Raw genomic sequence first — 57671 nt, 5'->3', positions numbered from 1 at the left:
CTGAGTCTGGCCGCGGCGATGTTCGGCATGTTCTTCTACATCGTGCTGTTCGTGCAGAACGTGCTCGGGTACAGCCCGATCCAGGCGGGCGTAGCTTTCCTGCCCGTGACGGTCGTGATCGCGCTCGGCGCGGGTCTGTCGCAGCGGTTCCTGCCGGTACTGGGACCCAAGCCGTTCATGCTCGCGGGCTCGGCCCTGGCGACGATCGGGCTGGCCTGGCAGGCGCTCATCAGCTCCGACAGCTCGTATGTCGGCGGGGTCCTCGGTCCGATGCTGGTGTTCGGCTTCGGCATGGGACTGAACTTCGTGACGCTGACCCTCACCGCCGTCTCCGGTGTCGCGCAGCACGAGGCGGGCGCCGCGTCCGGGCTGCTCAATACGACCCAGCAGGTGGGCGGATCCCTGGGTCTGTCCATCCTGACGACGGTCTTCGGCACGGCGACCAAGGACGAGGCGGAGAAGCAGCTTCCGCAGTTCATGGCCGAGGGCTCCGCCGAGCAGAAGGCGGAGTTCGCCGCGACACACCAGCTGCCGGCGCCATGGGGGCACGAGGTGCTGGCCCAGGGCATCTCGGCGGCGTTCGTCCCTGCCGCGGCGATGGCCGCCCTCGCCCTGGTCACCGCCTGGCTGGTGATCCGGGTCCGCAAGAGTGACCTGGAGGCGCTCGCCGGCTCGGCCGGGCCGGGGCTCGGCTGACGAACGGACAGGGCGAGCCGGCTCCGGCGGCTCGTCGGCGAGCTCCACACAGGCCTGCCGACGACTGACGGGCCGGTCCGCCACCGGCCGCGGGCGTCCGGACCGTGCCCGGGGGACGGACGATGAGGGCAGCGGTCCGGCCGCCCGCGTGCGTCCCACGTGACGCAGGAACGCGCCCCACCAGTGGATCAGTACAGTGAGCAGGACCTCCATGACCACCCCCTTCTCACGCGCTCACCAGCGGGTACTCCAGCACGTGCGACCTCACGGCGCGCACAGCGGATGTCATGACAACGGGCGGCCGATCACGGAGAGTTCCTGAAGCGCACGGAGAGTTTCCGGGGCGCAGGAAGGTTCCCGTCGCGCAAGGGAGTGTCCAAAGCGCAGGAAGTTTCGCCGGTGCGGGGAGAATCCGCCAGCGCCGCCGGGCTCCCGCAGCACACGGATACTCCCGCCGCACACGGATACTCCCGCCGCACAGGGAAACTCCCGCCGCACGGGGAAACTCCCGCCGCACCGGCGAGTCCCGACCGTCAGACCGACACAGGCACCCAGTCCGGCAGCGGCTCCGTCCGCCGCACCCACTCGACAGGGGGCGCCCCCGCCTTCCCCGAGGCGATCACACCGCCCACGATGGCGCAGGTGGTGTCGACATCCCCGCCGACCTGGGCGGTCGTCCAGAACCCCCGCTCGTAGTCACCGAGGTTCCTCGCTGCCGACCAGAGGGCGAAGGGCACGGTGTCATGGGCGGTCGTCCGCCGCCCGCACCCCAGGACCGCCGCGACGGTGGCCGCGTCGCCGTAGTCGAGCATGTCCCTGGCCCGTCGCAGTCCCGCGCCGACCGCGCTCTTCGGCACCAGTTCGATGACTCCGTCGAGGAGTTCCTCGGCGCGGGGCGGCCCGCCGGGGGCGGCGGCGAACGCGGTGGCCGCAGCGACGGCCATGGCGCCGACGACGGCCTCGCGGTGCTGGTGGGTGGTGTAGGCGGAGATCTCCGCCTGGTGGGTCGCCTGCTCCGGGTCGTCGGCGTACCAGGCACCCAGCGGGGCGATCCGCATCGCCGCGCCGTTGCCCCAGGAGCCCTGCCCGTTGAAGAGGGCGGCGGCGAGCTCGCGCCAGTCGCCGCCCTCCCGGACGAGGCGCAGGAGGCGGTTGACCGCAGGACCGTAGCCCCGGTCGAAGTCGTGGTGTTCCGCGAAGGAGTGGGCCAGGGCGTCCTGGTCGATGCGGTGGTGAGTGGCCAGGACGGCGACGACGGATCCGGCCATCTCCGTGTCGTCGGTCCACTGCCAGGGCCCGGACGGCACCTCGTGGCGCTTCAGCAGCGGGTAGTTCACCGGCACGAAGTACTGGGAGCCCAGGGCGTCCCCGACGGACAGTCCGCGCAGGCAGGCCAGGGCGCGGTCCAGGCGCCCGACGGAGGAGGAGTCAGCGGTCATCGCCCTGCCACTCTATCCGGAGATCCCGTACGGCTCGGGATCTCGCCAGCGGTCGAACGGCCGGTCGAGGGTGTACTTGCCGTCGTCTCCCAGAACGAGCATCCGCACCTCGCCGTTCCCTGGGTTCGACAGCGACTCGAACTCCGCGACCGTCCAGTGGAACCACCGCATGCAGAACAGCCGCATGGCCAGCCCGTGAGTCACGATGAGGACGTTCGGCGGGTGGTCGGGGTCCTCGAAACTGCGGAACAGGCTCTCCAGGAAGCCGCCGACCCGGTCGTAGACGTCGGCGCCGGACTCCCCCTGGGCGAAGCGGTAGAAGAAGTGACCGTACGCGTCACGGTAGGTCTTCTGGAGGCGGACGTCGTCGCGGTCCTGCCAGTTGCCCCAGTCCTGCTCGCGCAGCCGGGGCTCCTCGCGCACGCGTATGAGGCCGGTGTCGAGGTGGAAGGCCCGCAGCGTCTCGTGCGTGCGGCGGTAGGGGGAGACGTACACGCTGACGCGTTCACCGCCGAACAGCGCGCGCAACCGCTCGCCGGTCGCCTCCGCCTGCCGTCGGCCCCGCTCGGTCAACGCGAGGGCGTGGTCGGGTTCACGCTCGTACACGGAGTCATCAACATTGCCCGTTGACTCGCCGTGCCGGACAAGGACGATGCGCCGTGGTCGTGCCATGCCGAAACCCTAGATCGAGTGAGGGCCCGTCGAGCACTCGTACCGCCCCCATACAGCGTAGGTCACACAGATTCCGCACCACAGATCACACCGGTCGCACGCTCACCAACCGGAATCCGCTCTTCCAAGCCCGCCCGCGTCACACCGTCCAGCTCGGCTCCATGTCCACGACGTCCCCGGTGAGCGCCGCCACGTCCGCCTCCGTCTGGGCTCTCAGGGCAAGCCGCTCCACGCGTTCGGTACGGTACTTGCCGTGCTCGGCGGCCGACCGCCACATCGACAACACCAGGTACTCACACCCGGGCGCCTCGCCGAAGAGCCCGCGCACCATGCCGGGCGAGCCGGCCATCGCCGGGTTCCACACCTTCTCCTGCATCAGCACGAAGTGCTCGGCCCGCTCCTCATGGACACGACAGAGCGCCACGCGCAGCAGGTCCGCGTCCGTGAAGCGCGGTTCGAAGCCGGTCTTCACGTCGAAGCGGTAGTCGAACAGCCTGACCTGGGCGTCCTTGAACGTGCCCGACTGCGCCGACGCGAGCCGGTCGTGGGACCGCGCCATGAAGGAGTCGTAGAAGGCACGGCTCTCCCAGAACGCGAAGATGTGCGCCACGTCCTGCCGCCCCCGGCTCCAGCCACCCCCCTGTCCCCGAAACCCCGGCTCCCCCAGAAGCCCCGCCCACTTCCGCTGCCCCCGCTCGAACCCGCGGCGGTCCACCACGGTGCAGCGAATCCACTTGACCAGCACCGCGCCATGGTAAGGCCAGGAGCGTGGCGTCGGTCACTCTCGACTGGACCGCTCTCCGGCACGCGCACGCGTACGCGTGGCAGGATGGACAAACAGTCGTGAGCGCCAGGCAGTTGGGGCGAACGGGCGGTCGGTACGGGGAAGGGGACAGCAGTGGACGGGCTCAACAAGGGGCTTCGCAAGGTCGAGATCGCGATGCGGTGGGATCCCAGTCCGGCGGGGCAGCCGTCCACCGATCTGGACCTCGTCGCGGCGACCTATCCGGCGGACGATCCGTACGGCGACCCCACCTATGTGGTGCACTTCGACAGCCGCTCCCCCGACGGCACCATCTATCTCAACCGGGACAGCAAGGACGGCCAGGGCTTCGGCTACGACGAGGTCATGACGCTCGAACTCGAACGGCTCGACAGCCGGTACGCGCGCGTGGTGGTCGGTGTCGTCATCCAGCAGCGCCCTGCGGAACGCACCTTCGTCAGCGTGGCCAATCCCGGCCTGCGTATCCGCGAGGGGTACACGGTCCTGACGGAGGACGACTTCGGCGGTGTCCTCGGGGCCACCGCCGCGACGGTGGCGGAGTTCGTCCGGGACGGCTCCGGCCCGTGGGAGTTCCGCCCCGGCCTCCGGGGCTTCGAGGGCGACCCGGTGGACTTCGCCCGGACGATGGGCGCGGCACACCGTCCATGAGCCCTGGGCTCTGAACGACAGGATGTGAAGGACAAGAGGGGCACCACCCGAAGGTGGTGCCCCTCTGTCATCGGTTCAGGTGACCGGCGTCAGCTGCAGCCGCTCGTCGAGCCGCAGCCCTCGCAGATGTAGCAGGAACCGGCGCGCTGCATCTTCGTACCGCAGGAGAAGCACAGCGGGGCGTCGGCCTGGATGCCCAGCTGCATCTCGACCAGTTCGGCACTGGTGTGGGCCTGCTGCGGGGCGGGCTTGGCCGCCTCGTCGTCCTGAGGCCTGGTGAGGGCCTTCAGCTCCTGCGCCCGGGGCGCCGACTGGGCCAGGCCCTCGACGTCGACCTCGTCCTCGGACGGCTCGTACGAACCGGTCTCCAGGTGGCGCTGGCGCTCCTCGGCGGAGTGGATGCCGAGCGCGGAGCGGGTCTCGAAGGGCAGGAAGTCCAGCGCCAGGCGGCGGAAGATGTAGTCGACGATCGACTGCGCCATCCGCACGTCCGGGTCGTCCGTCATGCCGGCGGGCTCGAAGCGCATGTTCGTGAACTTCGAGACGTACGTCTCCAGGGGGACGCCGTACTGGAGGCCCACGGAGACCGCGATGGAGAAGGCGTCCATCATGCCCGCGAGGGTCGAGCCCTGCTTGGACATCTTCAGGAAGACCTCACCGAGACCGTCGTCCGGGTAGGAGTTGGCCGTCATGTAGCCCTCGGCGCCGCCGACGGTGAAGGACGTGGTGATGCCGGGACGTCCCTTCGGGAGGCGCTTGCGGACCGGGCGGTACTCGACGACCTTCTCGACCTTGGTCTCGACGACCGCGGGCTCCTCGGCCTTCTCCTCCTCCTTCTTCTTGGCGGAGAGCGGCTGGCCGACCTTGCAGTTGTCGCGGTAGATCGCGAGCGCCTTGACGCCCAGCTTCCAGGCCTCGAAGTAGATCTCCTCGACCTCCTCGACGGTCGCCGACTCCGGCATGTTGACCGTCTTGGAGATGGCGCCGGAGATCCACGGCTGGATCGCGGCCATCATGCGGACGTGGCCCATCGGGGAGATGGCCCGCTCGCCCATGGCGCAGTCGAACACCTCGTAGTGCTCGGGCTTGAGGCCCGGGGCGTCGATCACGTTGCCGTGCTCGGCGATGTGGGCGACGATCGCCTCGTTCTGCTCTTCGAGGTAGCCCAGACGGCGCAGGGCCTGCGGGACGGTGCCGTTGACGATCTGCATCGAGCCGCCGCCGACCAGCTTCTTGAACTTGACCAGCGCGAGGTCGGGCTCGACACCGGTGGTGTCGCAGGACATCGCGAGGCCGATGGTGCCGGTCGGCGCGAGCACGGACGCCTGGGAGTTACGGAAACCGTTCTTCTCACCGAGACGCACCACGTCCTGCCAGGCCTCGCTGGCGGCGGCCCAGACGGGGGTGTCCAGGTCGTCCATGCGGACGGCCTTGTCGTTGGCGTCGAAGTGCTGCTTCATGACGCGCTTGTGGGCGTCGGCGTTGCGGGCGTAGCCGTCGTACGGGCCGACGACCGCCGCGAGTTCGGAGGAGCGGCGGTAGGCCGTACCCGTCATCAGGGAGGTGATGGCGCCGGCGAGGGCGCGGCCACCGTCGGAGTCGTAGGCGTGGCCGGTGGCCATCAGCAGGGCGCCCAGGTTGGCGTAGCCGATGCCCAGCTGGCGGAACGCGCGGGTGTTCTCACCGATCTTCTGCGTCGGGAAGTCGGCGAAGCAGATCGAGATGTCCATCGCGGTGATGACCAGCTCGACGACCTTCTGGAAGCGCTCGGCCTCGAAGGACTGGTTGCCCTTGCCGTCGTCCTTGAGGAACTTCATCAGGTTGAGCGAGGCGAGGTTGCAGGACGTGTTGTCCAGGTGCATGTACTCGCTGCACGGGTTCGACGCGGTGATCCGGCCGGACTCGGGGCAGGTGTGCCAGCCGTTGATCGTGTCGTCGTACTGGATGCCGGGGTCGGCGCAGGCCCAGGCGGCCTCGGCGATCTTGCGGAAGAGCGACTTGGCGTCGACCTCCTCGATGACCTCGCCGGTCATCCGGCCGCGCAGCCCGAACTGGCCGCCCTGCTCGACAGCCTTCATGAACTCGTCGTTCACACGGACCGAGTTGTTGGCGTTCTGGTACTGGACGGACGTGATGTCGTCGCCGCCCAGGTCCATGTCGTAGCCCGCGTCGCGCAGGACGCGGATCTTCTCCTCTTCCTTGACCTTGGTCTCGATGAAGTCCTCGATGTCCGGGTGGTCCACGTCGAGGACGACCATCTTGGCGGCACGGCGGGTGGCGCCACCGGACTTGATCGTTCCTGCGGAGGCGTCGGCACCGCGCATGAAGGAGACCGGGCCTGAGGCGTTGCCGCCGGAGGAGAGCAGCTCCTTGGAGGAGCGGATCCGGGAGAGGTTCAGGCCGGCGCCGGAGCCGCCCTTGAAGATCATGCCCTCTTCCTTGTACCAGTCGAGGATCGACTCCATGGAGTCGTCGACGGACAGGATGAAGCAGGCGGAGACCTGCTGGGGCTGGGCCGTGCCGACGTTGAACCAGACAGGGCTGTTGAAGCTGAAGACCTGGTGCAGGAGGGCGTACGCCAGCTCGTGCTCGAAGATCTCGGCGTCGGCGGGCGAGGCGAAGTACTTGTGGTCCTCGCCGGCCTTCCGGTACGTCTTCACGATGCGGTCGATCAGCTGCTTGAGGCTGGTCTCGCGCTGCGGTGTGCCGACGGCACCGCGGAAGTACTTGCTGGTGACGATGTTGACCGCGTTCACCGACCAGAAGTCGGGGAACTCCACGCCGCGCTGCTCGAAGTTGACCGAGCCGTCGCGCCAGTTGGTCATGACGACGTCACGGCTCTCCCACGCCACCTCGTCGTAGGGGTGGACCCCCGGGGTGGTGTGGATGCGCTCGATACGCAGGCCCTTGCTCGCCTTGGTGCCCTTGGCGCGGGAACTCCGTGCCGGACCGCTCGCCGTCTCTGTCATGCCGCCTCCCTGTACGGGCGAAAACGCCCTGAAGTGCCCCGTTGTTCCCGTGGCACGGTGTTCTGTCTGGTGTTGCGGGCATCCACTCACACAGCCCGCAACAGGTCTTCACATCGCCGCCGCCCGGCCGGGCCCGGAGCTGGCTTCCGGGTCCGGCCCGCCGGTCAGTCGGCGGCGCCTGCGGGCTCGGGGACCGGTGTCGTCCCTCCGGGCCCGCGGTCGTCTTCCTGGCTCCCCGCCCCCGCGTCCTCGCGGTCGCCGTCGTCCACCTCGGGGCGTCCCGTCTCTTCCCTGAGTTCCGCGATGGCCGCCTCGAAGTCCTCGAGCGAGTCGAACGCCCGGTAGACGGAGGCGAATCGCAGGTAGGCGACGAGATCGAGCTCCTGCAACGGGCCGAGTATGGCCAGCCCCACGTCGTGGGTGGTCAGCTCGGCGCTTCCGGTGGCCCGCACCGCCTCCTCGACCCGCTGGCCGAGCTGGGCGAGCGCGTCCTCGGTGACGGGCCGTCCCTGGCACGCCTTGCGCACACCATTGATGATCTTGGTGCGGCTGAAGGGTTCGGTGACTCCGGACCGCTTGACCACCATCAGCGAACACGTCTCCACGGTCGTGAAACGACGGGAGCAGTCCGGACACTGGCGGCGCCTGCGGATCGACGTGCCGTCGTCGGTCGTACGGCTGTCGACGACGCGGCTGTCGGGGTGCCTGCAGAAGGGGCAGTGCATGAACTCCCAACCCTCCTCACAGCAGACTCAATAGCCTCGCGAGACCTCTTGCGCCCCACGAAGCAGCCCCAAGCATAGGCGATGACCATGAGCGCGGAGACCCGGGGGACCACAACTTGTGGGCTGCCGATGCAATCCAACCACTAGATGTGGGGATTGGCTCATACATCCACGCCATATGCGCGCGTCGCGCGCGTCAGCGCAGGTGACACGCGACCGGTCGGACCGCGCCGACCTCGTACGACCCGGGCCGCACCGCCGTTCGCGCCCCCACGACCCGCCCGTCGCATCCGTTCGGGGCACAGCTGTATCGCTACGGCACATGCGGAGATACCGTGGGCGCCGCGAGGAGGGGGCGTGGGACTCCCGCACAGATGCGGGCTGCTCCCAAGGCAAGGGAATGCCGGATGGCAGACTGGGACAACAGTCCACGAGGCGATCACCCCGGCGGTGAAGAGTACAGCAATGGGCCCTTTTGCCCGTCAGGCGGCGCGGTAGCCAATACACCCGGACACATGATCGCGTCAGTCGAATCGCGATTTTTCACTCGAACGTGTGTTTGGCGCAACCTTTCGAAAGCAACTACCGTTGTCCAGCAGGGAGACCATCGAGAGGGGCCGACGTGACCACCACCGCAGACAGTGCCGCCATCACCGCCCAGGACCGCTCCCAGGGCCGACTGGAGCCGGTGCATGCGATGAGCGAAGCCACGAACCCGGAGGGGCAAAAGCGCTCCCTGCCGGGCCGACCTCCCGGCATCCGGGCGGACAGCTCCGGACTCACCGACCGCCAGCGCCGTGTGATCGAGGTGATCAGGGACTCCGTGCAGCGGCGTGGCTACCCGCCGTCGATGCGTGAGATCGGCCAGGCCGTCGGCCTCTCCAGCACCTCCTCCGTCGCACACCAGCTGATGGCACTGGAGCGCAAGGGCTTCCTGCGCCGCGACCCGCACCGGCCGCGCGCGTACGAGGTGCGCGGTTCTGACCAGGCCGCCTCGGTGCAGCCCACGGACACCGCGGGCAAGCCGGCCGCTTCGTACGTCCCGCTGGTCGGCCGTATCGCCGCCGGTGGCCCCATCCTCGCCGAGGAGTCCGTCGAGGACGTCTTCCCTCTCCCCCGCCAGCTCGTCGGCGACGGTGAGCTGTTCGTCCTGAAGGTCGTCGGTGACTCGATGATCGAGGCCGCGATCTGTGACGGCGACTGGGTCACGGTCCGCCGCCAGCCGGTCGCCGAGAACGGTGACATCGTGGCCGCCATGCTCGACGGCGAAGCCACCGTCAAGCGCTTCAAGCGCGAGGACGGCCATGTCTGGCTCCTGCCGCACAACGCGGCCTACGAGCCGATCCCGGGCGACGACGCGACCATCCTCGGCAAGGTGGTGGCCGTGCTGCGCCGCGTCTGACGCCGCGCACCGCGTCGGGTGGGCCCCACCAGCCCGCCCCCTGACCGGGCCCCGGGACCCCTGCGCCGGTTCCGGGGCCCTGCGCTGTCCAGCCCCGACATGCGCTTCCGCTGTGACGTGCAGGTTGTCCGTGGGCTTCGTCAGACATGCGCAAGAGCTACATCTGAGACGTGCACGGGCTCTGTCTGTGACGTGGGAGGCGGCCTGCACTCGAGCGGCAGGCCGCCTCCCAGGGCTTACTCGGCTTCCGTCTGCTTGGCCACCGCGTCGATCGCCGACAGTGACTTCCGCACCTGATTACGGTCCGTCGTGTACCAGAAGTCGGGCAGTGACGCCTGCAGATAGCTGCCGTACCGGGCGGTCGCCAGACGCTGGTCCAGGACGGCGACGACACCGCGGTCACCCGACGCGCGCACGAGACGGCCGGCGCCCTGGGCCATGAGGAGCGCGGCATGAGTGGCGGCGACCGCCATGAATCCGTTGCCCCCCGCCTCCTCCACGGCCTTCTGCCGGGCACTCATCAGAGGGTCGTCCGGGCGCGGGAACGGGATCTTGTCCATGACCACCAGCTGGCAGCTGGGTCCGGGGACGTCCACGCCCTGCCACAGCGACAGGGTGCCGAAGAGGCACGTCTTGGGGTCGGCCGCGAAGTTCTTGATGAGCTCGCCGAGCGTTTCCTCCCCTTGCAGGAGGATCGGGAACTCCGGAATCCGGGACCGCAGCTCCTCGGCTGCCAGCTGGGCGCCCCGCATCGAGGAGAAAAGGCCCAGGGTGCGCCCGCCCGCCGCCTGGATCAGTTCCGTCAGTTCGTCGAGCATGTCCGCGCGGTCGCCGTCCCGCGCGGGGCGCGCCAAGTGCTTGGCGACGTAGAGGATGCCCTGCTTGCGGTAGTCGAACGGCGAGCCGACGTCGATGCCCTTCCACTGCGGGAGGTCGTCGCCCTCGGAGCCCTCGGGGGCGAGGCCGAGGGAGGCGCCGACGCCGTTGAAGTCGCCGCCCAGCTTCAGCGTCGCTGACGTCAACACCACGGAACGGTCCGCGAAGAGCTTCTCCCGCAGCAGCCCCGACACGGACATCGGGGCGACACGCAGGGAGGCACCGAAGCGGTCGTGGCGCTCGTACCAGACCACGTCCCACTCGGAGCCGTTCGTGATCCGCTCCGCCACGTCGTGCACGTTCTCCACGGAGGCCAGGGCCTGTTTGCGGACGGCGTCCTCGTCCTGGACCGACTTGTCGCGCGTCGCGCCGATCGCGGAGATGACGGTGCGGCACGCGTCGCGCAGCGCCATGAGGGCGTACCCCAGGTCCTCGGGAATCTCCTCCAGGCGCCCCGGCAGCGCAAGCTCCATCAGCCGCTCGAAGCCCTCTGCGGCGGTCTGGAGCTGGTCTGCGGCCTTCTCGTTGACGAGTTTCGCGGCACGGCGCACCGCACGATTGACCTGGCCGGGAGTGAGTTCGCCGGTCGCGACTCCGGTGACCCGCGAGACCAGCTCGTGTGCCTCGTCGACGATCAGCACCTCGTGCTGCGGGAGCACCGGGGCGCCCTCGATGGCGTCGATCGCGAGCAGCGCGTGGTTGGTGACGACGACGTCGGAGAGCTTGGCCCGCTCACGGGCCATCTCGGCGAAGCACTCCGCCCCGTACGCGCACTTCGAGGCGCCCAGACACTCCCTCGACGACACCGACACCTGCGCCCAGGCCCGGTCCGAGATGCCGGGCGTGAGGTTGTCACGGTCACCGGTCTCGGTCTCGTCGGCCCAGTCGCGCACCCGCAGCAGGTCCTGGCCCAGCTTGCTGGTGGGCGCGGCCGCCTCGAACTGGTCGAAGAGGCCCTCCTCCTCGTCCTGCGGAACGCCCTCGTGCAGGCGGTGCAGACACAGGTAGTTCGACCGGCCCTTGAGCATCGCGAACTCCGGGCGGCGGCGCAGCAGGGGGTGCAGCGACTCGACCGTTCTCGGCAGGTCGCGTTCCACCAGCTGGCGCTGCAGGGCCAGGGTGGCGGTCGCGACGACCACACGCTCCCCGTGCGCCAGAGCGGGCACCAGATAGCCCAGCGACTTGCCGGTGCCGGTGCCGGCCTGGACCAGCAGGTGAGAGCCGTCATCGATCGCCTCCGCGACGGCTTCGGCCATGGTCACCTGACCGGGGCGCTCCGTACCGCCGACGGCAGTGACGGCAGCATGCAGGAGTTCGGGGAGTGAGGGCTTCGTCATAGCGCGACCACCCTACGACCCAGCACTGACAAACGGGTGATCAAGGAGGCAACGGGGGGCGGGATCAAGGTCTGCGGCTCCTCGACGAGGTCGGGACAGCGGGAACTACGGCGGCGCCGCCCGCGTTCAATGAGTGATGGCACGGTGACACAGGGCTACAGAGCTGCAGAGCTACATCACATTTCGGAGGGACCGGTCCCGGACCATGAGGGCGGCGCGCTTGGCGGGCAGGTCGACCTCGGAGGAGAACCGGAAGCCGGCGGTCAGGAAGGCGGCGATGGAGGGGGTGTTGCGAATGTCGGGTTCCGCGATGACGCGCGCGCAGGACGGGCGCCGCGCGAGAACGAGATCGGCCACGGCTCGCAGCAGGAGACCGCCGAGACCACGCCCTCGGTCGGCGACCGCGCCGACGAGGAGGTGGAGTCCGGTGTCGTGGGGCTTGGCCGGGTAGTGACGGGCCAGCGGATCCAGGTCCGCCCGGTAGATCTCCCAATAGCTCATCGGTGTTCCGTCGAGCGCGCCGATGCACGGAATGCTGCGTCCGTCGCCGCCGAGCTGGGCCCGCAGATGGTCCTCGGTCACGCTCGGTGGTCCGGACAGCTCCCAGAACGCCGCGGCTGCGGGGTCGTTCATCCAACGGCTGACGAGCGGAAGGTCGCGCTCGATCCGTACGGGGACGAGGTGGAAGATGCCCGCGGACGTGTCGACGGGGCCCCAGCCGGCGACGCGGTCGAGGAGATCGTCCTCGGTGGGGAGGAAGGGGAGAGCCGAGGGGGCGAAGGTGTCACCGGTCATGGTGTGGGAGAGGGAAGGCTCAGCCGTGTCGTGAGCCGGCCACCGCGCTCCGTAGCTGTCCGCCTCCTCTTTCGCGATGAGGGCGAGGAACTCGTCCGGAAGATGCAGGTCCATGGTGTCCTCCCCCTGCCCGTCCGCACCGGAGTCGGCCAGGGGACCGGACTCGGCATCGGAACCGGAAGCGGCATCTGAGCTGACGTCGTCAGGGACGGGGGCAGCGGAATCAGTACCGGTGGTCGGGTCGGCAGGAGGCACCAAACGCTCCTCTCGGGAAGGCGGGTGAGGCGGATCCTCAGGGATGAAGGAGGTCGGTTGTGACCGGAGGACGGTCAGGGTGATCAGGAGTGCAGGGGGTTGGCGATGGTGACGTAGACGGACTGGGTGTCGACCGGGCCGACGAGTTCGTCGAGGCCGTGCAGGCGGGTCAGCAGGTTGGCCTTGCAGCGCAGCACGGGTGAGTCGAGCAGGTGGGCGGGCAGTGGGGTGCGCAGCCGGGCCGGACCGGAGGCGGCGCTTGCGAGGAAGCGGCGGAAGGCGGCGAGCAGCAGCCGTTCATCGGCCAGTCGCTGGGAGCCGAACGCGCCGATGAGGCCGAGCACGTTGTTGATCGCCAGGTAGTAGGTGAAGCGCTCGTCGGTGACCTCGTCGCGGACGAACGTGTCGCTCTGCCTTCCGATGCCGGGCAGACGCGTGTCGAGGTCCGCGCGTCGGGACTCGCGGAAGTAATAGCCCTGGTTGTCGCGGTAGCGCCCGCCCGTGGGCCAGCCGTCGGCGTCCAGCAGGAGCAGGGTGTTCTGCTGGTGCGCCTCCAGGGCGATGCCGGCCTCACTGTCCAGCCACAGGACGGGACGCACGACGTGCTCGAGGTAGCGCAGGAACCACTCGGCGGCGACCGCTCCGAGAGGTCGGCCGGTCCGGCGGGCGAGACGAGTGACGACCTCGGCGAGCCGGGACCGCATGACCGGGTCGTGGGTCTCGTGGGTCTCGGGGTGGTCTGGAGCATTTCCGGGCCGGACCTGGGAGCGCGGGCGCGGCGAGATGAGTCCGGCGAGGCAGGACACATCGTCCGAGGCGCTGAACGGGTTGTGGCGGATCATCACGTCCAGTCCGGCCGACGGGGCGCCGTCGGCGGTGTCGACAGCGAGCCAGGCGGGGTCGCGAACGATGTCGAAGCCCGGGTGCGCGGCCCGCCACTGCTGCGCGAGCCCGCTGCGGAGCAGGCGGTGGACCTCGACGCCCCGGTGCAGTTCCTTACGGAGGTTTTCACGACGGGAGTTGGTGATGCGCAGGCCCAGCGACAGTTTGAGCATCGCGGGGGCGCCGGTCCGGTAGACGGTTCGTACGGAGGAGGTGGGGTGCCAGGGGGCGCCGTGGGTGCCGAGGTCACGGAGCAGTCCGCTGTCCAGCAGGGCCGCGGTCTCCGGCCGGTGCCGGATCTCGCGTGCCTGCCAGGGGTGCAGGGGCAGGAGGGCGTATCCGTCCGGCAGTGGGAGTCCGGTTCCGGCCAGGCGGGCGGTGAGCAGGGCCGCGGCGACGGGGCGGCCGCGTTCGGTCCAGGCGGAGTCGGTGGCGAGGACGGAGGGGGCGACAGCCATCCAGTGCAGGGGGAAGGACCCGCGCGACTCGGGCGAATAGAGGGGTGCTTCGGACTCGGAGAGGCCCTCGCGGCTCTTCGGGGTCGGGTGCAGGGGGTGTCCGAGGACGAGGGCCTGTTCAGCGGCCAGGAAGCGGTCGGGATCGTCGACCGGGTGTTCCCGACGGTCGTGGATGAAGGCGGCGACGCGGCGGAGAGAGTCGGCCACCCCCGCGACCAGCCCGATGCCGGTGTCGCATGCGCCGCTGATACCGGAGGCACCTGCGGAGGCCTCCCTGGTGAACAGGGCGGCGACCGTGACGGCGTCCGCCGGTGGTGCGTGATCAGGGGTGTCGGCGAGGCGTGGAGGACCGAAGCGGTGCCAGCCCGTAGGGGACCAGTAGCGGACCGGTACGAGCAGTGCCGTGCCGGTGGAGGGAAGGGGGATGCGGAGGATGCCGTCGCAGGGGGCGGGTCGGCCGGTCTCACGCACCCAGCAGCGCAGCAGGGTCTCGACGGCCGCTGCCTGCGCGGCGGTGTGCGGGTCGGGGTGGGCCAAGAGGTCTGCGGCCGGAGCGCCGACCCGCGTCCGGCCGTCCAGCACCTCGGTGTGCTGCGCCCCGGGCCTCTGCCGCGGAACCACCGGGTTCGCCGATGTCCCCACGGCCAGGGAGTCGGTGCGGCCTCGTCCAGGAGTCGTTCCTTGGTCCTGGGGCTGGGGCGTGGCGTTCAAGTGGGTTTCCTTGTCGGGTGGTTCCGGGTCGTGGGGCGCGGCCTGCGAGCAGAGGAGTTTTCATCGGCTCGCTTGCAGGAGAGCGAGGGGTCGTGGTGTGGCGGCGCATGCCGTGCGTGGACTCCCTCGGCTCGCAGGCTCACGGCGCGCACGGAGCGTTCGTCGGAACGCCGTGGCGTCGGGCCACGGCCTCGACGGCGTCGGCCAGGCGGTCCAGCACGGCGGCTGCCTGTTCGTCGCTGATCGTCAGGGGCGGCAGCAGCCGTACGACGTTCGCGTGGCGGCCGCCGAGTCCGACGATGAGACCCCGTCGCAGGCACTCCCGCTGGACCGCGGCGGCCAGTTCGGGGGTGGTGGGGAGGGTCCGCTCCGTGCTGTCCGGCATCGCCGAGTGCCCCGGGTCGTCGTCCACCAACTGCACCGCGAGCATCAGCCCCCGGCCCCGTACATCGCCCACGCACGCGAACTCGTCCACCAGCCCCTGGAGTCGGCGCAGCATCCGCGTCCCGAGATCAGCCGCGCGCTGGGCGAGGTGGTTCTCGCGGACGTGGGCGAGGGTCGCCGTTCCGGCGGCCATGGCGAGTTGGTTGCCGGGGAAGGTGTCGGCGTCGGCGTCCGGTGTTCCGGCGTCGAGGTCGTCGCGGTAGACCACCACGGCCAGCGGCAGGCTGCCTCCGATGGCCTTCGAAAGGACCATGACGTCGGGGGTCACTCCGCTGTGCTCCACCGCCCAGAAGGCGCCGGTCCGGCCGACGCCCGTCTCGATCTCGTCGGCGATCAGCGGGACGGACCGGTCGGCCGTGAGCTGCCGCATGCGCCGCAGCCAGGCGTCAGGAACGGGGATCACCGCGCCCTCGCCCTGGACGGGCTCGACGATCACCCCGGCGGGGAGTGGCACGCCGGGCCCGGGGCCGTCGAGGAGGGACTCGGTCCAGTGGGCGGCGAGGCCGCCGCCGCGCTCGCCGCCCACGTCGGGCGAGCAGCGGTGGTCCTGCGGGGAGGGCAGATGCGCGACCCGTCCGGCAGGTTCGCCCGCGGGCGCTTCGAGTGGCCCGGTGGTCCTTCCGTGACCGTCACCGGTGAACGCGAGGAGGCCGGTCCGCCCGGTCGCCGCACGGACCAGGTCGCAAGCGCTCTCCATCGCGTCGCTGCCTGCCGGTCCGCAGAACCGGACGCGGGCGCGGTCGGCGAGTCCGGGAGGCAGGGTGCGGAACAGTTCGGTGACGAAGGCGTCTTTGACGGGGGTGGCCAGGTCGAGGACGTTCAAGGGCGCGCCGGAGTCGAGGACCCTGCGGATGGCTTCCAGGACGACCGGGTGGTTGTGCCCGAGCGCGAGGGTGCCTGCGCCCGAGAGGCAGTCCAGGTAGCGGCGGCCGTCGGCGCCCTCGATAGTCAGCCCGCGGGCCCGCACCGGCACGATGGGCAGGGCGCGGGCGTAGGTGCGGGCCGCGGACTCTCGCGCGGACTGGCGGCGCAGAATCCCCTCGTGTGTGGTGCGCGCGCCGGTCGCCGTGCGGTCGGCGGCGCCACCGGGGAGGGACTTCCCCGGCGCAAGCCCCACAGCGGCCGCCTCGGACGCGCGTCCCACCTGGGTCGATTCCGCCACGACTTCCCTGACCTCCCACTGGGCACGGGCACAGGGGACCGCACACGGACAGCAGGCCCCTCACCCCTACCAACCCCGGTCCGCTCACCGGGTTACGGGTTGCTTCAAGATCCTTGCCGTGACGGAACTGTTGCGGATCCGTCGGCCCTCCCCCACAGCCACCGCATAGTGTGTGGTGCCGTTCCCGGACGCCGCGCGGAGGCGGCCCGAACGTCCCGTCAGTCAGCGGAAGACGGAACCGACGCGCCGGTCGTCCACACTCGTTCCACCTCAGGGGGAGTCACATCATGCGATCCATACGGACGTCGTCCACCGTCGGCCGAGGGGGGAGGGCGCGCCGCAGGATCTCCCCCGTGCCGGCCGCCGTGGCTCTCGCCTCGGTGCTCGCGCTGACCACTACCGCCTGCGAGTCGGGCGACGCCGCGGCGGGCGGTGAGGCCTCCGCGTCCGCGAGCGCCTCCGACGACGGCAAGCTGAAGATCCCGGCCGACCTCAGGGACCGGCTCCGCGAGCACGGCATCGACGTCGACAAGTGGAAGGACGGCGCCTGGAAGAACTGGGACCGGGACGACTGGCTGCGCGAGGCCAACGAGTACATCAACCCCATCATCGAGGGGCTCTGGAACCCGGACCGCATGCGGGACGCGGAGGAGCCCGACCAGGGTGTCGACGACAGCGACCTCTCCGGTGACCAGGGCGTGACCGACCCCACGCCCGAGCCGGTCGACGCCCAGGCCGTGCCGCCGTCGTACCACGCCAACGTCCCCACGGCCGGAAAGGTCTTCTTCGACTCCCCCGAGGGCTCGGCCGTCTGCTCGGCGACGGTGGTGAAGGATCCGGCCCACCCGGGCAAGTCCAACCTCGTCTGGACGGCGGGCCACTGCGTGCACGCGGGCAAGAAGGGCGGCTGGTACCGCAACATCGCGTTCGTGCCGTCGTACAACGACGACGGCAAGCCGGTCGCCGAGTTGGAGAACGCCACCAGGGAGGACGTCGCTCCCTACGGTGTCTGGTGGGGTGACTGGGCTCAGACCTCGGACCAGTGGATCGAGCAGGGCGGCTCGACGGGCGGGGACGGCGCGCCGTACGACTTCGCGGTCATCCATGTGACGCCGGAGAAGGGCAGCGGCGGCAAGTCGCTGGAGGAGACGGTCGGTTCGGCGCTGCCGGTCGACTTCGACGCGCCTGCCGTACCGAAGGCGAAGAGCGTCACCGCGATCGGCTACCCGGCCGCGCCGCCGTACGACGGGCAGAAGCTGTTCCGCTGCCAGGACCAGCCCGGTCGGCTGTCGCTGACCGCGTCGGATCCGACGATGTACCGCATCGGCTGCACCATGACCGGCGGCGCGTCGGGCGGCGGCTGGGTCGCGAGCGGCTCGGACGGCAAGCCGGCGCTGGTGTCCAACACCTCGATCGGTCCGGTGAAGTCGGGGTGGCTGGCCGGACCGCGTCTGGGTGATGTGGCCGAGGGTGTCTACGACTCGGTCAGCAAGAAGTTCGCGGGCCGGTGACGGCCGGCTGAGCACCGTCGGCGGCGGGGCGGGCAACCGCCCGTGGACTCACGGAAACCTTCACCGCCCCGCCCCGGTACGCCCTCAACTCCCCGGGCATAGTGGGGAGTCGCGCCGGGAAGCCCCGGCGCCCGGTGTGTGACATGCACACACAGCACCACACTCGTACGTACCAACGGGGGTCAATGCACCATGCGTTCCACACGTATGCCCGCGGCACCGAAGCGCGGGCGCCGCGCCGTTCTCGCCGCCACCGGGCTCGTCGCCGTCCTGGCGCTCACCGCGACCGCTTGTGACGGTTCCGCGGACTCGGCGAGCGACAAGCCCGACGCCACCACCTCGCAGGCCACGGACGGCGGCGGCAAGGCCGAGATCCCGGCCGACCTCGCCGGCAAGCTCAAGGAGCACGGGATCGACGTCGACCAGTGGAAGGACGGCGGCTGGAAAAACTGGGACAGGGACAAGTGGCTCAGCGACGCCAAGGACTTCGTCAACCCGGTGATCGCGGGCCTCTGGAAGCCGGAGCGGATGAAGTCCGCGAAGGAGGCCAACAAGACGGTCACGACGAAGGACGCGTCGGCCGGCCGGGGCGTCACCGACCCGGACCCCGCGCCCGTCGAGGCGCAGGCCGAGAAGACGCCGTACCACGAGAACGCGGCGCCGGTCGGCAAGGTCTTCTTCGACTCCCCCGACGGTCCGGCCGTCTGTTCCGGCACGGTGATCAAGGACGTCAACCACCCGGGCAAGTCCAACCTGGTGTGGACGGCGGGCCACTGCGTGCACGCCGGCGGCGACGGCGGCTGGTACCGCAACATCATGTTCGTCCCGGCCTACAACGACCTCGGCAAGTCCGAGGCGGAGCTCGGCAACGCGAACCCGGCGGAGATCGCCCCGTACGGCAACTGGTGGGCGGACTGGGCCTCGACCTCCAACCAGTGGATCCAGGGCGGCTCGGAGACCGGCGGCGACGGGGCCGCGTACGACTACTCCGTGCTGCATGTGAAGCCCGAGCAGGGCGCCAAGTCGCTGGAGGAGACGGTCGGCGCGGCACTGGACGTGGACTTCTCCGCGCCGTCCGCGGCCGAGGCCGCCAAGATGGGCGCCTGGGGCTACCCGGCAGCGCCGCCCTACAACGGCCTGAAGATGTTCAAGTGCGTCGACGTCCCCGGCCGGTTCTCGCTCAGCCCGAGCCTGCCGACGATGTACCGCATCGGCTGCGACATGACCGGCGGTTCGTCCGGCGGCGGCTGGTTCCGGGTGCGCGACGGCAAGTCCGTGCTGGTCTCCAACACCTCGATCGGCCCGGCCGACAACACCTGGCTGGCCGGCCCGCAGCTGGGCCGGGAGGCCGAAGCGCTCTACCAGAACATGAGCAAGACCTACGGCGGTCGCTGACCGCACACGCCACGAAGGCCGCACACGCCACGAAGGCCGCACACTACGAAGGCCCGCCCCCGAGCTGCTCGGGGGCGGGCCTTCTGCACAAGTCAGGCGAGGGGTGCCGGAACGTACGGCGCGAGCTCCGCCGCCAGTTCCTCGTGCACCCGCACCTTGAGCAGGGTGCCCTCCGGAGTGTGCTCCTCGGAGAGCACCTCGCCCTCGTCGTGGGCACGGGCGACCAGCTTGCCGTGCGTGTACGGAACGAGAGCCTCGACCTCGACCGAGGGGCGCGGCAGCTCGTTGTCGATGAGCGCGAGCAGCTGGTCGATGTTCCGGCCCGTGCGGGCCGAGACGGCGATGGACCGCTTCTCGACGCGCAGCAGGCGCTGCAGTGTGAGCGGGTCGGCCAGGTCGGCCTTGTTGATCACGACGATCTCGGGTACGTCGGTGGCGCCGACGTCCCTGACGACCTCGCGCACGGCGGCCAGCTGCTCCTCCGGGTTCGGGTGCGACCCGTCCACCACGTGCAGGATCAGGTCGGACTCGCCGACCTCCTCCATCGTGGAGCGGAACGCCTCGACCAGGTGGTGGGGCAGGTGGCGGACGAAGCCGACGGTGTCGGCCAGCGTGTACAGCCGTCCGCTCGGGGTCTCGGCCCGGCGCACGGTCGGGTCGAGGGTCGCGAACAGGGCGTTCTCGACCAGCACGCCCGCGCCCGTGAGGCGGTTGAGCAGCGAGGACTTGCCGGCGTTGGTGTAGCCCGCGATGGCGACCGAGGGCACCTTGTGGCGCTTGCGCTCCTGGCGCTTGATCTCGCGGCCGGTCTTCATCTCCGCGATCTCCCGGCGCATCTTCGCCATCTTCTCGCGGATCCGCCGCCGGTCCGTCTCGATCTTGGTCTCACCGGGACCACGGGTGGCGAGGCCGCCGCCCTTGCCGCCGCCCATCTGCCGGGACAGCGACTGACCCCAGCCTCGGAGCCTCGGCAGCATGTACTGCATCTGCGCGAGCGCGACCTGCGCCTTGCCCTCGCGGGACTTGGCGTGCTGGGCGAAGATGTCCAGGATCAGGGCCGTACGGTCGATGACCTTGACCTTGACGACGTCCTCGAGGTGGATCAGCTGGCCCGGGCTGAGCTCACCGTCGCAGATGACGGTGTCCGCGCCCGTCTCGAGGACGATGTCCCGCAGTTCCACGGCCTTGCCGGAGCCGATGTACGTCGCTGCGTCGGGCTTGTCGCGGCGCTGGATCACACCGTCGAGCACGAGCGCGCCGGCCGTCTCCGCGAGGGCGGCGAGCTCCGCGAGGGAGTTGTCCGCGTCCTGAGCGGTTCCCGTGGTCCAGACGCCGACGAGCACGACCCGCTCCAGGCGGAGCTGGCGGTACTCGACCTCGGTGACGTCCTCGAGCTCGGTGGAGAGGCCCGCCACACGGCGCAGGGCCGCGCGGTCGGAGCGGTCGAACTGGTCGCCGTCCCGCTCTCCGTCGATCTCGTGGCTCCAGGCGACGTCCTCTTCCATCAGGGCATCGGCCCGAAGACCCTCGGGGTGGCTGTGCGCGAAGCGCTTGGTGTCCTGGGAAGGGGAAGAAGAGGAGGTCATTGGATCCTTACGTAGCTGGGAAACCGTTTACGGCGACGAAGTGCTGTCCCGGACCGGCCGGAACCGGCCCGTCATTGTGCACAACGCAGGAGTCCTCCGGGAGATTCCCGGCGCTCCGTGCCGCGCCGACCCGTCGATAGTCGCACGGCACGGGGCGTCTCGTCACCGTGTTATCGGGCCGCCGCGGTCGCGGACGCCGAGGGCTTCCAGTCCGGGTGTCCCGGCATCGGCGGGGTCTTCTCGCCGTACAGCCAGGCCTGGAAGAAGCCGCTCAGGTCGCGTCCGGAGATCTCGGCGGCGAGCCGGACGTAGTCCTGTGTCGAGGCCGTGCCGTCCTGGTGGCGGCTGACCCAGGCGCGTTGCAGGCGGTCGAAGGCCGGGCCGCCGATCTCCTGGCGCAGGGCGTACAGGACGAGCGCGGCGCCGTCGTAGACGTTGTGCCGGAAGATGCCGACCTTGTTCCCGGGCTCGGGTGCCTTGGGGGCGGCGGGCGGTCCGCCGGCCGTGCGCCACCCGTCGGAGGCGCCGTACGCGTCCCTCATCCGGTCCCGCATCGTCTTTCCGCCCCGCTCCTCGGCGTACATCGCCTCGTACCAGGTGGCGTATCCCTCGTTGAGCCACAGGTCGGACCAGGTGCGAGGGCTGACGCTGTCGCCGAACCACTGGTGGGCCAGCTCGTGGACCATGATCGACTCGATGTACCACGCCGGGTGGGCGTTCTCGGTGAAGAGCTCCCGCTCGAAGAGGGAGAGGGTCTGGGTCTCGAGTTCGAAGCCGGTGGAGACGTCGGCCGCGAGCAGGCCGTACGTCTCGAAGGGGTAGCGGCCGAGCTTGCTCTCCATCCAGGCGATCTGGCCGGGGGTCTTCTCCAGCCAGGGCTCGACCGCCTTGCGGTGCCGGGTCGGTACGACGTCGCGCACCGGCAGTCCGTGGGGGCCGGTGCGGTGCAGCACCGTGGAGCGGCCGATGGAGACCTGCGCGAGTTCGGTGGCCATGGGGTGCCGGGTGCGGTAGGTCCATGTGGCCGATCCGCCGGACCTGTCCACACCGGTGGGCAGACCGCCCGCGACGGCCGTGTGGCCCTCGGGCGCGGTGATCCGGATGGTGTACATCGCCTTGTCGGAGGGGTGGTCGTTGCAGGGGAACACCAGGTGCGCGGCGTCGGCCTGGTTGGCCATGGCGAGGCCGTCGGCGGTGCGCACCCAGCCGCCCTCACGGCCCTTGGGCGGCCTCGGGTCGCTGGTGTGACGCACGGTGATCCGCATCCGATTGCCGTCCGGCACGGTGGCACCGGGGGTGATCACCAGGTCCTCACCGGCGGTGCTGAACGTCGCGGGCTCGCCGTCGATCTCGACCGAGCGGACGGTTCCGTGGGCGAAGTCGAGGTTGACGCGGTCCAGGTCGGCGGTGGTCCGGGCGTCGATGGTGGTGACGGCCTGCAGCGGTTCGCTGTTGCTGCCGGAGTAGGTGAAGGAGAGGTCGTACGAAGCCACGTCGTAGCCGGGGTTGCCCAGGTACGGGAAGAGGCGGTCGCCGATGCCGAGCGGAACGACGGGGGCGCTCGCCGCGAGGAGGCAGACGGAGACGGCCGAGGCGAGCAGCGCCGCCGCCGTTCTCCGGGGGCGCGGGCGGGGGGCGTGGCTGTGGGGGGTGAGAAGCATGCCCCACGGCTATCAGCGCGCCGGAGCGCGACGGGGACGACACGCGTCCGTCCCACCCGAACCGGGGACCGGGGTCTGGGCCGGTAGCCGCCTTCGTGTGCCCGGTTCCGGCCCGGCTCAGCCGCCCTGGATCTGCGGCCGGGACCGGCTCAGCCGCCCTGGATCTGCGGCCGGGTCCGGCTCAGCCGCCCTGCGTCTGCGGCTGGGCCCGGCTCACGTCGTACACCCCGGCCACGTTGCGCATCGCGCGCATGAGGGCGGGCAGGTGGCCCGCGTCCGGGAGCTGCACGGTGTACGTGTGGCGAACCTGCTGCTGGGTCGGGGGTTCGACGGTCGCGGAGACGATCTCGGCGCCTTCGAGGGCCATGGCCTCGGTGAGGTCCGCGAGCAGATGGGGACGGACGAACGATTCGGCGACCAGCGTGACCCGGCACTCGGTGGCCTCGCCCCAGCGCACGCCGACCTCCGTACGCCCCCCGTCCTTCATGCGGTCCACCGCCGCGCACTCGACGCGGTGCACGGTGACCGCTCCCCCGCGAACGGCGAAACCGGTGATCTCGTCGGGCGGTACGGGTGTACAGCATCGGGCGAGCCGGACGGTCGCGCCCGGCCGGTCGGTGAGGACGTTGCCGGGGATCGGTCCGTCCTGGTCGGGGGTGTCGGCGGTGGCGGGGCGGGGAGCCGCCGCGCGGTCCTCGGTCTGCCGGTCCTCCCGGGTCTCGGTCCGCTGGGCCTCGGCCTGCACGGGGTGGGCGGCGAGCCACCGCTGGATGGCGATCCGGGCCGCCGGTGTGTGCGCGTGCTCCAGCCATTCCCGGGAGGGCTCGGACGCCGGGTCCTGGCCCATGAGGAGCTGGACGGTGTCGCCGTCCTTCAGGACGGTGCTCAGCGTCGCCAGGCGGCCGTTGACGCGGGCGCCGATGCAGGCGTGCGCGTCCTCGCCGTACTGCGCGTACGCGGCGTCCACGCAGGTCGCGCCCTCGGGCAGGCCGAGCGTGCCGCCGTCGGGCCGGAACACGGTGATCTCGCGGTCCTGGGCGAGGTCCTCGCGCAGGGTCGACCAGAAGTGGTCCGAGTCGGGTGCCGCCTCCTGCCAGTCGAGGAGCCGGGAGAGCCAGCCGGGCCGGGTGGGGTCGACGCGCTCGCCGTCGGCCGGGTCGTCGGGAGCCGGGGCGTACGGGTTGCCGAGCGCGACGACTCCGGCCTCCGCGACCTTGTGCATCTGGTGCGTGCGGATGAGGACTTCGACGACCTGCCCGTCCTCCCGGGCGACGGCGGTGTGCAGCGACTGGTACAGGTTGAACTTCGGTACGGCGATGAAGTCCTTGAACTCCGAGACCACCGGCGTCATACAGGTGTGGAGTTCGCCCAGGACGCCGTAACAGTCGGCGTCCTCGTTCACCAGGACCAGGAGGCGGCCGAAGTCGGAGCCGCGGAGCCGGCTGCGTTTGCGGGAGACGCGGTGCACGGAGACGAAGTGGCGGGGCCGGATGAGGACTTCGGCCGGGATGTCGGCCTCGCGCAGCACGGTTCGCACCTCGTCGGCGACCTCGGCGAGCGGGTCGTCGGCGCGGGCGGCGTTGCGGACGATCAACTCCCTTGTGCGGTCGTACTCCTCGGGGTGCAGGATCGCGAAGACCAGGTCCTCCAGTTCGGTCTTGAGCGCCTGGACGCCGAGCCGTTCGGCGAGCGGGATGAGCACGTCACGTGTCACCTTGGCGATGCGTTCCTGTTTCTCGGGTCGCATCACGCCGAGGGTGCGCATGTTGTGCAGCCGGTCGGCGAGTTTGATCGACATGACGCGCACGTCGTTGCCGGTGGCGACGAGCATCTTGCGGAAGGTCTCGGGCTCGGCCGCGGCGCCGTAGTCGACCTTCTCCAGTTTGGTGACGCCGTCGACGAGGTAGCGGACCTCCTCGCCGAACTGCCGGCCCACCTGGTCGAGCGTCACGTCCGTGTCCTCGACGGTGTCGTGGAGCAGGGACGCGGTCAACGTGGTGGTCTCGGCGCCGAGTTCGGCGAGGATCAGGGTGACGGCGAGCGGGTGCGTGATGTACGGCTCGCCGCTCTTGCGCATCTGGCCGCGGTGCGAGGACTCGGCCAGGACGTAGGCGCGGCGCAGGGGTTCGAGGTCCGCGTCGGGGTGATGGGCGCGGTGTGCCTCGACGACGTGGCTGATGGCGTCGGGCAGCCGGTCGCGGGCGGCCGGGCCGAGCAGCGCGGCACGGCCGAGGCGGCGCAGGTCGATCCGGGGGCGGGCCTTTCTGCGGGGGGCTGTCGGTGTCACCGGTCCTGACACCGCGCCCGGCATCGGGCCTGGGGTCACGGAATTCGTGGCCTCCGCACTCATGGGCACCTCCGGCTGCGTGGACCGGCGGACGGGTGCCCCAGGGCGGACACGGCTCACGGGGCGGCTTCGGTCCCCCGTCCGGGCCGGTGCTTGATGCTACCGAGCCCACCACGCGCGGCTGACCGCCTCTCGCCGAGCGTGAAACTGATCACCCATTCGAGCGATGAATGTGAGGTTTGTACCCCTGTACATCGCGTTCGCAACCATCCGCTTCCCGCCAAATGGCCGGTTCGAAACGGTGGTTTCGGGTCGCGTGGCCGACGGAGCGCGACTGTTTCAGGCCGGTCGTCCCTACCTCACGGGGCCGTCGCGGTCTCCAGCCACCCTGCGTCGATCTCGCCCTCGGCCACGATCAGCGCCGGGCCCGTCATCTCGATCTGCCCGTCGGGACGCTCGGTGATCACCAAGGTCCCGCCGGGGACGTCGACCGTGTACGTCGCCGGTGTGCCGGTGACCGCCGGGTCGGCGCCGTCGCGGCGGGCGGCGGCCACGGCGACCGCGCACGCGCCCGTGCCGCACGAGCGGGTCTCGCCGGAACCCCGCTCGTGCACGCGCATCGCGACGTGCCCGGGGCCGCGGTCGACCACGAACTCGACGTTCACACCGTCCGGGTAGGCGGCGGGCGGACTGAAGGGCGGCGGGGCGTACAGGTCACCGGCGTGCGTCAGGTCGTCCACGAACGCCACCGCGTGCGGGTTTCCCATGTTCACGTTCCGCGCGGGCCAGCTGCGCTCTCCGACGCTCACCGTGACGTCGCCCTCGGGGAGCAGCGCCTTGCCCATGCCGACGGTGATGTCGCCGTCCTTGGCGATGTGCACGGTCTTCACCCCTCCGCGCGTGGCGATCGCGAGGTCCCCTTCGGTGACGTGTCCGGCGCGCTGGAGGTAGCGCGCGAAGACGCGCACGCCGTTGCCGCACATCTCGGCGATCGAGCCGTCGCCGTTGCGGTAGTCCATGAACCACTCGGCCTCGGCCGACATGCTCTTCGCCTCGGGGTGGGCAGCGGATCGCACGACGTGCAGCAGGCCGTCACCGCCGATGCCCGCGCGGCGATCGCACAGGGCGGCGACTGTGGCCGGGGGCAGGTCGAGGGTGTTCTCGGGGTCCGGGACGATCACGAAGTCGTTCTCGGTGCCGTGACCCTTGAGGAAGGGGATCCGCATGCTCATGCCCCGATCGTACGGGGCGCCGAGCGGGGAGGGCCCTGCGCTAGCGGAGCCTGGCTACGCGCCAGACCGCCAGGACGACCACCGCCGCCACCATCACCGCGTACGCGAGGGCGACCCGCCAGTCGGGTCTGCGGCCGGAGCCCTTGGCCGGCAGGCCCGGCCACGTGTAACCCACGCGGCGGGCCGCCATCATGCCCCAGCCGGCCGCGCACGAGCAGATCAGCAGGCCGAGCATGGCGATGACGGCCCCGCTGTCGCCGAAGTCGAAGGCCAGCGGGAACGCGAACATCAGGGAGCCGAGTGCCGCGAGGCCGACGATGGGGGCGAGCTGCCAGATGCGCAGCCGGCGCTGCGGCCGCAGCTCGACCTCGACCTCGTCGGCGAACATCTCGCCGGGCTCGGGGCCGTCGTCGGTCACACCCTGCGTCTCGTCGGGCCCGTCGGAGCTGAGGCTGTCCGTCTCCTGCTCCGGTCCGTCCCGGTGCTCGGGTCCGTCCCGGTGCTCCGGCTCATCCCGCTCGGCGGTGATGTGCTCGGTGCTTCGTGCGGTGTCGCGAGGGCCGGCCTCCATCGCCACGCGCCCTCCCAACTAGGACTCAACTCGGTCGATCGAAGCTCGATGATGGCACGCCGCCGAAGGCCCGGATGACGGCCTGGGCGTCCCGATGCCATGACGTGATCAGGCTGTAACCGGTCGTTCGACCAAAGACAGCGCGAGCCGCGGAAGTTCTGTGAGGTCGGCCGCAGCCCCACTCAACCAGTGCACCCGTGGATCGCGCCTGAACCACGAATCCTGGCGGCGCGCGAAGCGCTTGGTGGCACGTACGGTCTCGGCCCGTGCCTCCTCGAGGGTGCACTCCCCGGCGAGCGCCGCGAGCACCTGCTGGTAGCCGAGCGCGCGCGAGGCCGTACGCCCTTCACGCAACCCCTGCGCCTCCAATGCGCGCACCTCGTCCACGAGACCGGCGTCCCACATCCGGTCGACCCGGCGCGCGATGCGCTCGTCCAGCTCCGGCCGTGCGACGTCGACGCCGATCTGGAGCGTGTCGTACACCGAGTCGTGACCAGGGAGGTTGGCGGTGAAGGGCCTGCCGGTGATCTCGATCACCTCCAGGGCCCGGACGATCCTCCGGCCGTTGCTGGGCAGGATCGCCCGCGCGGCCTGGGGGTCGGCAGCGGCCAGCCGGGCATGCAGGGCGCCCGAGCCGCGCAGGGTGAGTTCCTCCTCCAGGCGGGCGCGGACCTCCGGGTCGGTGCCGGGGAACTCCAGGTTGTCCACGGCCCCGCGCACATACAGTCCGGAGCCGCCGACCAGGATGGGCCAGCGGTCCTCTGCGAGCAGCGCATCGATCCGCGCCCGGGCGAGGCGCTGGTACTCGGCGACGGATGCCGTGACGGTCACGTCCCAGATGTCCAGGAGGTGATGCGGGACGCCGCCGCGCTCCTCGGGCGTCAGCTTGGCGGTGCCGATGTCCATCCCTCGGTAGAGCTGCATGGAGTCGGCGTTGACGACCTCGCCGCCGAGACGCTGAGCCAGGAAGACGCCCAGATCGGACTTTCCGGCCGCAGTTGGTCCGACGACGGCGATGACGCGGGGGGCGGGGGGTGCACTGCTCACCGACCCAGTCTCGCAAACCTCGCACCCCGCTCTCGAACGAGTTACGTGACGCCGCGGCCACGGGGTCGTTGCCCGTTCGAGGTCCTGCCGCCGGATCACAGAGGCGGTGGCCCGGGCCGTGCAAACGGACGCACCGGGCGACGCGGGATTTCGCCCGCACGAGTAACGTATGGAGTGGATATGGGCGTTTTTGCACGGCTTCTCCGGCGGTCGAAGGCCACGGAGGAGGCGCCTGCCGCCGAGGCTCAGGCCGACGCGGCGAAGGACGGCTCCGAGGCGGACAAGGCGGCGGAGGCGGCAGAGGCCGCGACGGGGAAGGGGTCTGACGGGGCAGCGGAGCCGGCCGAACCCGCGGCCGAGGCTCCCGAGGTCACCGAGACCGAGAGCGTCGACATCCCGAAGCAGCAGTCCACCGACAAGGCGGCCGACAACGAGGCCGGTGACAACGCCCGTACGTGACCGTGCCGCGCGAGGGAAGGTGAACCATGGGTCTCCTGCACAACGTGAAGGCCAGACTGGGCCCGGCCAAGGGAAAGGTCTCGGACCTCGCGCAGCGGCACGAGGGCAAGATCCACCACGGCCTCGACAAGGCCGCCGAGGCCGTCGACAAGAGGACCAAGGGCAAGTACAGCGACAGGATCCACTCGGGCACGGACAAGGCCAAGGGCACCATGGGCCGACTCGCGCACCACGGCGAGGGACCGGAAGCGGGCGGCGCGACACCGCCGCCGAGCACGGGCGGCGCCCCACCGAGCACGGAAGGCGCCACACCGGACCCGGGTGGCACGGCGTCGGGTGCGGGCCGTACCCCACCACCGTCGGACCCGGGTGGCACCCCGCCACCGTCGGACGCGGGTGGCACCACGCCACCATCGGACGCGGATCGCACCACGCCGCCGGACGAAGCCCCACCGCCCACTTCCTGAAGCGCGCATCGGCACACACCTCGGCGCACGTGCCGACCCGTCGAAGGGCACAACGGCGGACGGCCGTGGAGCATGAAAGCTCCCGGCCGTCCGCCGTTTCCCGTGCCTGGGGCCGGGGCTACGACCAGCCGGCCACGATGTATCCGACGCCGTACGGCGCGTCCTCGTACAGCAGTGATCCGCCGAGGCCCGCGTCCTCGGCCGCACCCGCCAGAACCTGCCAGGGGGCACGGCCGGACGCCTTCAGTTCGTGCGCGAGGTCCGGGTCCAGCTCCGCCAGAGCGGCCAGGTCCCCGGCGCCGAGCGCCCGCGCGACCTCCGCGTCGAAGGGGGCCGCCCGTTCGTCCAGATAGCCAGGGGCCTTGAGCGTCCGGCACGCGCTGGCATCACCCATCACCAGCAGCGCGACCCGCTCGGACCGGGCGGCGATGTCCCGCCCGATCCGGGCACACTCCTCGGGCGGGAGCCGGTCCCCCACGCCGAGTCCCTCGACCGGGGCGTCGGACCACCCGGTCCGCTCCAGCAGCCGGGCGGCCACCGCCAGCGCGTACGGGAGCCTCCGGCCCGTGTACGCGCCCGCGTTCCGTCCCAGCCGGACGTCGAGACCGACGCCGAAGCCCCGGAACGAACCCGGCGTGCCCTCCGGGTATGTCTCGCACCCGGAGCCGTCCACCGGCCCGACGACCACGAGCCGGCCGGGCCGGGCGGCGGCGAGCACGCCCAGGGCGTCCGTGCAGGCGGCCCGGGCGGGATCCAGCTCCGGGGCCGCACCGGCGGCGACCTCGGGAACCAGCAAGGGCGGACAGGGACAGACAGCGGCGGCGACAAGCATGATCGGCAGGGTAACCCTGGTGGGCCGCCCGCAAGCGCACCGCGTCCAGGGGCCTCATCCCGCCCTCACCTCGCCGGGCCCGGCCCCGGCCAGGACCGGCCGCAGCCGCGCTGAGGCCACAGCCGGGCTGACGCCGCAGCCCCGGCTCAGTCGCAGCCGCAGCCGCTCGTGGCAGCCGGGAGCGGCTCGGGCACGCCGATCTTGGGGAGGCCCAGGAGGACGCCGGTCGGCTGGGACGGCTTCGCCGACTTCTCGGCATTGCGCTTCTCCCAGGCGTCACCCGCGCGGGTGCGGCGCACGTCCAGCACGGCGCCCTCGGCGAGGAGGTGGTGCGGGGCGGCGTAGGTGATCTCGACCGTGACCACGTCACCGGGGCGGACCTCCTGGTCCGGCTTGGTGAAGTGGACGAGGCGGTTGTCGGGGGCGCGGCCGGACAGGCGGTGGGTGCTGTCGTCCTTGCGGCCCTCGCCCTCGGCGACCATCAGCTCCAGCGTGCGGCCGACCTGCTTCTTGTTCTCCTCCCAGGAGATCTCCTCCTGGAGGGCGACGAGACGCTCGTAGCGCTCCTGGACGACCTTCTTGGGGATCTGGCCGTCCATCTCGGCGGCCGGGGTGCCCGGGCGCTTGGAGTACTGGAAGGTGAAGGCCTGGGCGAAGCGGGCCTCGCGCACCACATGCAGCGTCTGCTCGAAGTCCTCCTCGGTCTCGCCGGGGAAGCCCACGATGATGTCGGTGCTGATCGCCGCGTGCGGGATGGCGGCGCGGACCTTCTCGATGATCCCCAGGTAGCGCTCCTGACGGTAGGAGCGGCGCATGGCCTTCAGGACCGGGTCCGAACCGGACTGCAGCGGCATGTGCAGCTGCGGCATCACGTTCGGCGTCTCGGCCATGGCGGCGATGACGTCGTCGGTGAAGTCGCGCGGGTGCGGCGAGGTGAAGCGGACCCGCTCGAGGCCCTCGATCTTCCCGCAGGCCCGAAGCAGCTTGCTGAAGGCCTCACGGTCGCCGATGTCCGAGCCGTACGCGTTGACGTTCTGCCCGAGGAGCGTGATCTCGGAGACGCCGTCGGCGACCAGGGCCTCGATCTCGGCGAGGATGTCGCCGGGGCGGCGGTCCTTCTCCTTGCCGCGCAGGGCCGGGACGATGCAGAAGGTGCAGGTGTTGTTGCAGCCGACGGAGATGGAGACCCAGGCCGCGTACGCGCTCTCGCGGCGCGTCGGCAGCGTCGAGGGGAAGGCCTCCAGCGACTCGGCGATCTCGACCTGTGCCTCCTCCTGGACGCGGGCGCGCTCCAGCAGGACCGGCAGCTTGCCGATGTTGTGCGTACCGAAGACGACGTCCACCCAGGGCGCCTTCTTCACGATGGTGTCGCGGTCCTTCTGCGCCAGACAGCCGCCGACGGCGATCTGCATGCCGGGGCGGCCGGCCTTCTTGGGCGCGAGGTGCCCGAGGTTGCCGTAGAGCTTGTTGTCGGCGTTCTCCCGCACGGCGCAGGTGTTGAAGACGACGACGTCCGCCTCGCCGTCGGAGCCCTCCGGTGCGCGGACGTAGCCCGCGTCCTCCAGCAGACCGGCCAATCGCTCGGAGTCGTGGACGTTCATCTGGCACCCGTAGGTGCGTACCTCATATGTGCGCGTGCCGCCCACTGACTGGCTCCGGTCGATGCTGCTCATGGGGACAAGGGTAGGCGGTCGGCGGAAGTGACCCGGTCGCCTGTGGACAACCGGGGGCGGCCGCCTCACGCCTCGATGAGTCCCGCCCGGATCGCGTACCTGGTCAGCTCCAGCCGGTCGCGCATGCCGAGCTTCTGGAGGAGGTTGGCGCGGTGGCGTTCCACCGTCTTGGCGCTGATGAAGAGCAGTTCGCCGATCTCCTTCGAGGTGTGGCCCTCGGCGACCAGCTTGAGGATCTCCTCCTCGCGCTCGGTGATGGGCCGTTCCGGCAGGCCGCCGCCCGCGTGCAGCCGCTCCAGGTAGGAGCGGACGAGTGCCCGCTCGGCCCCGGGGTAGATGAAAGGCTCGTCGCGCACGGCCGCCCGGCAGGCCTCGACCAGGTCGCGGTCGGCGACCGACTTCAGGACGTAGCCGCTGGCTCCGGCCCTGAGCGCCTCGAAGAAGTACTCCTCGTTGTCGTACATGGTCAGGATGAGGATGTGCAGCCCGGGAAGCCGGCGGGAGAGTTCACGGGCCGCCTGGAGGCCGGTCATGCGGGGCATGGCGACGTCCAGGACGGCCAGGTCCACGGGGGTCTCCCGGGCCTTGGCGACGGCCTCGGCGCCGTCCCCGGCCTCGGCCACGACCGTGAGGTCGGGCTCCCCGTCCAGGATGAGGCGCACTCCCCGGCGTACGAGGGTGTGGTCGTCGGCGAGCAGCACGCGGATCGGTGTGGACATCAGCGGGGTCCTTCAGTCACTGGTGTGCGCGTCACCGGTACGCGCAGCCGTATGGCGGTGCCGCCGCCCGGGGCCGGTTCGAGGGTGAGGGCCGCGCCGATCAGCAGGGCGCGTTCGCGCATGCCGGTGATGCCGGCGCCCTCCGGGGCGTCGCCGAGGCCCGTGCCGTTGTCGCGGACGAGGAGCTCGACGCCGCCGGGGACCGGCTGGAGCCGGAGTTCGGCGCGGTCGGCGGCGGCGTGCCGGGCGGTGTTGGTCAGGCCTTCCTGGGCCACCCGGTACACGACGAGTTCCGACTCGGGGGTCAGGGCGGGGAGGTCGCCGGTGACGTGGTGGCGCACGGTCAGCCCATGTGTCGTGAACTCGTTGGTGAGCGAGCGCAGGGCGCTGGCCAGGCCGAGTTCCTCCAGGACACCGGGGCGCAGCCGACGGGCGATCCGGCGGATCTCGTCCAGGCCGGCCCGGGTCGCCTCCTGGGCCTGGCCCACTTCCTCGCGCAGGTCCTCGGGGGCCCGGTCCGCGACACGCTTGAGCTGGAGGAGCACGGCGGTCAGGGTCTGCCCGACCTCGTCGTGGAGCTCCCGGGCGATCCGGTGCCGCTCGCTCTCCTGCGCGGACAACGCCCGGGCGGCGCCCGCGGCCCGCTCGGCCTCCAGGCGGTCGAGCATCGTGTTGTACGTCGTGATCAGCCCGGCCGTCTCCGCGGGCCCGGCCACCACCGGGCGGGAGCCCGGACGCAGCAGGTCCGCGGTGGCCATGGCCCGGTCGAGTCGCTGCAGGGGCACGAGGCCGAAGCGCAGCACGAGCGCGTTGCCGGCGAGCAGCATCAGCAGCCCGCCGAGCAGGACGAGCGCCTCTCCCGCCAGCACGGGCGTGGAGACGGTGACCGGGCCGAGCAGCAGTGCGGTGGCCACGACCAGGCCCGCGGCGTTGAGCGAGAAGATCCGCCAGAACAGCGACACGTTCCTGGATCCGCCCCTTCCGCCCTTCGCGTACGACTCCGCCCCCTCCACCCTCTCCGGCGACCGGCCACTGCGTATATCCGTCACGACACCCATGTCGTCACCGTACGGCCGGATGGCAGCATGCGGAGTTGACCGATCCGTTGATCGACACCGCTCACGACACCGACACCAGACCGCTCACGACACCGACACCAGCAAGACGATCAAGACGATCAAGACGAACAAGGGGAAGAAACGTGTCAGCTCCGCGCCTGAGGGCGACGCCGCTGCCGGGAATCGGGGTCCAGTACGACCTGGAGACCCGGGAACACCGCCATCTGTCGGTGGTGGCGCACCGTGACGGCACCCGCACGGTGAACGTGTACCGGGCCGACGATCCGGACTCCTGCGCGCACTCCCTGCGGCTGACCGGCTCGGAGGCCGGTTCGCTGATCGACGCGCTGAAGCCGTCCCACCACAGCCCGAGTCTGCTGTACACCACGGACCTGGGACTGGTCGCCGAGCGGATCGAGGTGGCCGCGACCTCGCGCTGGAACGGGCGGGTGCTGGGCGACACCAAGATGCGGACGGACACCGGCGCATCGGTGGTGGCGGTGCTGCGCCGGGCGGAGGCCATCCCCTCGCCCGCACCGGACTTCCGGCTGGCGGGCGGTGACACGCTGATCGTGGTCGGCACCCGTGAGGGCGTCGACGCCGCCGCGACGATACTCGGGCGGGAGTGAGCCGGTGCACTCCGCGGTCCTGCTGATCGAGTTCGGTTCCATCATCCTCGGCCTCGGCCTGCTCGGCCGGTTCGCCGGCCGTTTCCGGCTCTCGCCGATACCGCTGTACCTCCTGGCCGGTCTGGCCTTCGGCGAGGGCGGTCTGCTGCCGCTGGGCGCGAGCGAGGAGTTCGTCGCCACGGGCGCGGAGATCGGCGTCATCCTGCTGCTGTTGATGCTGGGCCTGGAGTACACGGCGAGCGATCTGGTCTCCAACCTCAAGACGCACTACCCCTCCGGTCTGGTCGACTGCGCGCTCAACGCGCTGCCGGGGGCCGCGGTGGCGCTGCTGCTCGGCTGGGGGCCGGTGGCCGCGGTCGTCCTGGCCGGTGTCACCTGGATCTCGTCCTCCGGGGTGATCGCGAAGGTGCTGGGCGATCTGGGCCGGGTCGGCAACCGGGAGACGCCGGTGATCCTCAGCGTGCTCGTGCTGGAGGATCTGGCGATGGCGGTGTACCTGCCCATCGTCACGGCCCTGGTGGCGGGCGTCGGGCTGCTGGCCGGCAGTGTGACCCTGGCGATCGCGCTGGGCGCGGCGGGGCTCGTGCTGTTCCTGGCCGTGCGCTACGGCAGGGTCATCTCGCGGTTCGTCTCCAGCGACGACCCGGAGAAGCTGCTGCTGGTGGTGCTGGGTCTGACGATCCTGGTCGCGGGTGTGGCCCAGCAGCTCCAGGTGTCCGCGGCGGTGGGGGCTTTCCTGGTGGGCATCGCGCTGTCGGGTGAGGTGGCGGAGGGTGCGCACACCCTGCTGAGCCCCCTGCGCGACCTGTTCGCGGCGGTCTTCTTCGTCTTCTTCGGGCTGCACACCGACCCGTCCAGCATCCCGCCCGTCCTGCTGCCGGCCCTGGCCTTGGCGGTCGTCACCGCCCTGACGAAGATCGCCACCGGCTACTGGGCGGCCCGGCGGGCCGGGATCTCCGTGAAGGGCCGCTGGCGTGCGGGCGGTGCGCTGGTGGCCCGCGGCGAGTTCTCGATCGTCATCGCCGGTCTGGCGGTCTCGGCGGGCATCGAACCGTCTCTCGGCCCGCTGGCCACGGCCTACGTCCTCATCCTGGTCGTCCTGGGCCCCCTCACCGCTCGCTACACGGAGCCCGTGGCGATGTGGTGGAGCCGGCGCCGCGAGCGCCGGGACCTGCCGGAGACGACACCCCGGACGACCGAGGCGGAGGCGCCGGTGGCGGACTGAGGAGCCGGGGGTGCTGCGGGGCGGCCCTCTCCGCCCTTCGGCACCCCGGGTCATCAGTCGCTCCCGTCCGGCCATCCCCGGGCGGTCAATCAGCTCCGGCACCCCCGGGTGGTGAGTCAGTCCCTTCTGGCACCCCCGAGTGGTGAGTCAGTCCCTCCCGGCACCCCCGGGTGGTGAGCCAGTCCCTTCCGGTACACCTCCGGCCGTCAGCGGTCCCGTCCGGCAAACCTCCGGCGCATCCCCGGACCGTCAGCCGGTCCGGTCCGGCGCCCACCCCTGCCTCCGCAGCACCTCCATGACGTCCGGTGCCTCGTAGTGCTCCCCCTTGAGCACCTTGCCGTCCGCGCGGCGGGAGACCGATCCGTCGGGGCCGATCTTCGTCATGTTGGAGCGGTGGATCTCGGCGAGCACCGCGTCGAGGTCGATGCCGTGGACGAGGGCCGTGCCGTAGGCCACGTAGACGACGTCGGCCAGTTCGTGGGCGAGCCGGTCGAGCGGGCCCCGCACCGAGACCTCGGCGACCTCGGCCGCCTCCTCCGCGAGGAGTTCGCCTCTGTGGGCGGCGAGGTCCGGGGAGATCTCCGTAGGGGTGCTGCGCGCGTCCAGGCCGAAGGCGAGGTGGAATTCACGGACCAGGTCTGCGGGCGAGGAGCTCATGGGGGCGACTGTAGTGGCCGCCACTGACACTCCCTTCGCCCCGGGTCGGCCCCCGCGCTGTGAGCCCTCCCCTGGTCAGCGGGGCACCCCGGCTGGCAGGATCTCGCGCATGTCCCAGATGTTCCCCCGAATCGGCAGGCGCCGGGCCCTGCAGGGCGGCGCCGCCTCCCTGGTGGTCCTAGGGCTGCTGCTGTGGTGGCTGCGGCCCTGGGCCGAGGAGCCGCCGGGCGGGACAATCAGGTTCAGCACGGGCACCCGCGCGGGGGTCTACCACGAGTACGGCGAGCTCCTGCGCACCGCGATCGACCGGGACATGCCCGACCTGAACGTGCGCCTGCAGACCAGTGCCGGTTCGCAGGAGAACGTCATGGACGTGGCCACGGGCAAGGCCGACTTCGCGGTCGCCGCGGCGAACGCGGTCGCCAAGTACCGGATCGACCACGGAGCGGCGCCGACCGGCTGCGCGGAGTGGCACGCCTGTTACGACGACTACGCCCAGCTCGTCGTGCCGCCCGACTCGGACATCCGCTCCGTCGCGGACCTGCGGGGCAAGCACGTGGCCATAGGGCTGCCGAACTCCGGGGTGCGGCTGATCGCGAACGGGGTGCTCAAGGCGGCCGGTATCGACCCGGAGAAGGACATCAAGCCCTCGTCGGACGGCATCGACACCGGGCCGAGGCGGCTGGGACACGGCCTCGACGCGTTCTTCTGGTCGGGCGGCCTGCCCACGGACGGGCTCAGCAGGCTGGCCAAGAAGTCGGCGTCGGCCTTCCGGTTCGTGCCGATCGACGCCCGCCTCGTGGCCAAGCTCCACGACCAGGGCGGTGCCACCCGCTACTACCGGGCCACCAAGATGCCGGAGTCGGCCTACCCCACCATCCAGCGCGGCGACCCGGTCCCCACCCTGGCGGTGTCGAACCTGCTGGTCACGCGCAAGGACATGGACCCCCGGCTCACCGAATGGCTGACCCGTACCGTGATCGACAGCCGGGACGGCATCGGCGCGACCGTCCACTCCGCCCAGCTGGTGGACGTCCGCACGGCGATCTACACCGACCCGCTCAAGCTGCACGCCGGCGCCCAGCGCTACTACCAGTCGGTCAAGCCGTAGCGCCCGGGCCCGCCCCTGCCGACCGCCGTCAGGAGGTGGGCCCGGACCTGGGCACGCGCACCGTCACCCGCAGCCCGTGCGGCTCGTGGTGGTCGTACCCGATCGAACCGCCGCCCGCCGCGAGCAGCGCCCGCGAGATGGACAGCCCGAGGCCGGAGCCCTTGATGTTCTGATGGCGCCCGCTCCGCCAGAAGCGGTCACCGATGCGGGCCAGCTCCTCGTCGGTCAGACCGGGGCCGTGGTCGATGACGACGACGGTGGAGGTGTCGCCGTTGAAGGCGACGGTCACCTCGACGGTCTGGTCCTCGGGAGTGAACTTCACCGCGTTGTCGATGACGGCGTCCAGCGCGCTGGACAGCGCCACCGGGTCGGCCCACGCGGTCGTCGGCGGGCAGTCGCCCACCAGGCGCACGCCCTTGGCCTCGGCGGTCGGGGCCCAGGCCGCCACCCGTTCGGCGGCGAGCGCACCAATGTCCGTGATCTTCAGATCCGCCTCGCTGTGCTCGGCCAGCGCCAGGTCGAGCAGGTCGTCCAGGACCTGCGCGAGACGCTTGCCCTCGGCCTGGACGGAGGCGATCTCCTGGTTGCCCTCGGGCAGTTCGAAGGAGAGCAGCTCGATGCGCAGCAGCAGCGCCGCGAGCGGGTTGCGCAACTGGTGCGAGGCGTCGGCGACGAAGGCGCGCTGCTGCTCGAGCACGTCCTCGACGTTGTCGGCCATCTCGTTGAACGACCGGGCCAGGCGCCGCAGTTCCGGCGGCCCGCCGGCGGCGGCGACCCGGGACTTCAGCCGCCCGGTGGCGATGTCGTGGGTGGTGGCGTCGAGGACGCGCACGGGCCGCAGCACCCAGCCGGTCAGCCGCAGGGCGGCGCCGACGGCCAGCAGCATCGCGGCGGCCTCTCCCGCGCCGATGACCAGCCAGCCGTGCAGCGTGCGCGAGCGCATCTGCCCGGTGGGCGAGTCGGTGACGACGACCGCGACGACATCGCCGTCCCGGATGACCGGCGAGGCGACCACGAGGTTGCGGCGCTGCCAGGGCCACACCTGCTGCGGGTCGTGGCTGCGGCGGCTGAGCAGCGCCTCGTCGAAGGCGTCCCGTACCTCGCCCTCCTTCGGCAGCGACCAACTGGCCGGTGCCTGAGCCATGGCCCTGCCGCTGCGGTAGAAGACCCCAGCCTTTATGCCGTAGACCTCGTGGTAACTGTCGAGCTCGCTGCTGAGCACGGTCAGACGCTCGTTCTCGAACACGCCTGCGTCGGTGGGCGAGTCGGTGACGAACTGGGCGAGGGCGGCGAAGCGCGCGGTGTCGTCGATCCGGTCGACGACGACCTTCTGCTGCTGGGCGCCGGCCAGACTGACGGCGAGCGGGACGCCGAGCGCGAGCAGCACGGCCGCCATCAGGACGATCAGCAGCGGGAGCAGACGAGTGCGCACCCGGCCCCGCTATCCGGCAGGCGCGACGAGCCGGTAGCCGACTCCGCGTACGGTCTCGATGAGGGCCGGCATGCGCAGCTTGGCGCGCAGGGAGGCGACGTGTACCTCCAGGGTGCGCCCGGTCCCCTCCCAGCTGGTACGCCACACCTCGCTGATGATCTGCTCCCGGCGGAAGACCACCCCGGGCCGCTGCGCGAGCAGGGCCAGCAGGTCGAACTCCTTGCGGGTCAGCTGGATCACCGCCCCGTCGACGCTGACCCGGCGCGTGGGCAGCTCGATGTGCACGGGGCCGAGCCGCAGCTCGGTCTCGATGCCGCTCGACGTGTCCTCGTGGGAGGTGCGCCGGCTCACGGCGTGGATCCGGGCGAGCAGTTCCCCGGTGTCGTACGGCTTCACCACGTAGTCGTCGGCGCCGAGGTTGAGGCCGTGGATGCGGGAGCGCACGTCGGAGCGTGCGGTGACCATGATCACCGGGGTGCTGGTGCGCTTGCGGATCTTGCCGCAGACCTCGTATCCGTCCTGGTCGGGCAGGCCGAGGTCGAGGAGGACGACACCGAAGCAGTCGCTCTCGGGGACGAGAGCCTGGAGGGCCTCTTCACCGCTGCGCGCGTGCGTGACGTCGAACCCGTGCCGCGCCAGGACAGCCGACAGGGCGGCGGCGACGTGGTTGTCGTCCTCGACGAGCAGCAGTCTCATCCGGGCCCCCTTCGGTTCACTGGCCGTACGCTCTGGATGTGTACAAATCACGTGCACACGCGCGCGTGCATCCTGTGCAGTCACGCTGATGGATGAGGACGGCGTCAAGAGGGTTCCGGTTGCGGAGAGCTTCCGTTACCCGGCCGATATGCGCGCTGCTCATAAGTGCTACGACACGTGTCCGATTGCTATCGGATCGTGATGCTCAGATTCCCCTCAGATGTAATGACGCAGGTCGTGGAGCATCACTACTGTCCTCCGAAACCGAGGAGGACGGAGCCTTAGAGCGATGACCGAAGTATCGGTGGCCAAGGAAGATGTGGCCGCGACCGGCGAACTGGTCGTCCTGAAGAGCGTCAACAAGCACTTCGGCGCGTTGCACGTGCTCCAGGACATCGACATGACGATCGCCCGTGGCGAAGTCGTCGTCGTCATCGGGCCCTCCGGGTCCGGGAAGTCCACCCTGTGCCGCACCATCAACCGCCTGGAGACGGTCGACTCCGGCTCGATCACGATCGACGGCAAGCCGCTGCCCGCCGAGGGCAAGGAGCTGGCCCGGCTGCGTGCCGACGTGGGGATGGTCTTCCAGTCCTTCAACCTCTTCGCGCACAAGACCGTGCTCGAGAACGTGATGCTCGGCCAGATCAAGGTCCGCAAGAAGGACAAGAAGGCGGCCGAGGAGCGGGCCCGGGCCCTGCTGGACCGGGTCGGCGTGGGCGCGCAGGCCGAGAAGTACCCGGCGCAGCTCTCCGGCGGTCAGCAGCAGCGTGTCGCCATCGCGCGGGCCCTGGCCATGGAGCCGAAGGTCATGCTCTTCGACGAGCCCACCTCGGCGCTCGACCCCGAGATGATCAACGAGGTGCTGGAGGTCATGCAGCAGCTCGCCCGCGACGGCATGACCATGATCGTCGTCACCCACGAGATGGGCTTCGCACGGTCGGCTGCAAACCGCGTGGTCTTCATGGCGGACGGCCGAATCGTCGAGGAGGCTGCGCCCGACCAGTTCTTCAGCAACCCGCGCAGTGACCGTGCCAAGGACTTCCTGTCGAAGATCCTGCACCACTGACGGCGAGGGTCGCGCCGGACGCGGCCCACGCCGCCCGCCCTTCGAGGGCCCGCATCTCCTTCATCAGTCAAAGGATGTTCACCATGAAGCTCCGCAAGGTCACCGCCGCCTCGGCCACCGTGTTCGCTCTCGCCCTGACCGCCACCGCGTGCGGCGGCAACAACAGCACGGGCGGCGACTCCGGCTCGGGTGGCGGCAAGTCGATCACGGTCGGCATCAAGTTCGACCAGCCCGGCCTCGGCCAGAAGACCCCGCAGGGCTACGCGGGCTTCGACGTCGACGTCGCCACGTACGTCGCGAAGAAGCTCGGTTACAACGCGGACCAGATCGAGTGGAAGGAGTCGAAGAGCGGCGACCGCGAGACCATGCTGAAGCGTGGCGACGTCGACTTCATCGCCGCGACCTACTCGATCACGCCCGAGCGCCAGAAGTTGGTCGACTTCGCCGGTCCGTACCTGCTGGCCCACCAGGACGTGCTGGTCCGCGCCGACGACAGCAAGATCAAGTCGCCGAAGGACCTGAACAACGCCAAGCTCTGCTCGGTGACCGGCTCCACCTCGGCGCAGAACGTCAAGGACAAGCTGGCGCCCAAGGCGCAGCTGCAGCCCTACCCGACGTACTCCGCCTGCCTCCCCGGCCTCCAGAACGGTGCCGTGGACGCGCTGACCACCGACGACTCGATCCTCGCCGGTTACGCCTCCCAGGCACAGTTCAAGGGCAAGTTCAAGCTCGGCGGCTTCAAGCTGACCAACGAGAACTACGGCATCGGCGTCAAGAAGGGCAGCGACCTCAAGGACAAGATCAACAAGGCCCTTGAGGACATGGTCGCCGACGGCGCCTGGCAGAAGGCCGTGGACAAGAACCTCGGTCCGGCGAGCTACAAGAACGAGCCCGCGCCGAAGATCGGCGACATCAAGAGCTGAGGCCCACGCCTGACAGGTGCGCCGCTGTCCGAGGCGGCGCACCGGGGCATCCCTATACGCGGAAGCGCGGGAGATCGTGTTCGACTTTCTTGAGGATTACGACCTACTGGGGGCCTTCTGGACGACAGTGCAGCTCGCTGTGCTGTCCGCCGTCGGCTCTCTCGTCTGGGGCACCCTGCTGGCCGCCATGCGCGTCGGCCCGGTGCCGCTGATGCGCGGCTTCGGGACCGCGTACGTGAACATCGTGCGGAACATCCCGCTGACCGTGATCATCCTGTTCACGTCACTGGGACTGAACCAGACGCTGGGTATCTCCCTCGGCGCGGACGATGTCGAGACGATCAACTTCCGGCTCGCGGTCCTGGGCCTGATCTTCTACACGTCGTCCTTCGTCTGCGAGGCGCTGCGCTCCGGCATCAACACCGTGCCGGTCGGGCAGGCGGAGGCGGCTCGCGCGATCGGCCTCACCTTCCGCCAAGTGCTCGGCCTGGTCGTGCTGCCGCAGGCGTTCCGTTCGTCCGTCGTCCCGCTGGCGAACGTGCTGATCGCCCTCATCAAGAACACCACGGTGGCCGCCGCCATCGGTGTCGCGGAGGCAGCGGTGCTGATGAAGGAGATGATCGAGAACGAGGCGCAGCTGCTGCTGATCTCAGCGATCATCGCCTTCGGTTTCGTGGTCCTGACACTGCCGACCGGCCTGATCCTCGGCTGGGTGGGCAAGAAGGTGGCGGTGAAGCGATGAGCTCCGTCCTGTACGACGCCCAGGGTCCCCGTGCCAAGCGGCGCAACGTCGTCCTCACGGTGATCTTCCTGGTCGCCACCGCTGCCCTGCTGTGGTGGGTGTACAAGGCCCTCAAGGACAAGGGCCAGCTGGAATGGGCCCTGTGGGAGCCGTTCTTCTCCGGCACCGAGGCCTGGTCCACGTACATCTGGCCGGGTCTGCAGAACACGTTGAAGGCCGCCGCCCTGGCGGTGATCATCGCGCTGCCGCTCGGCGCGGTCCTCGGAATCGCCCGTCTGTCGGACCACGCGTGGGTCCGGGTGCCGGCCGCGGTCGTGGTCGAGTTCTTCCGGTCCATCCCCGTGCTGGTCCTGATGATCTTCGGCCTCGCCCTGTTCGCCCAGTACACCAACGTCTCCTCCGACGACCGCCCGCTCTACGCGGTCGTCACCGGTCTGGTGCTGTACAACGCCTCGGTCCTCGCCGAGATCGTCCGTGCGGGCATCCTGTCCCTGCCCCAGGGACAGGGCGAAGCGGCGAAGGCGATCGGTCTGCGCAAGGGCCAGCTGATGCGCCTGATCCTGCTGCCCCAGGCCGTCACCGCGATGCTCCCGGCCATCGTCAGCCAGCTCGTCGTGATCGTGAAGGACACCGCGCTCGGCGGCGCCGTCCTCACCTATTCCGAGCTGCTCTCCTCGGCGAACACGATGAGCGGCTACTACGGCGCCAACGTCATCGCCAGCTTCACGGTCGTGGCCGTCATCTTCATCGCGCTCAACTTCGCCCTCACCTCGTTCGCGAGCTGGCTGGAGCGCCGGCTGCGGCGGGCGAAGAAGTCGACGGGTGCGGTCGTGGGTGCGAACGACGCGCAGATCGCCGGCACGGCGGGGACCGGCGGCGGAGGCACCGTCTGACACCCGGTCACCTCACGTGACACACTCAGGGGCAGTGGCATGATCGCCACTGCCCCTGGTCACTTGACGCAAGCACCGGCAATGGGTTGCATACGTTCTGTGATCGTGCACCCTGCTCCAACTTCGTGTTCACCCACGTCTCTCAGGACAACACCACGGGCAGGGGGCGCCGCGCCGTGGACCCGGTGATCATCGTCGGGGCCGGCCCCGTCGGGCTCACGCTCGCCCTGGCGCTCGCGCGTCAGGAGGTGCCGTGTGTCGTCCTCGACGAGGGACCGGGCAAGGACGAGCCCCGTGCGGCGCGCACCGTCGTCCTGCGCGAGGACACCGCCGCCCTCGTGGAACGACTGGCCGGGGTGTCCCTGGCCCGGGCCGGTGCCCGCTGGGTCGGATGGCGGTCGATGCGCCGCCGGCAGGTGATGCGCGAGATCGTCTTCGACGGCTCCGAGCCGCCCCCGCTGCACATCGCCCAGCACGTCCTGACCGGCGTCCTGCGCTCGGCCCTGTCGGGTGAGCGGTTCGTCAAGGTCGCGGTGGAGAGCCGCCTGGACGGCATCGAACAGGAGTCCTCGGGTGTGACGGCCCATACCCGCGGGCCGAAGGGCACGTACTGGCGTGGCAGTTACCTGGTCGGCTGCGACGGCCCCCGCTCGACCGTGCGCAAGATCCAGGACATCCGTTTCCCGGGCCGTACGGCGGTGGAACGTCACGCCGTCGCCACCCTGCGGACGGAACTGCCCTGGTCCGACGAGGCGTTGCTGCACCGCATGCCGCCGTGGCGCATGTCGGGCCCCTCGGCCGGCGAGGTCACCGCGCGCCCGCTGCCGGACGGCGTCTGGCGCCTGGACTGGCTCCTGCCGCCCGGCAAGGACCTGGTCACCCCCGAGCTGCTGCTGACCCGTATCCGGGAGACCCTGGCGGGCTGGGCGGGCGGAGCCACCCCGCCGTACGAGCTCCTGGACACCGGCGTCCACACCGTCCACCACCGTCTGGCCCGCCGCTGGCGCGCCGACCGGGTCTTCCTCGCCGGGGACGCCGCCCACCTGCTCGGCGCGATGGGCACGCACGGCCTGGACGAGGGCCTCAGGGACGCCGACAACCTCGCCTGGAAACTGGCTCTGGCCTGGCATCACGGGCCGCACGAAGCGCTTCTCGACAGCTACCAGACCGAACGGCGGGCGGTCGTGGCCGCCCGGCTGCGCGCCGCCGACCAGGCGCTGCCGCTGCTGCGCGGCGGCGGGGGCCTGCGCTCCTACGTGCCCGGCTCGACCCGGGGGCACGACACGCTGCTCACGGAGGGGCACCTGGGGCACGGCCAGCTCGGCGCGCCGGGGGCGTACGCCGACTCGCCGCTCGCACCGGGGCAGCTCGAAGGGGAAGTCCCCGTCGACACACCGCCCGGAGCACCGGTGACCGACGTACGGGTCACCGCGGAGGACGGCACGTTCGTGCGGCTGAGGGACCGGCTCGGCCGGGGTTCGCTGCTCGTGGTGCTGATCGCGCCAGGCACGAGTGTGTGGGAGCGCAAGCACTGGGCCGGCGCCGGCATCATGCCCCGGCTCGCGGCCGCGGTCTCGGCGCTGCCGCACCCCGCCGAGCTGCTGGTCGCCGAGAGCTACCCGGGTGCGGCCGCGCACACGGTGCTCCTGGTGCGCCCCGACGGGCACCTCGTCACCGCCCTGAACGGAGTGCGCCCCGCCGATCTCTACACGGCGGCGCAGGCCACGGTGGGCGGACCCGCGAAGGCGCAGGCCGAGGCCGGTGCGTCGGCCGGCTCGCGCTGACACCCGGGCACTGGAGTGACGTGACCCCTGTCACCGTGCGTCCGCATGGTGACAGTGAGTTGACCGGCCCGGACGGTCATGGTGTACTCCGGTGCGTGACCGACACCTGTGTGCGCCTGTGGCGGAGGGTCCATATGGACCTCCTCCGCTATGCGGGCTGCGTGTGTCGCCCGTCCTGCTGACTTCGCGTCTTCCCCCTCCCCGCGCGCGCCGCGCTCTGTCTGCCGCGGCTCCGACGCGCCTGCCTCGCGAAACCCTCGACAGGATCTTCAGGACGGCACCCGTGTCTGTATCCCCTTCCGCATCCCCGTCTGTCCCCTCCTCCGTCTCCGGCGCCGGTTCGGCGCCGACCCAGGCTGACCTCTTCGACTTCGTGCGCCGCATGGCGGCCGACACCGAGCTCATCGCCTCCCTGCCGCTCGACCCCGAGGGCCGCACCTGGGTGCGGCTGGACGGGCCCGGCGGCAGCGAGGCCTGGCTGATCGGCTGGCCGCCCGGCACGGGTACCGGCTGGCACGACCACGCCGAATCCGTCGGCGCCTTCCTGACCGCCTCGGGCGAGCTCAAGGAGAACTCGCTCGCCGCGCGGCTGCCCGCCGACGGCTGGAAGACCCTGGAGCTCTCCGACGATGTCGACCGGGAACGCCGGCTGACGGCGGGCCAGGGCCGCGCTTTCGGCCGGCACCACGTCCACGAGGTGCTCAACGACTCCTCCGACCGGCACGCGATCTCCGTGCACGCCTACTACCCTCCCCTCCCGCGGATCCGCCGCTACAGCCGCAGCGGACCGATCCTGCGGCTCGAGCAGGTGGAGCGACCGGAGGACTGGCAGTGAGCGACAAGGGTGAGCAGGTGAACGCCGACGTCCGGCCTCCCGTCGGCATCGACGAGTTGCTGGAGCACGTACGAGCGGGCTACGAGCGGATCGAGCCGCAGCAGGCGTACGAGGCCGCCCGGGCCGGTGACGCACTGCTGGTGGACATCCGCTACGCCGCTCTGCGCGACCGGGACGGCCTCATCCCCGGCGCCGTCGTCGTCGAGCGCAACGAGCTGGAGTGGCGCCTCGACCCGCAGGGCAGCCATCGTCTTCCCGAGGCCACGCGTCACGACCTGCGTGTCGTCGTGATCTGCAACGAGGGCTACGCCTCCAGTCTGGCCGTCCGGTCCCTGCGCGAGCTGGGACTGCACCGGGCCACCGATCTGGCCGGCGGATTCCAGGCCTGGCGAGAAGCGGGGCTTCCCGTGAGGTGAGCACTCCGCCGGTCCCAAAGTAGGGTGATCACTCCGGCCCAGAATGAGGTGGTCACTCCGCCGGGCCCGGCGCTGTCTCCTCCACGAGAAGCTCAGAACTGTTCCTCCCCCAGGAACTCCGTGTCCTCGCCCTCCTCCTCCAGCGCCCGCCGCACCACGCGCAGGGCCATGCCCTCCGGGTAGCCCTTGCGGGCGAGCATGCCGGCGAGGCGGCGAAGCCGCTTGTCGCGGTCGAGCCCACGGGTGGAGCGGAGCTTGCGGTCGACGAGCTCCCGCGCGGTCTCCTCCTCCTGCTCGGAGTCCAGCCGGGACACGGCCGCGTCGATCAGCGTGGAGTCGACACCCTTGGTCCGCAGTTCCTGGGCGAGCGCGCGCCGGGCCAGTCCGCGGCCGTGGTGCCGGGACTCCACCCAGGCGTCGGCGAAGGCACTGTCGTTGATGAGGCCGACCTCTTCGAACCGCGACAGCACCTCCTCGGCGGCGTCGTCCGGGATCTGCCGTTTGCGCAGGGCGTCGGCGAGTTGCTTGCGGGTCCGCGGGGTCCCGGTGAGCAGGCGCAGGCAGATCGCCCGCGCCTGCTCCACCGGGTCCGCGGGAGGCTCCCCCTCCTCGGCCCTCGACGAGGAGAGGGCACCTCCGTCCTCGGCGATCACCTCACCGAAGCCACGACGGCGGCGCCCACGCCCTCGGCGCGCCCCGCCGTCACGCGAGCCGTCCCGGGGTGAGCCGCCTCCACGGGAGCGGCGACCGGACGAGCCGCTACCCCCGGAGGCCTCGCCGTACAGCTCTTCGTCGCCCTCGTAGAACCGGTCGTCGCCGGACGTGTCCTCCCCGTCCACGGCCGAGCCCGTGTCGCCTCCGGTGCCCCTCCCCCGTGGGGCGCCGGAGGCGGCGTACTCGTACTCCGCCCAGTCGGTTCGTCGTGTCACGGGTCAGCTCTTGGCTGCGGCGGCCTTGGACTTGCTGCTCTTGGCCGCTGCGGGAGCAGGCACCGCCGCCGCGTCGGCCGGTGCCGCGGAGACCGCGGCGTCCGTGCCCGGCTCGGCCGCCGGCTCCTCGGGACGCACGCCGACGCCCAGCTTCTCCTTGATCTTCTTCTCGATCTCGTTGGCCAGGTCGGGGTTGTCCTTCAGGAAGTTGCGCGCGTTCTCCTTGCCCTGGCCGAGCTGGTCGCCCTCGTACGTGTACCAGGCGCCCGCCTTGCGGACGAAGCCGTGCTCCACGCCCATGTCGATCAGGCCGCCCTCGCGGCTGATGCCCTGGCCGTAGAGGATGTCGAACTCGGCCTGCTTGAAGGGCGGCGCGACCTTGTTCTTGACGACCTTGCAGCGGGTGCGGTTGCCGACCGCCTCGGTGCCGTCCTTCAGGGTCTCGATGCGGCGGATGTCGATACGCACCGAGGCGTAGAACTTCAGCGCCCGGCCACCGGTGGTGGTCTCCGGGGAGCCGAACATCACGCCGATCTTCTCGCGGAGCTGGTTGATGAAGATCGCGGTGGTCTTGGACTGGTTGAGCGCGCTGGTGATCTTTCGCAGGGCCTGGCTCATCAGGCGGGCCTGCAGACCCACGTGACTGTCGCCCATCTCGCCCTCGATCTCCGCGCGCGGGACGAGCGCGGCGACGGAGTCGATGACGATGAGGTCGAGGGCGCCGGAGCGGACCAGCATGTCCACGATCTCCAGGGCCTGCTCGCCGTTGTCCGGCTGGGAAAGGATGAGGTTGTCGATGTCGACGCCGAGCTTCTTCGCGTACTCGGGGTCGAGGGCGTGCTCCGCGTCGACGAAGGCGACCTGGCCTCCGGCCTTCTGCGCGTTCGCCACCGCGTGCAGGGTCAGGGTGGTCTTACCGGAGGACTCCGGTCCGTAGATCTCGACGACACGGCCGCGGGGCAGGCCGCCCACGCCGAGGGCCACGTCCAGGGCGGTGGAGCCGGTCGAGATGACCTCGATGGGCTCATTGGTACGGTCGCCCATGCGCATGACCGCGCCCTTGCCGAATTGCCGTTCAATCTGTGCGAGAGCGGCATCCAGGGCCTTCTCGCGGTCGGTTCCTGCCATGGGTTCCACCCGATTTGCTTGAGTCGATCGCTTCACGTCAAAGACGCTAACGCCTGCCACTGACAATGCGCCCCGACGCACGTCCGGCCTGTGGATAACTCGGGCACTTCTCTACCCAAACTACGTCGAACTGCCCGCCGTTGAGCCTCGCCGGTACCTCCATAAGAATGGATGTTCGATTTTCGTGTCAAGCGCACCACACGGCACACCCGCGGCCTCGCGGTTGACCTTGCCGCAGGGGCAGCCCCGACCCTTCCGGTCATGAACGGTGATGACGACGCCCTCCTCACGGAGCAGATCGCCTACTACCGCGCGGGGGCGGCCGAGTACGACCGGCCCTACGCGGAGCGCGCGGAACTCCAGCGGCCCCTGGCCAGGACGGACGGCCTCCCGATCAGCGGAGACGTGCTGGAGCTGGCCTGCGGAACGGGCCAGTCGGTCCGACGCCTGGATCCTGACTGCCGCTCGGTCGGTCGACGCCGGGATCAGGAGGAATCCTGCCCAGGTTCTCCGCCTCCGGGCCCGGGCTTCTCCGCCCCGGGCCGCCGTGCCCACAGCTGCCGCGCCCGTGTGATCGGGCCAGGCCCCTCTCCCCGTCGGCGATGGCCGTGCACCCGGGGGTCGTCCGTGACGTCGTACCGCTTCACGTACGCCCCCAGGAAGGCCTGGAGCGTGGCGACCGCGGGGATGGCGATCAGCGCGCCGACGGCGCCGAGGAGCGCGGTGCCGGCGATGACCGAGCCGAAGGAGACCGCGGGGTGGATGTCGACGGTCCTGGAGGTCAGCTTGGGCTGGAGCACGTAGTTCTCGAACTGCTGGTAGACCACGACGAACATCAGCACCCACAGCGCGTACCAGGGGTCCACCGTGAACGCGATCAGCATGGGCAGCGCACCCGCGAGATACGTGCCGATGGTGGGGATGAACTGCGACACCAGCCCGACCCACACGGCGAGCACGGGCGCGTAGGGCACGTCCAGGGCCTGCAGCAGGACGAAGTGGGCCACGCCGGAGATCAGGGCCATCAGACCGCGGGAGTAGATGTACCCGCCGGTCTTGTTGACGGCGATCTCCCACGCGCGGAGCACCTCGGCCTGCCGGGCGGGCGGCAGGACGGAGCAGATCGCGCGGCGCAGCCGGGGGCCGTCCGCGGCGAAGTAGAACGAGAACAGCGCGATCGTCAGCAACTGGAAGAGACCCCCGATGACCTGGGCGGACACGTCCAGGACACCCGTGGCACTGTTCTGCACGTAGTTGCGCAGCCAGTCGGAGCGGAGCAGGCCCTCCTGGATGTCCACGCGCTTCAGGTCGGTGTTGAAGTGTGTGTTGATCCAGTGGATGACGGAGTCGAGGTACGCCGGGAAGCCCTCGATCATCTTGATGATCTGGTCCGCGAGGATGGAACCGAGCAGCGTGACGAAGCCTGCGGCCACGATGATCACGCCGATGAAGACGACGAACGTGGCCAGCCCCCTGCGGACGCCGCGCGAGGCCATCCAGCTCACCGCCGGTTCTATGGCCAGCGCCAGGAAGAACGCGATGAGGATGTTGATCAGCAGGCCGGTGAGCTGGTGGAAGGCCCAACTGCCCAGCTGGAACACGGCGACGAGGGTGAGTGCGAGCACCATGGCGCGGGGCAGCCACCGCGGCATACGGTTGTTCGGCCCTGCGGCGGTCCCGGTGGGCGGTGTCGTACCGAACGGGGACGACTGCCCGGCTCCCTGCCCGGCCTCGTCAGTCACTGCCTGCCCGGCCTCGTCAGTCACTGCCTGCCCGGCCTCGTCAGTCACTGCCTGCCCGGCCTCGTCGGTCACTGCCTGCCCGGTCTCGTCAGTTGGTGCCACGGACCAAGTCTCGCCCACGCCACCGACAGCCGTCTGCCCGCCTGCGATCTTCGTGACCGGCCCGTCAGCGGCCTCCACGAGAGGTCAACGCTTCTCCCCCGGCACGTCCATCACCGTGCACACCACCTGCCAGACCCGCTTGGCGTCCCAGCCGGCGTCGAGCGCCTCGTGCACCGTGCGCCCGCCCAGCTCCGACATCACGTGGTCGCGCGCGAAGGTGTCGGCGTAGCCAGGACCGAAGTGCTCCGCCATCCGCTGCCAGAAGACCGTCAACCGCATGCCCCCAGTATCCCGCCCCTGGGGTGGGCCTGGGCCGGGACCGCCTGTCGGCACCGCTTTGCGCCCTACGGTCTGACCCATGGCCGACACAGGAGCTTCCGCAGTCCCCCCGACACCCCCGTCGCACAGCCCCGTCGCACGCGCGGAGCGCTTCGTCTGGCTCACCGCGCGCGTGCTCGAGCGGCGCCTCTTCGCCCACCACTTCCGGGGCGCCACCGCCGACCCGGTGGAGACCGCCCTGGACGCCTACCGCAACGAGGACGGCGGGTACGGCCACGCTCTGGAGCCCGATCTGCGCGGCCCGGTCAGCCAGCCCCCGCACACCGCCCACGCGCTGCGGGTCCTGGACGCGGTGGGGCGTTGCGCCGGCCAGCGCGTGGAGCGTATGTGCCGTTACCTGACGTCGGTCTCCACCGCGGACGGTGCCCTTCCAGCGGTCCATCCGAGCCAGCGCGACTACCCCACGGCGCCCTTCGTGACGGTCGTGGACGACCCGCCCAGCGCCCTCCTGGCCACGGGGCCGGTGGTGGGGCTGCTGCACCGCAACGAGGTGTGGCACGCCTGGCTGTTCCGGGCCACGGAGTTCTGCTGGCAGGCGGTCGAGTCGCTGGAGGAGTCCCACCCGGACGAGATCGAGGCCGCCGTGGCCTTCCTGGACTCCGCCCCCGACCGCCCGCGTGCGGAGGCGGCCGCCGACCGCCTGGGCCGCCTGGTACGCGCCCGCCGCCTCGCGGCACTGGACCCCGACGCCCTGGACGCCTACCCGGTCGGCCCCGGCTACGCCCCGGGAGAGCACCACTTCCCGCACGACTACGCGAGAACACCGCGCTCCCTCGCGCGCGCGTGGTTCACGGACGACGAGATGGCCCGCTCCCTCGACCACCTCGCGGCCCAGCAGCAGGAGGACGGCGGCTGGCCTGTGCGTCGGCGCCACTGGGCCCCGGCGCCCGCCTTGGAGGCCCGCCCCGTGGCGACGATCGAGGCCCTGCGCACGCTCCGGTCCCACGGTCGCCCCGTCGGCTGATCACCCCGCGCCCATGGCCCGCACCCCGGCGGTCACGACCACGGCAGCCCCGACGACGAGCAGGAACGGGGCGCGCAGCATCAGCGTCACGGCCGCGGCGGCGAGCCCCGCGGCCCGCGCGTCCAGCACCAGCGTCTGCCCGTCGGCGAACGTCTGCTGGGCCGTGAGGGCCGCGAGCAGCGCGACGGGCAGCAGCGCGGCAAGCCGCTTGACGGCGGGCCGCTCCAGAGCCCCCGCGGGCACCAGCAGCCCGGCCAGCTTGACGGCGTAGCACCCGAGGACGGTCACCCCGATCGCGATCCAGACGTTCACCGCTCAGCCCTCTCTCGACCGCGCCGGCCGTCCGCCCACAGCACGACCGGCGCCGCCAGCGCGGCCAGCAGAACCGGCACCCCGGCGGGCAGCACGGGCAGCAGCCCGAGCCCCAGCAGCACGGCGAGTCCGGCCACGGCCCGCTCGGTGCCGGTCCTCAGCATCGGCGCGAGCAGGGCCAGGAACACCGCGGGACCGGCGGCGTCCAGCCCCCAGGCGTCGGTGTCCCCGATGGCCTCGGCGCCCAGGGCACCGAGCAGTGTGGTGAGGTTCCACAGCAGGTACAGCGTCAGCCCGGTCACGAAGAACCCGATCCGGGCGCTGCGCCGCGTGGGCTGGGCGAGCGCGACGGCGGCCGTCTCGTCGATCACCCACTGCGCGGCGAACGGCCGCACCGCGCGCGGGAGGGCCAGCAACTGCGACAGCCGCAGACCGTAGAAGGCGTTCCGCACGCCCAGGAAGAAAGCCCCGGCAGCGGCCGTGAACGGACTTCCTCCTGCCGCGAGAGCCCCCACCAGGGCGAACTGGGACGCCCCGGTGAACACCAGCAGACTGAGCGCGCACGTCTGCATCAGCGTGAGTCCGCTGCCCGCCGACGTCACCCCGAAGGCGAACCCGGAGAGCCCGACAGCCACCCCCACGCCCAGGGCGTCCCGCACGACGGCGCGGTCCGGCTTCCCATCGGTCCCGGTATCTCTGAGAGCTGTCCGTTCTGCCACGCCCGCACGCTACGAGCAGCCGCTATCCCGGGTCTTGTACGTTCTTGCGCTCCCGCTGATACGCCCCCGGAGGCACACCGACCATCCTGCTGAAGTGCCGGTTGAGATGCGGCTGATCGGTGAACCCGACGGCCACGGCGACCTCCGAGGGCGCCGTCCCCAGGTCCAGCAGCAGCCGTGCCCGCCGTACCCGCGCATCCGTGAGCCACGCGTGCGGCGGCATACCGTAGGCGTCCCGGAAGGCCCGCAGCAGCGCGAACGGTCCGGTCCCCAGCTCGGCGGCCAACCGCTCCAGACTCGGCGGCCGGGCCAGCCGCTCCTCCAGCACCCCACGCGCGCGTGCCGCGATCCGGGCTCCAGCCGTCCTCACCTCCCGCCGCGGCATCGGACCGCCGTTCAACCGCAGCAACCTGGTCACGGCGACCCGCAGCAATGTGTCGGCGGCCAGGGCGTTGCCCTCGTCGGCCGCCCGCAGCACCTGGTGCACCAGCCCGACGGCGTACGGATCACTCACCACCGGGGCGACGAACCCCGGAGTCCCCCGCAGGGCCGTGGTCTCGGCCGCGATCTCCGCCACCACGTCCACCGACGGATACACGGCCCCGTACCGCCACCCCTCGGGCACCCCCGCCCGCCCGGTGTGCGGTGTGTCCGGGTTCACCAGCGCCAGAGCCCCGGCGCCCGCGTACTGGTCACCCCCGCCGTGGTGGAAGACCTCCACCCCGTAGACGATGGCGGCGATCACGAAGTTCTCGTGCGTGTGCCGCACGAACGTCTTCCGCACGTAACGGGCCCGCAGCAGATCCACACCCGGCAGCTCGTCGTACTGCCAGTGCCGCGCCCGCTCGCTCATACCGCCATTGTCCCGCTGCACCACGGGCGGCGGCCCGTTGTCAGTGCCGAGGTGCACGATGGACCCATGGCCAGCCACGCACACCGAGCCCTGGACACGTTCTCCCCCGCGACCCGCGCCTGGTTCACGGGGGCCTTCTCCGCGCCCACCACCGCCCAGACCGGGGCGTGGCAGGCCATCCACGAGGGCTCGGACGTGCTGGTCGTCGCGCCCACCGGCTCCGGCAAGACCCTGGCCGCCTTCCTGGCCGCCCTGGACCAGCTGGCCTCGACACCGCCCCCCGCCGACCCGAAGAAGCGCTGCCGTGTCCTGTACGTCTCGCCGCTGAAGGCCCTGGCCGTGGACGTCGAGCGCAACCTCCGCAGCCCCCTGACCGGAATCCGCCAGGAATCGGTACGCCTCGGTCTGCCCGAGCCCGAGGTCAAGGTGGGCATCCGGTCGGGCGACACCCCCGCCGCCGAGCGCCGCGCCCTGTCCACCCGCCCGCCGGACATCCTGATCACGACCCCCGAGTCACTGTTCCTGATGCTGACCTCGGCCACCCGCGACGCGCTGACCGGGGTGGACACCGTGATCCTCGACGAGGTGCACGCGGTGGCCGGCACCAAGCGCGGCGCACACCTGGCGCTCTCCTTGGAGCGGCTGGACGAGCTGCTCCCGAAGCCCGCCCGCCGCATCGGCCTGTCCGCGACGGTCCGCCCGGTCGACGAGGTGGCCCGTTTCCTCTCGCCCCGCCGCAAGGTGGAGATCGTCCAGCCGGAGTCGGGCAAGGAGTTCGACCTCTCCGTCGTCGTCCCGGTCGAAGACCTGGGCGAGCTGGGCGGCTCCCCGGTGACGGACGGCTCGGAGGGCGCCGAGCGCCCGTCGATCTGGCCGCACGTCGAGGAGCGGATCACCGACCTCGTCCAGGCCCACCGCTCCACGATCGTCTTCGCGAACTCCCGCCGCCTCGCGGAGCGCCTGTGCAACCGCCTGAACGAGATCGCCTACGAACGGGCCACGGGCGAGCCTCTCGACGAGCACCATTCCCCCGCCGAGCTGATGGGCGGCTCGGGAGCCGCCCAGGGCGCTCCGCAGGTCATCGCCCGCGCCCACCACGGCTCGGTGTCGAAGGAGCAGCGCGCGCTGGTCGAGGAGGACCTCAAGGCGGGCCGCCTCCCCGCGGTCGTGGCCACGTCCAGTCTGGAACTGGGCATCGACATGGGTGCGGTGGACCTCGTGGTGCAGGTGGAGTCGCCGCCCTCGGTGGCCTCCGGCCTCCAGCGCGTCGGCCGCGCGGGCCACCAGGTGGGCGCGGTCTCCACCGGCGTGGTCTTCCCGAAGTACCGCGGCGACCTGGTCCAGGCGGCCGTGGTCACCGAACGCATGCGTACCGGCGCCATCGAGTCCCTCAGGGTCCCCGCCAACCCCCTCGACGTGCTGGCCCAGCAGGTCGTCGCCATGACGGCGATGGACAGCTGGCAGTTCGACGACCTCCTCGCCGCCGTGCGCCGGGCCGCCCCGTTCGCCTCACTGCCCGAGTCCGCCTTCACGGCGGTCCTGGACATGCTGGCCGGGCGCTACCCGTCCGACGCGTTCGCGGAGCTGCGCCCGCGCGTGGTGTGGGACCGGGTCACCGGCGAGATCACCGGCCGCCCCGGCGCACAGCGTCTCGCCGTCACCTCCGGGGGCACGATCCCCGACCGGGGCCTGTTCGGGGTCTTCCTCGCCGGAGCGGACCCGAAGAAGGGCGGCGGCCGGGTCGGCGAGCTCGACGAGGAGATGGTCTACGAGTCCCGCGTCGGTGATGTCTTCACCCTGGGCACGAGCTCCTGGCGCATCGAGGACATCACCCGCGACCGTGTCCTGGTCTCCCCGGCCCCGGGTGTACCGGGCCGGCTGCCCTTCTGGAAGGGTGACCAGCTCGGCCGTCCGCTGGAGCTGGGCCGCGCGGTGGGCGCGTTCCTGCGCGAGGTCGGCTCCCTGTCCGAGGAAGACGCCCGGTTCCGCCTCGTCGCCGCCGGTCTGGACGCCTGGGCGGCGGACAACGTGCTCTCCTACCTGGCCGAACAGCGCGAGGCCTGCGGCCACGTCCCGGACGACCGGACGATCGTCGTGGAGCGCTTCCGCGACGAGCTCGGCGACTGGCGCGTGGTGGTGCACTCCCCCTTCGGCGCCCAGGTGCACGCCCCCTGGGCGCTCGCGCTCGGCGCCAAGCTCTCCGAGCGGTACGGCATGGACGCGCAGGTCATGCACGCGGACGACGGCATCGTGCTGCGCCTGCCGGACGCCGACCTGATGGGCCTGGACCTGCTGGACCAGGAGCCGGTCAAGATGGGCCGGGAGTACGACGCCGAGCAAGCCCCGGTGGGCGCCGCCGACGTCGTCTTCGACAAGGGCGAGGTCGACCAGGTCGTCACCGACCAGGTGGGCAGCTCTGCCCTGTTCGCCTCCCGCTTCCGCGAGTGCGCCGCCCGTGCGCTACTGCTGCCGCGCCGCAACCCCGGTAAGCGCACCCCGTTGTGGCAGCAGCGGCAGCGTGCTTCGCAGCTGCTTCAGGTGGCGAGCGAGTTCGGCTCGTTCCCGATCGTGCTGGAGGCGGTCCGCGAGTGCCTCCAGGACGTCTTCGACGTTCCCGGGCTCGTCGAGTTGATGGGCGACCTGGAGTCCCGCAAGGTACGCCTCGTAGAGGTCACGACGGCCGAACCGTCCCCGTTCGCGCGCTCCCTGCTCTTCGGCTACGTCGCCCAGTTCCTGTACGAGGGCGACTCCCCGCTCGCCGAGCGCCGCGCCGCGGCCCTGTCGCTGGACTCACGGCTGCTGGCCGAGCTGCTGGGTCAGGCGGAGCTGCGCGAGCTGCTCGACGCGGAGGTGCTGACGGAGCTGGAGCGGGAGCTCCAGTGGCTCACCGAGGACCGCCGCGTCAAGGACGCCGAGGGCGTCGCGGACATCCTGCGCCTCCTCGGCCCGCTCACGGACGCGGAGCTCGCCGAGCGGGGCGCCGAGCCGCAGTGGGCGCAGGAGCTGGCCGGTGCGCGCCGCGCCATCCGGGTGCGGGTCGGCGGCGCCGACCACTGGGCGGCGATCGAGGACGCGGGCCGTCTGCGCGACGCACTGGGCACAGCCCTGCCCGTCGGCGTCCCGGAGGCCTTCACGGAGCCGGTCAAGGACCCGCTCGGCGACCTCCTCGCGCGCTACGCCCGCACCCACGACCCGTTCACCTCGGCCAAGGCGGCGGCCCGTTTCGGTCTGGGCACGGCCGTCACCGAGGGCGCCCTCCAGCGGCTCGCCGCGGCGGGCCGGGTCGTCCAGGGCGAGTTCCATCCGGCCGGGATCGGCCAGGAGTGGTGTGACGCGACCGTGCTGCGCCGGCTGCGCCGCCGTTCCCTGGCCGCGCTGCGGCACGAGCTGGAGCCGGTGCCTCCGCCGGCGCTCGCCCAGTTCCTCCCCCAGTGGCAGCACATCGGCAAGGGACACTCCCTGCGCGGCATCGACGGGCTGGTCCGGGCCATCGAACAGATGCAGGGCGCGTCCGTACCGGCCTCCGCGCTGGAGAAAGCTGGTCCTGCCCTCCCGGGTGGTGAACTACACCCCGGCGATGCTGGACGAGCTGACCGCCGCCGGAGAGGTGGTGTGGGCCGGGGCCGGTTCCCTCCCCGGCAAGGACGGCTGGGTCTCCCTCTACCTGGCGGACGCGGCCCCCCTGCTCCTGCCGCCCCCGCACCCCCTGGAGCTGACGGCCCTGCACCAGTCCGTCCTGGACACCCTGTCCGGCGGCTACGGCCTGTTCTTCCGCCAGATCGCCGACCAGGTCCGCGCCACCACCCACCCCGACGCGACCGACCCCCAGCTGGCCGACGCGCTCTGGGACCTCGCCTGGTCCGGGCGATTGACGAACGACACGCTCACCCCCATGCGCTCCCTGCTCGGCTCGGGCCGCACCGCCGGTTCCACGGCCCACCGTGCCAAGCGCGCGGTCCCGCGCGGCCGCTACGGCTCCCTGACGGCGGCGGCCCGCAGCGCGTCCCGCACCGGTCCGCCGACCGTCGCCGGCCGCTGGTCCCTGCTCCCGGCGCACGAGCCGGACCCCACGGTGCGGGCGCACGCCCTCGCCCGCACCCTCCTCGACCGGCACGGCGTGGTGACCAGGGGCGCGGTCTCGGCGGAGGGTGTCGAGGGCGGGTTCTCGGCGACGTACCGCGTGCTGGCCGCCTTCGAGGAGAGCGGCCAGGCCCGCCGCGGCTACGTCGTGGAGGGTCTCGGCGCCGCACAGTTCGCGATGGACGGCGCCGTGGACCGCCTGCGCGCGGTGTCCACCGCCCGGGACCGCGGCCAGGACCTGCCCGGCCCCCCGCAGGACCCTGGCCTCGACCCGTTCCCGGCCCACGACTTCGCGGGACCGGACGACTCGGCCACCTCCACCGACCACACCGACGACCCCGGGCAGGACGACTTCACCGACTTCGGCGCCGCCTTCGAGGCCCCCGCCCCCCGGCCCGCCCCGGGCGAGTACGTCTCACCCCGCGACTATCCCCCGCAGAGCGCCCCGCCCTGGCAGAACGGCGGACGCGCACCGTACGATCCCGGTTTCCCGGGTCGCCGCAACCGCCCCGATCCCGCGTCCCGGGCCGTCGTCCTCGCCGCCGCCGACCCGGCGAACGCGTACGGCGCCGCCCTGCCCTGGCCCGAGCCCCCGACCGGCGCCGGACACAAGCCGGGCCGCAAGGCGGGCTCGCTGGTGGTTCTCGTCGACGGTGAGCTGACGCTCTACATGGAGCGCGGTGGCAAGACGCTGCTGGCCTGGGCCACCGACCCGGACGGCGACCCCACCGACGACCCCCGCCTGAGCGCCGCCGCCGAGTCCCTGGCAGCGGCCGCCCGCGCGGGCTCCCTCGGCACGGTCACCGTGGAGCGCGTCAACGGCGCCCAGGCCCTGACCTCCCCCATCGGCGCCCTCCTGGAAGGAGCGGGCTTCATCGCGACTCCCCGCGGGCTGCGTCTGCGCGCCTGACCACCACACCGCGCGTGCGGGCCGCGCCTGCGCGCCCGACGACCGCACCCCGGTGCACCGGCGCGCCCTCGCCCCGCCCCGTCCCCCTCACAGCCGACCGGACCGGGCACCCCTCACCGTGCCACCCTTGACCCATGCCCGAAGGTGACACGGTCTGGCAGACGGCGAGGCGACTGCACGACGCCCTCGCGGGCAAGGTGCTGACCCGCAGCGACCTCCGGGTGCCCCGCTTCGCCACGGCCGACATCACCGGCCGCACGGTCCTCGATGTCACCCCGCGCGGCAAGCACCTCCTGACCCGCGTCGAAGGCGGTCTGACCCTGCACTCCCACCTGCGGATGGACGGCGCCTGGAAGGTCTACGCGAACGGCCGGCGCTGGGGCGGCGGGCCCGGCCACCAAATCCGCGCGATCCTCGGCAACGCCGACCGT

General features: G+C 71.2%; 49 protein-coding genes and 1 pseudogene (1 of these 50 only partly in view). 21 read left to right on the top strand and 29 right to left on the bottom strand.

Features of this window, described 5'->3' with window-relative positions:
- Positions 1–696, top strand: the 3' portion of a protein-coding gene (locus SSQG_RS28870) for an MFS transporter (RefSeq protein WP_003993451.1). Its footprint begins 852 nt before the window's first position; only the last 696 of its 1548 coding nucleotides appear in the window; its start codon lies off the left edge, out of view; the stop codon is at positions 694–696.
- Between the two features lie 533 nt (positions 697–1229).
- Here SSQG_RS28870 and SSQG_RS28865 read toward each other — a convergent pair.
- The 3 genes from SSQG_RS28865 to SSQG_RS28855 all read right to left on the bottom strand — a co-directional run bounded on the left by SSQG_RS28865 (position 1230) and on the right by SSQG_RS28855 (position 3552).
- The gene (locus tag SSQG_RS28865; RefSeq protein ID WP_003993450.1) at positions 1230–2135 is read right to left on the bottom strand and encodes an ADP-ribosylglycohydrolase family protein; all 906 of its coding nucleotides are present in this window, start codon (positions 2133–2135) and stop codon (positions 1230–1232) included.
- A 12-nt stretch (positions 2136–2147) separates the two neighbouring features.
- Complete coding sequence (locus SSQG_RS28860) at positions 2148–2807, bottom strand: histidine phosphatase family protein (protein ID WP_003993449.1); 660 nt, start codon at positions 2805–2807, stop codon at positions 2148–2150.
- 139 nt (positions 2808–2946) lie between these two features.
- On the bottom strand, positions 2947–3552 hold the full coding sequence (locus tag SSQG_RS28855) for a YdbC family protein (protein WP_003993447.1): 606 nt from the start codon (positions 3550–3552) through the stop codon (positions 2947–2949).
- A 153-nt stretch (positions 3553–3705) separates the two neighbouring features.
- On the opposite strand from SSQG_RS28855, the gene SSQG_RS28850 reads away from it, so the two are divergent.
- A complete protein-coding gene (locus SSQG_RS28850) occupies positions 3706–4239 on the top strand; it encodes a TerD family protein (RefSeq protein WP_003993446.1) in 534 nt (177 codons plus the stop codon).
- Between the two features lie 89 nt (positions 4240–4328).
- On the opposite strand, the gene SSQG_RS28845 is transcribed toward SSQG_RS28850, so the two are convergent.
- Together SSQG_RS28845 and nrdR are read right to left on the bottom strand one after the other, a co-directional pair.
- Positions 4329–7208 carry a vitamin B12-dependent ribonucleotide reductase gene (locus SSQG_RS28845; RefSeq protein ID WP_003993444.1) on the bottom strand — a complete coding sequence of 960 codons (2880 nt, stop codon included), beginning with the start codon at positions 7206–7208 and terminating at the stop codon, positions 4329–4331.
- Between the two features lie 164 nt (positions 7209–7372).
- On the bottom strand, positions 7373–7933 hold the full coding sequence (gene nrdR, locus SSQG_RS28840; protein WP_003993443.1) for a transcriptional regulator NrdR: 561 nt from the start codon (positions 7931–7933) through the stop codon (positions 7373–7375).
- A 622-nt stretch (positions 7934–8555) separates the two neighbouring features.
- On the opposite strand from nrdR, the gene lexA reads away from it, so the two are divergent.
- The gene (lexA, locus tag SSQG_RS28835; protein WP_003993442.1) at positions 8556–9335 is read left to right on the top strand and encodes a transcriptional repressor LexA; all 780 of its coding nucleotides are present in this window, start codon (positions 8556–8558) and stop codon (positions 9333–9335) included.
- 236 nt (positions 9336–9571) lie between these two features.
- Here lexA and SSQG_RS28830 read toward each other — a convergent pair whose 3' ends face one another.
- From SSQG_RS28830 to SSQG_RS28815, 4 genes are all read right to left on the bottom strand, one after another.
- Positions 9572–11548: an ATP-dependent DNA helicase gene (locus SSQG_RS28830; RefSeq protein WP_003993441.1), complete on the bottom strand. Its 1977-nt coding sequence runs from the start codon at positions 11546–11548 to the stop codon at positions 9572–9574.
- Positions 11549–11719: 171 nt separating this feature from the next.
- Positions 11720–12598, bottom strand: a complete 879-nt coding sequence (locus tag SSQG_RS28825) for a GNAT family N-acetyltransferase (RefSeq protein ID WP_003993440.1) — start codon at positions 12596–12598, stop codon at positions 11720–11722.
- Between the two features lie 83 nt (positions 12599–12681).
- Entirely contained in the window at positions 12682–14649 is a 1968-nt protein-coding gene (locus SSQG_RS28820) for an IucA/IucC family protein (protein WP_003993439.1), read from the bottom strand.
- Between the two features lie 139 nt (positions 14650–14788).
- Complete coding sequence (locus SSQG_RS28815; protein ID WP_003993438.1) at positions 14789–16210, bottom strand: aminotransferase class III-fold pyridoxal phosphate-dependent enzyme; 1422 nt, start codon at positions 16208–16210, stop codon at positions 14789–14791.
- A 332-nt stretch (positions 16211–16542) separates the two neighbouring features.
- On the opposite strand from SSQG_RS28815, the gene SSQG_RS28810 reads away from it, so the two are divergent.
- Positions 16543–17766, top strand: coding sequence for a trypsin-like serine peptidase (locus tag SSQG_RS28810; RefSeq protein ID WP_003993437.1), 1224 nt, complete (start codon positions 16543–16545; stop codon positions 17764–17766).
- Positions 17767–17958: 192 nt separating this feature from the next.
- Positions 17959–19161 carry a trypsin-like serine peptidase gene (locus tag SSQG_RS28805; protein ID WP_039933811.1) on the top strand — a complete coding sequence of 401 codons (1203 nt, stop codon included), beginning with the start codon at positions 17959–17961 and terminating at the stop codon, positions 19159–19161.
- Between the two features lie 92 nt (positions 19162–19253).
- Here SSQG_RS28805 and hflX read toward each other — a convergent pair whose 3' ends face one another.
- The 6 genes from hflX to miaA all read right to left on the bottom strand — a co-directional run bounded on the left by hflX (position 19254) and on the right by miaA (position 27545).
- Entirely contained in the window at positions 19254–20747 is a 1494-nt protein-coding gene (gene hflX, locus SSQG_RS28800; protein WP_003993435.1) for a GTPase HflX, read from the bottom strand.
- A gap of 170 nt (positions 20748–20917) precedes the next feature.
- A complete protein-coding gene (locus tag SSQG_RS28795; protein WP_003993434.1) occupies positions 20918–22408 on the bottom strand; it encodes a M1 family metallopeptidase in 1491 nt (496 codons plus the stop codon).
- A gap of 181 nt (positions 22409–22589) precedes the next feature.
- On the bottom strand, positions 22590–24758 hold the full coding sequence (locus SSQG_RS28790) for a RelA/SpoT family protein (RefSeq protein WP_003993433.1): 2169 nt from the start codon (positions 24756–24758) through the stop codon (positions 22590–22592).
- Between the two features lie 296 nt (positions 24759–25054).
- Positions 25055–25927, bottom strand: a complete 873-nt coding sequence (gene dapF, locus SSQG_RS28785; protein WP_003993432.1) for a diaminopimelate epimerase — start codon at positions 25925–25927, stop codon at positions 25055–25057.
- Between the two features lie 40 nt (positions 25928–25967).
- Entirely contained in the window at positions 25968–26498 is a 531-nt protein-coding gene (locus SSQG_RS28780; RefSeq protein WP_003993431.1) for a hypothetical protein, read from the bottom strand.
- A gap of 108 nt (positions 26499–26606) precedes the next feature.
- On the bottom strand, positions 26607–27545 hold the full coding sequence (gene miaA, locus SSQG_RS28775) for a tRNA (adenosine(37)-N6)-dimethylallyltransferase MiaA (RefSeq protein ID WP_003993430.1): 939 nt from the start codon (positions 27543–27545) through the stop codon (positions 26607–26609).
- Positions 27546–27725: 180 nt separating this feature from the next.
- Between miaA and SSQG_RS28770 the strand changes: the two genes are divergently transcribed.
- Complete coding sequence (locus SSQG_RS28770) at positions 27726–28004, top strand: hypothetical protein (RefSeq protein WP_039933809.1); 279 nt, start codon at positions 27726–27728, stop codon at positions 28002–28004.
- Positions 28005–28030: 26 nt separating this feature from the next.
- On the top strand, positions 28031–28471 hold the full coding sequence (locus SSQG_RS28765) for an antitoxin (protein WP_003993428.1): 441 nt from the start codon (positions 28031–28033) through the stop codon (positions 28469–28471).
- Between the two features lie 118 nt (positions 28472–28589).
- On the opposite strand, the gene SSQG_RS28760 is transcribed toward SSQG_RS28765, so the two are convergent.
- The 4 genes from SSQG_RS28760 to SSQG_RS28745 form a co-directional block, all read right to left on the bottom strand.
- Positions 28590–29303: a class III extradiol dioxygenase subunit B-like domain-containing protein gene (locus SSQG_RS28760; protein ID WP_003993427.1), complete on the bottom strand. Its 714-nt coding sequence runs from the start codon at positions 29301–29303 to the stop codon at positions 28590–28592.
- A 146-nt stretch (positions 29304–29449) separates the two neighbouring features.
- A complete protein-coding gene (miaB, locus tag SSQG_RS28755; protein ID WP_003993426.1) occupies positions 29450–30976 on the bottom strand; it encodes a tRNA (N6-isopentenyl adenosine(37)-C2)-methylthiotransferase MiaB in 1527 nt (508 codons plus the stop codon).
- Between the two features lie 65 nt (positions 30977–31041).
- A complete protein-coding gene (locus tag SSQG_RS28750; RefSeq protein WP_003993425.1) occupies positions 31042–31695 on the bottom strand; it encodes a response regulator in 654 nt (217 codons plus the stop codon).
- On the bottom strand, positions 31695–32753 hold the full coding sequence (locus tag SSQG_RS28745) for a sensor histidine kinase (RefSeq protein WP_003993424.1): 1059 nt from the start codon (positions 32751–32753) through the stop codon (positions 31695–31697). The genes SSQG_RS28750 and SSQG_RS28745 overlap by 1 nt, the downstream gene beginning before the upstream one ends.
- Before the next feature lie 143 nt (positions 32754–32896).
- Here SSQG_RS28745 and SSQG_RS28740 point away from each other — a divergent pair, with 143 nt between their 5' ends.
- Together SSQG_RS28740 and SSQG_RS28735 are read left to right on the top strand one after the other, a co-directional pair.
- Positions 32897–33382, top strand: a complete 486-nt coding sequence (locus SSQG_RS28740) for a cation:proton antiporter regulatory subunit (RefSeq protein WP_003993423.1) — start codon at positions 32897–32899, stop codon at positions 33380–33382.
- 4 nt (positions 33383–33386) lie between these two features.
- A complete protein-coding gene (locus tag SSQG_RS28735) occupies positions 33387–34607 on the top strand; it encodes a cation:proton antiporter (protein WP_003993422.1) in 1221 nt (406 codons plus the stop codon).
- 249 nt (positions 34608–34856) lie between these two features.
- Here the strand turns inward: SSQG_RS28735 and SSQG_RS28730 are convergent, their stop codons facing one another.
- Entirely contained in the window at positions 34857–35264 is a 408-nt protein-coding gene (locus SSQG_RS28730) for a MazG nucleotide pyrophosphohydrolase domain-containing protein (protein WP_039933808.1), read from the bottom strand.
- A gap of 109 nt (positions 35265–35373) precedes the next feature.
- On the opposite strand from SSQG_RS28730, the gene SSQG_RS28725 reads away from it, so the two are divergent.
- Positions 35374–36375 (top strand): TAXI family TRAP transporter solute-binding subunit, encoded by a 1002-nt coding sequence (locus SSQG_RS28725; RefSeq protein WP_003993420.1) that lies wholly within the window; start codon positions 35374–35376, stop codon positions 36373–36375.
- 28 nt (positions 36376–36403) lie between these two features.
- Here the strand turns inward: SSQG_RS28725 and SSQG_RS28720 are convergent, their stop codons facing one another.
- Complete coding sequence (locus SSQG_RS28720) at positions 36404–37807, bottom strand: sensor histidine kinase (RefSeq protein WP_003993419.1); 1404 nt, start codon at positions 37805–37807, stop codon at positions 36404–36406.
- Positions 37808–37816: 9 nt separating this feature from the next.
- Positions 37817–38503: a response regulator transcription factor gene (locus SSQG_RS28715; RefSeq protein WP_003993418.1), complete on the bottom strand. Its 687-nt coding sequence runs from the start codon at positions 38501–38503 to the stop codon at positions 37817–37819.
- Positions 38504–38792: 289 nt separating this feature from the next.
- Between SSQG_RS28715 and SSQG_RS28710 the strand changes: the two genes are divergently transcribed.
- From SSQG_RS28710 to SSQG_RS28680, 8 genes are all read left to right on the top strand, one after another.
- Positions 38793–39569, top strand: a complete 777-nt coding sequence (locus SSQG_RS28710; protein ID WP_003993417.1) for an amino acid ABC transporter ATP-binding protein — start codon at positions 38793–38795, stop codon at positions 39567–39569.
- 83 nt (positions 39570–39652) lie between these two features.
- A complete protein-coding gene (locus SSQG_RS28705) occupies positions 39653–40492 on the top strand; it encodes a glutamate ABC transporter substrate-binding protein (protein WP_003993416.1) in 840 nt (279 codons plus the stop codon).
- A 76-nt stretch (positions 40493–40568) separates the two neighbouring features.
- Positions 40569–41234, top strand: coding sequence for an amino acid ABC transporter permease (locus SSQG_RS28700; protein WP_003993415.1), 666 nt, complete (start codon positions 40569–40571; stop codon positions 41232–41234).
- Positions 41231–42127, top strand: coding sequence for an amino acid ABC transporter permease (locus SSQG_RS28695; protein ID WP_003993414.1), 897 nt, complete (start codon positions 41231–41233; stop codon positions 42125–42127). Before SSQG_RS28700 ends, SSQG_RS28695 begins: the two co-directional genes overlap by 4 nt.
- A gap of 176 nt (positions 42128–42303) precedes the next feature.
- Positions 42304–43911: an FAD-dependent monooxygenase gene (locus SSQG_RS28690; RefSeq protein WP_039933806.1), complete on the top strand. Its 1608-nt coding sequence runs from the start codon at positions 42304–42306 to the stop codon at positions 43909–43911.
- Between the two features lie 20 nt (positions 43912–43931).
- Positions 43932–44093, top strand: coding sequence for a putative leader peptide (locus SSQG_RS44075; protein WP_423655954.1), 162 nt, complete (start codon positions 43932–43934; stop codon positions 44091–44093).
- A gap of 101 nt (positions 44094–44194) precedes the next feature.
- Entirely contained in the window at positions 44195–44746 is a 552-nt protein-coding gene (locus SSQG_RS28685) for a cysteine dioxygenase (RefSeq protein WP_003993412.1), read from the top strand.
- Positions 44737–45162 (top strand): rhodanese-like domain-containing protein, encoded by a 426-nt coding sequence (locus SSQG_RS28680; protein ID WP_003993411.1) that lies wholly within the window; start codon positions 44737–44739, stop codon positions 45160–45162. Before SSQG_RS28685 ends, SSQG_RS28680 begins: the two co-directional genes overlap by 10 nt.
- A gap of 92 nt (positions 45163–45254) precedes the next feature.
- On the opposite strand, the gene recX is transcribed toward SSQG_RS28680, so the two are convergent.
- From recX to SSQG_RS28660, 4 genes are all read right to left on the bottom strand, one after another.
- Positions 45255–46091 carry a recombination regulator RecX gene (gene recX / locus SSQG_RS28675; RefSeq protein WP_039933803.1) on the bottom strand — a complete coding sequence of 279 codons (837 nt, stop codon included), beginning with the start codon at positions 46089–46091 and terminating at the stop codon, positions 45255–45257.
- Positions 46092–46094: 3 nt separating this feature from the next.
- On the bottom strand, positions 46095–47219 hold the full coding sequence (gene recA, locus SSQG_RS28670; protein ID WP_003993409.1) for a recombinase RecA: 1125 nt from the start codon (positions 47217–47219) through the stop codon (positions 46095–46097).
- A 485-nt stretch (positions 47220–47704) separates the two neighbouring features.
- Positions 47705–48871, bottom strand: coding sequence for an AI-2E family transporter (locus tag SSQG_RS28665; protein WP_003993408.1), 1167 nt, complete (start codon positions 48869–48871; stop codon positions 47705–47707).
- A 276-nt stretch (positions 48872–49147) separates the two neighbouring features.
- Positions 49148–49342, bottom strand: coding sequence for a DUF3046 domain-containing protein (locus SSQG_RS28660; RefSeq protein ID WP_003993407.1), 195 nt, complete (start codon positions 49340–49342; stop codon positions 49148–49150).
- Between the two features lie 79 nt (positions 49343–49421).
- On the opposite strand from SSQG_RS28660, the gene SSQG_RS28655 reads away from it, so the two are divergent.
- The gene (locus SSQG_RS28655; RefSeq protein WP_003993406.1) at positions 49422–50366 is read left to right on the top strand and encodes a hypothetical protein; all 945 of its coding nucleotides are present in this window, start codon (positions 49422–49424) and stop codon (positions 50364–50366) included.
- On the opposite strand, the gene SSQG_RS28650 is transcribed toward SSQG_RS28655, so the two are convergent.
- The 3 genes from SSQG_RS28650 to SSQG_RS28640 are packed head-to-tail and all read right to left on the bottom strand — an operon-like array spanning position 50367 to position 52250.
- Complete coding sequence (locus tag SSQG_RS28650) at positions 50367–50678, bottom strand: AzlD domain-containing protein (RefSeq protein ID WP_003993405.1); 312 nt, start codon at positions 50676–50678, stop codon at positions 50367–50369.
- The gene (locus tag SSQG_RS28645; RefSeq protein WP_003993404.1) at positions 50675–51397 is read right to left on the bottom strand and encodes an AzlC family ABC transporter permease; all 723 of its coding nucleotides are present in this window, start codon (positions 51395–51397) and stop codon (positions 50675–50677) included. The genes SSQG_RS28650 and SSQG_RS28645 overlap by 4 nt, the downstream gene beginning before the upstream one ends.
- 22 nt (positions 51398–51419) lie before the next feature.
- On the bottom strand, positions 51420–52250 hold the full coding sequence (locus SSQG_RS28640) for an AraC family ligand binding domain-containing protein (RefSeq protein ID WP_039933800.1): 831 nt from the start codon (positions 52248–52250) through the stop codon (positions 51420–51422).
- 66 nt (positions 52251–52316) lie between these two features.
- Between SSQG_RS28640 and SSQG_RS28635 the strand changes: the two are divergent.
- Together SSQG_RS28635 and SSQG_RS28630 are read left to right on the top strand one after the other, a co-directional pair.
- Positions 52317–57045: pseudogene (locus SSQG_RS28635) on the top strand (ATP-dependent helicase); the annotation flags it as partial.
- A gap of 329 nt (positions 57046–57374) precedes the next feature.
- The coding region (locus SSQG_RS28630; protein ID WP_003993401.1) for a DNA-formamidopyrimidine glycosylase family protein at positions 57375–57671 on the top strand (297 nt) is incomplete at its 3' end.

Source organism: Streptomyces viridochromogenes DSM 40736, assembly GCF_000158955.1.
GTDB classification, from domain to species: Bacteria; Actinomycetota; Actinomycetes; order Streptomycetales; family Streptomycetaceae; genus Streptomyces; species Streptomyces venetus.
The sequence above is the reverse complement of the archived record's forward strand: the minus strand, read 5'-3'. Positions and strand labels throughout refer to the sequence as shown.

Bases quoted from the DNA above. Each gene is read 5' to 3' on its own strand.
- recA (WP_003993409.1), bottom strand. From the start codon at position 47,219: ATGGCAGGAACCGACCGCGAGAAGGCCCTGGATGCCGCTCTCGCACAG.
- SSQG_RS28770 (WP_039933809.1), top strand. From the start codon at position 27,726: ATGGGCGTTTTTGCACGGCTTCTCCGGCGGTCGAAGGCCACGGAGGAG.
- SSQG_RS28655 (WP_003993406.1), top strand. From the start codon at position 49,422: ATGGCCGACACAGGAGCTTCCGCAGTCCCCCCGACACCCCCGTCGCAC.
- SSQG_RS28760 (WP_003993427.1), bottom strand. From the start codon at position 29,303: ATGCTTGTCGCCGCCGCTGTCTGTCCCTGTCCGCCCTTGCTGGTTCCC.
- SSQG_RS28715 (WP_003993418.1), bottom strand. From the start codon at position 38,503: ATGAGACTGCTGCTCGTCGAGGACGACAACCACGTCGCCGCCGCCCTG.
- hflX (WP_003993435.1), bottom strand. From the start codon at position 20,747: ATGACCTCCTCTTCTTCCCCTTCCCAGGACACCAAGCGCTTCGCGCAC.
- dapF (WP_003993432.1), bottom strand. From the start codon at position 25,927: ATGAGCATGCGGATCCCCTTCCTCAAGGGTCACGGCACCGAGAACGAC.
- SSQG_RS28710 (WP_003993417.1), top strand. From the start codon at position 38,793: ATGACCGAAGTATCGGTGGCCAAGGAAGATGTGGCCGCGACCGGCGAA.
- SSQG_RS28805 (WP_039933811.1), top strand. From the start codon at position 17,959: ATGCGTTCCACACGTATGCCCGCGGCACCGAAGCGCGGGCGCCGCGCC.
- SSQG_RS28860 (WP_003993449.1), bottom strand. From the start codon at position 2,807: ATGGCACGACCACGGCGCATCGTCCTTGTCCGGCACGGCGAGTCAACG.
- SSQG_RS28830 (WP_003993441.1), bottom strand. From the start codon at position 11,548: ATGACGAAGCCCTCACTCCCCGAACTCCTGCATGCTGCCGTCACTGCC.
- SSQG_RS28750 (WP_003993425.1), bottom strand. From the start codon at position 31,695: ATGTCCACACCGATCCGCGTGCTGCTCGCCGACGACCACACCCTCGTA.
- SSQG_RS28745 (WP_003993424.1), bottom strand. From the start codon at position 32,753: ATGGGTGTCGTGACGGATATACGCAGTGGCCGGTCGCCGGAGAGGGTG.
- SSQG_RS28795 (WP_003993434.1), bottom strand. From the start codon at position 22,408: ATGCTTCTCACCCCCCACAGCCACGCCCCCCGCCCGCGCCCCCGGAGA.
- SSQG_RS28865 (WP_003993450.1), bottom strand. From the start codon at position 2,135: ATGACCGCTGACTCCTCCTCCGTCGGGCGCCTGGACCGCGCCCTGGCC.
- SSQG_RS28660 (WP_003993407.1), bottom strand. From the start codon at position 49,342: ATGCGGTTGACGGTCTTCTGGCAGCGGATGGCGGAGCACTTCGGTCCT.
- SSQG_RS28780 (WP_003993431.1), bottom strand. From the start codon at position 26,498: ATGGAGGCCGGCCCTCGCGACACCGCACGAAGCACCGAGCACATCACC.
- SSQG_RS28665 (WP_003993408.1), bottom strand. From the start codon at position 48,871: ATGCCGCGGTGGCTGCCCCGCGCCATGGTGCTCGCACTCACCCTCGTC.
- SSQG_RS28845 (WP_003993444.1), bottom strand. From the start codon at position 7,208: ATGACAGAGACGGCGAGCGGTCCGGCACGGAGTTCCCGCGCCAAGGGC.
- SSQG_RS28810 (WP_003993437.1), top strand. From the start codon at position 16,543: ATGCGATCCATACGGACGTCGTCCACCGTCGGCCGAGGGGGGAGGGCG.
- SSQG_RS28640 (WP_039933800.1), bottom strand. From the start codon at position 52,250: ATGAGCGAGCGGGCGCGGCACTGGCAGTACGACGAGCTGCCGGGTGTG.
- SSQG_RS28790 (WP_003993433.1), bottom strand. From the start codon at position 24,758: ATGAGTGCGGAGGCCACGAATTCCGTGACCCCAGGCCCGATGCCGGGC.
- SSQG_RS28730 (WP_039933808.1), bottom strand. From the start codon at position 35,264: ATGAGCTCCTCGCCCGCAGACCTGGTCCGTGAATTCCACCTCGCCTTC.
- SSQG_RS28765 (WP_003993428.1), top strand. From the start codon at position 28,031: ATGGGTCTCCTGCACAACGTGAAGGCCAGACTGGGCCCGGCCAAGGGA.
- SSQG_RS28705 (WP_003993416.1), top strand. From the start codon at position 39,653: ATGAAGCTCCGCAAGGTCACCGCCGCCTCGGCCACCGTGTTCGCTCTC.
- SSQG_RS28695 (WP_003993414.1), top strand. From the start codon at position 41,231: ATGAGCTCCGTCCTGTACGACGCCCAGGGTCCCCGTGCCAAGCGGCGC.
- miaB (WP_003993426.1), bottom strand. From the start codon at position 30,976: ATGAGCAGCATCGACCGGAGCCAGTCAGTGGGCGGCACGCGCACATAT.
- SSQG_RS28725 (WP_003993420.1), top strand. From the start codon at position 35,374: ATGTCCCAGATGTTCCCCCGAATCGGCAGGCGCCGGGCCCTGCAGGGC.
- nrdR (WP_003993443.1), bottom strand. From the start codon at position 7,933: ATGCACTGCCCCTTCTGCAGGCACCCCGACAGCCGCGTCGTCGACAGC.